This window comes from uncultured Xylophilus sp. (assembly GCA_913776965.1).
Taxonomy (GTDB): domain Bacteria; phylum Pseudomonadota; class Gammaproteobacteria; order Burkholderiales; family Burkholderiaceae_C; genus Xylophilus.
Genome location: CAJYQL010000063.1, coordinates 56133 through 113054, shown reverse-complemented (window position 1 = coordinate 113054; position 56922 = coordinate 56133). Strand labels below are relative to the sequence as shown.

51 protein-coding genes and 1 pseudogene (2 of these 52 running past the window's edge) are annotated in these 56922 nt (G+C 69.3%); 29 read left to right on the top strand and 23 right to left on the bottom strand.

Annotation, left to right across the window (positions count from 1 at the left end):
* Positions 1-479, bottom strand: partial view of an MltA domain-containing protein gene (locus QZ500_RS09625; RefSeq protein ID WP_295854339.1) — the start only. 742 nt of this gene lie to the left of the window's left edge; only the first 479 of its 1221 coding nucleotides appear in the window; its start codon is at positions 477-479; the stop codon falls past the left edge of the window.
* Between QZ500_RS09625 and QZ500_RS09620 the strand changes: the two genes are divergently transcribed.
* Together QZ500_RS09620 and QZ500_RS09615 are read left to right on the top strand one after the other, a co-directional pair.
* Entirely contained in the window at positions 412-654 is a 243-nt protein-coding gene (locus QZ500_RS09620) for a hypothetical protein (RefSeq protein ID WP_295854342.1), read from the top strand. The genes QZ500_RS09625 and QZ500_RS09620 overlap by 68 nt on opposite strands.
* 130 nt (positions 655-784) lie before the next feature.
* A complete protein-coding gene (locus QZ500_RS09615; protein ID WP_295854325.1) occupies positions 785-1435 on the top strand; it encodes an OmpA family protein in 651 nt (216 codons plus the stop codon).
* 103 nt (positions 1436-1538) lie between these two features.
* Here QZ500_RS09615 and QZ500_RS09610 read toward each other — a convergent pair whose 3' ends face one another.
* Positions 1539-2432: an alpha/beta fold hydrolase gene (locus QZ500_RS09610; protein ID WP_295854323.1), complete on the bottom strand. Its 894-nt coding sequence runs from the start codon at positions 2430-2432 to the stop codon at positions 1539-1541.
* A gap of 83 nt (positions 2433-2515) precedes the next feature.
* Here QZ500_RS09610 and QZ500_RS09605 point away from each other — a divergent pair, with 83 nt between their 5' ends.
* From QZ500_RS09605 to QZ500_RS09595, 3 genes are all read left to right on the top strand, one after another.
* Positions 2516-3151, top strand: a complete 636-nt coding sequence (locus QZ500_RS09605) for a LysE family transporter (RefSeq protein WP_295854320.1) — start codon at positions 2516-2518, stop codon at positions 3149-3151.
* 15 nt (positions 3152-3166) lie between these two features.
* Positions 3167-4414 (top strand): nucleoside recognition domain-containing protein, encoded by a 1248-nt coding sequence (locus tag QZ500_RS09600; RefSeq protein WP_295854318.1) that lies wholly within the window; start codon positions 3167-3169, stop codon positions 4412-4414.
* A gap of 150 nt (positions 4415-4564) precedes the next feature.
* The gene (locus tag QZ500_RS09595) at positions 4565-5020 is read left to right on the top strand and encodes a PA2169 family four-helix-bundle protein (RefSeq protein ID WP_295854315.1); all 456 of its coding nucleotides are present in this window, start codon (positions 4565-4567) and stop codon (positions 5018-5020) included.
* A gap of 22 nt (positions 5021-5042) precedes the next feature.
* Here QZ500_RS09595 and QZ500_RS09590 read toward each other — a convergent pair whose 3' ends face one another.
* Positions 5043-5723, bottom strand: coding sequence for a hypothetical protein (locus QZ500_RS09590; protein ID WP_295854312.1), 681 nt, complete (start codon positions 5721-5723; stop codon positions 5043-5045).
* A gap of 80 nt (positions 5724-5803) precedes the next feature.
* The gene (alr, locus tag QZ500_RS09585; RefSeq protein WP_295854309.1) at positions 5804-6904 is read right to left on the bottom strand and encodes an alanine racemase; all 1101 of its coding nucleotides are present in this window, start codon (positions 6902-6904) and stop codon (positions 5804-5806) included.
* 195 nt (positions 6905-7099) lie between these two features.
* Here alr and lplT point away from each other — a divergent pair, with 195 nt between their 5' ends.
* The 3 genes from lplT (at position 7100) to QZ500_RS09570 (ending at position 9883) form a co-directional block, all read left to right on the top strand.
* Positions 7100-8404: a lysophospholipid transporter LplT gene (gene lplT / locus QZ500_RS09580; protein ID WP_295854305.1), complete on the top strand. Its 1305-nt coding sequence runs from the start codon at positions 7100-7102 to the stop codon at positions 8402-8404.
* A 73-nt stretch (positions 8405-8477) separates the two neighbouring features.
* Positions 8478-9356, top strand: a complete 879-nt coding sequence (locus tag QZ500_RS09575; RefSeq protein WP_295854303.1) for a DMT family transporter — start codon at positions 8478-8480, stop codon at positions 9354-9356.
* A gap of 35 nt (positions 9357-9391) precedes the next feature.
* A complete protein-coding gene (locus tag QZ500_RS09570; RefSeq protein ID WP_295854300.1) occupies positions 9392-9883 on the top strand; it encodes a glutathione peroxidase in 492 nt (163 codons plus the stop codon).
* Positions 9884-9917: 34 nt separating this feature from the next.
* Here QZ500_RS09570 and QZ500_RS09565 read toward each other — a convergent pair whose 3' ends face one another.
* From QZ500_RS09565 to QZ500_RS09525, 9 genes are all read right to left on the bottom strand, one after another.
* Positions 9918-10334: a carboxypeptidase-like regulatory domain-containing protein gene (locus tag QZ500_RS09565; protein WP_295854297.1), complete on the bottom strand. Its 417-nt coding sequence runs from the start codon at positions 10332-10334 to the stop codon at positions 9918-9920.
* Positions 10335-10467: 133 nt separating this feature from the next.
* A complete protein-coding gene (locus QZ500_RS09560; protein ID WP_295854294.1) occupies positions 10468-11382 on the bottom strand; it encodes a ProQ/FINO family protein in 915 nt (304 codons plus the stop codon).
* Between the two features lie 82 nt (positions 11383-11464).
* Complete coding sequence (gene glcF / locus QZ500_RS09555) at positions 11465-12706, bottom strand: glycolate oxidase subunit GlcF (RefSeq protein WP_295854292.1); 1242 nt, start codon at positions 12704-12706, stop codon at positions 11465-11467.
* Between the two features lie 81 nt (positions 12707-12787).
* The gene (locus QZ500_RS09550; RefSeq protein WP_295854288.1) at positions 12788-13582 is read right to left on the bottom strand and encodes a YoaK family protein; all 795 of its coding nucleotides are present in this window, start codon (positions 13580-13582) and stop codon (positions 12788-12790) included.
* A gap of 36 nt (positions 13583-13618) precedes the next feature.
* Positions 13619-14776, bottom strand: coding sequence for a glycolate oxidase subunit GlcE (glcE, locus tag QZ500_RS09545; RefSeq protein WP_295854285.1), 1158 nt, complete (start codon positions 14774-14776; stop codon positions 13619-13621).
* Between the two features lie 97 nt (positions 14777-14873).
* Positions 14874-15884 carry an SMP-30/gluconolactonase/LRE family protein gene (locus QZ500_RS09540; RefSeq protein ID WP_295854282.1) on the bottom strand — a complete coding sequence of 337 codons (1011 nt, stop codon included), beginning with the start codon at positions 15882-15884 and terminating at the stop codon, positions 14874-14876.
* Between the two features lie 223 nt (positions 15885-16107).
* Positions 16108-17682, bottom strand: a complete 1575-nt coding sequence (gene amt / locus QZ500_RS09535) for an ammonium transporter (protein ID WP_295854280.1) — start codon at positions 17680-17682, stop codon at positions 16108-16110.
* A 28-nt stretch (positions 17683-17710) separates the two neighbouring features.
* On the bottom strand, positions 17711-18049 hold the full coding sequence (gene glnK / locus QZ500_RS09530; protein ID WP_295854277.1) for a P-II family nitrogen regulator: 339 nt from the start codon (positions 18047-18049) through the stop codon (positions 17711-17713).
* A 26-nt stretch (positions 18050-18075) separates the two neighbouring features.
* Positions 18076-18828: a TorF family putative porin gene (locus QZ500_RS09525; protein ID WP_295854274.1), complete on the bottom strand. Its 753-nt coding sequence runs from the start codon at positions 18826-18828 to the stop codon at positions 18076-18078.
* 296 nt (positions 18829-19124) lie between these two features.
* On the opposite strand from QZ500_RS09525, the gene QZ500_RS09520 reads away from it, so the two are divergent.
* The gene (locus QZ500_RS09520; RefSeq protein WP_295854271.1) at positions 19125-20663 is read left to right on the top strand and encodes a YifB family Mg chelatase-like AAA ATPase; all 1539 of its coding nucleotides are present in this window, start codon (positions 19125-19127) and stop codon (positions 20661-20663) included.
* A gap of 16 nt (positions 20664-20679) precedes the next feature.
* On the opposite strand, the gene QZ500_RS09515 is transcribed toward QZ500_RS09520, so the two are convergent.
* Positions 20680-23226, bottom strand: coding sequence for a YbcC family protein (locus QZ500_RS09515; protein ID WP_295854268.1), 2547 nt, complete (start codon positions 23224-23226; stop codon positions 20680-20682).
* Positions 23226-24776, bottom strand: coding sequence for an NADH-quinone oxidoreductase subunit L (locus tag QZ500_RS09510; protein ID WP_295854265.1), 1551 nt, complete (start codon positions 24774-24776; stop codon positions 23226-23228). The genes QZ500_RS09515 and QZ500_RS09510 overlap by 1 nt, the downstream gene beginning before the upstream one ends.
* A 97-nt stretch (positions 24777-24873) precedes the next feature.
* Here QZ500_RS09510 and QZ500_RS09505 point away from each other — a divergent pair, with 97 nt between their 5' ends.
* The 8 genes from QZ500_RS09505 to QZ500_RS09470 all read left to right on the top strand — a co-directional run bounded on the left by QZ500_RS09505 (position 24874) and on the right by QZ500_RS09470 (position 32631).
* Complete coding sequence (locus tag QZ500_RS09505) at positions 24874-25785, top strand: LysR substrate-binding domain-containing protein (RefSeq protein ID WP_295854263.1); 912 nt, start codon at positions 24874-24876, stop codon at positions 25783-25785.
* Positions 25786-26053: 268 nt separating this feature from the next.
* A complete protein-coding gene (gene kdpF / locus QZ500_RS09500; protein ID WP_295854260.1) occupies positions 26054-26152 on the top strand; it encodes a K(+)-transporting ATPase subunit F in 99 nt (32 codons plus the stop codon).
* Entirely contained in the window at positions 26153-27952 is a 1800-nt protein-coding gene (gene kdpA, locus QZ500_RS09495) for a potassium-transporting ATPase subunit KdpA (protein WP_295854257.1), read from the top strand.
* A gap of 16 nt (positions 27953-27968) precedes the next feature.
* Positions 27969-30104 carry a potassium-transporting ATPase subunit KdpB gene (kdpB, locus tag QZ500_RS09490; protein WP_295854253.1) on the top strand — a complete coding sequence of 712 codons (2136 nt, stop codon included), beginning with the start codon at positions 27969-27971 and terminating at the stop codon, positions 30102-30104.
* Positions 30105-30115: 11 nt separating this feature from the next.
* Positions 30116-30688, top strand: coding sequence for a potassium-transporting ATPase subunit KdpC (kdpC, locus tag QZ500_RS09485; protein WP_295854250.1), 573 nt, complete (start codon positions 30116-30118; stop codon positions 30686-30688).
* 2 nt (positions 30689-30690) lie between these two features.
* Positions 30691-31008, top strand: coding sequence for a hypothetical protein (locus QZ500_RS09480; protein ID WP_295854247.1), 318 nt, complete (start codon positions 30691-30693; stop codon positions 31006-31008).
* Positions 31009-31033: 25 nt separating this feature from the next.
* Entirely contained in the window at positions 31034-31732 is a 699-nt protein-coding gene (locus tag QZ500_RS09475) for a response regulator (RefSeq protein ID WP_295854246.1), read from the top strand.
* Between the two features lie 92 nt (positions 31733-31824).
* Entirely contained in the window at positions 31825-32631 is an 807-nt protein-coding gene (locus tag QZ500_RS09470) for a TorF family putative porin (protein ID WP_295854243.1), read from the top strand.
* A 23-nt stretch (positions 32632-32654) separates the two neighbouring features.
* On the opposite strand, the gene QZ500_RS09465 is transcribed toward QZ500_RS09470, so the two are convergent.
* The gene (locus QZ500_RS09465; protein WP_295854240.1) at positions 32655-35375 is read right to left on the bottom strand and encodes a DUF4118 domain-containing protein; all 2721 of its coding nucleotides are present in this window, start codon (positions 35373-35375) and stop codon (positions 32655-32657) included.
* Positions 35376-35580: 205 nt separating this feature from the next.
* On the bottom strand, positions 35581-36621 hold the full coding sequence (locus tag QZ500_RS09460; protein ID WP_295854238.1) for a transporter: 1041 nt from the start codon (positions 36619-36621) through the stop codon (positions 35581-35583).
* Between the two features lie 189 nt (positions 36622-36810).
* Here QZ500_RS09460 and QZ500_RS09455 point away from each other — a divergent pair, with 189 nt between their 5' ends.
* From QZ500_RS09455 to QZ500_RS19560, 10 genes and pseudogenes are all read left to right on the top strand, one after another.
* On the top strand, positions 36811-37821 hold the full coding sequence (locus QZ500_RS09455) for a tripartite tricarboxylate transporter substrate binding protein (RefSeq protein WP_295854233.1): 1011 nt from the start codon (positions 36811-36813) through the stop codon (positions 37819-37821).
* A 164-nt stretch (positions 37822-37985) separates the two neighbouring features.
* Positions 37986-38906: a polyphosphate kinase 2 gene (ppk2, locus tag QZ500_RS09450; protein ID WP_295854230.1), complete on the top strand. Its 921-nt coding sequence runs from the start codon at positions 37986-37988 to the stop codon at positions 38904-38906.
* A gap of 139 nt (positions 38907-39045) precedes the next feature.
* A complete protein-coding gene (locus QZ500_RS09445; RefSeq protein ID WP_295854227.1) occupies positions 39046-39399 on the top strand; it encodes a DUF2946 family protein in 354 nt (117 codons plus the stop codon).
* A gap of 201 nt (positions 39400-39600) precedes the next feature.
* Positions 39601-40239: an SCO family protein gene (locus tag QZ500_RS09440; RefSeq protein ID WP_295854224.1), complete on the top strand. Its 639-nt coding sequence runs from the start codon at positions 39601-39603 to the stop codon at positions 40237-40239.
* A 25-nt stretch (positions 40240-40264) separates the two neighbouring features.
* Positions 40265-40741, top strand: coding sequence for a copper chaperone PCu(A)C (locus tag QZ500_RS09435; protein ID WP_295854221.1), 477 nt, complete (start codon positions 40265-40267; stop codon positions 40739-40741).
* Positions 40742-40789: 48 nt separating this feature from the next.
* Positions 40790-42847, top strand: a complete 2058-nt coding sequence (locus QZ500_RS09430) for a TonB-dependent receptor (RefSeq protein WP_295854336.1) — start codon at positions 40790-40792, stop codon at positions 42845-42847.
* An 87-nt stretch (positions 42848-42934) separates the two neighbouring features.
* Entirely contained in the window at positions 42935-45055 is a 2121-nt protein-coding gene (locus QZ500_RS09425) for a TonB-dependent siderophore receptor (RefSeq protein WP_295854217.1), read from the top strand.
* 4 nt (positions 45056-45059) lie between these two features.
* Positions 45060-47273, top strand: a complete 2214-nt coding sequence (locus QZ500_RS09420; protein WP_295854215.1) for a TonB-dependent receptor — start codon at positions 45060-45062, stop codon at positions 47271-47273.
* Positions 47274-47314: 41 nt separating this feature from the next.
* Positions 47315-47938 (top strand): annotated as a pseudogene (locus QZ500_RS09415) (PepSY domain-containing protein); the annotation flags it as partial.
* Between the two features lie 116 nt (positions 47939-48054).
* Entirely contained in the window at positions 48055-48402 is a 348-nt protein-coding gene (locus QZ500_RS19560; protein WP_366762900.1) for a PepSY-associated TM helix domain-containing protein, read from the top strand.
* A gap of 145 nt (positions 48403-48547) precedes the next feature.
* Here QZ500_RS19560 and QZ500_RS09410 read toward each other — a convergent pair whose 3' ends face one another.
* The 4 genes from QZ500_RS09410 to QZ500_RS09395 all read right to left on the bottom strand — a co-directional run bounded on the left by QZ500_RS09410 (position 48548) and on the right by QZ500_RS09395 (position 53361).
* Entirely contained in the window at positions 48548-49306 is a 759-nt protein-coding gene (locus tag QZ500_RS09410; RefSeq protein ID WP_295854210.1) for an ABC transporter ATP-binding protein, read from the bottom strand.
* Positions 49303-50085, bottom strand: a complete 783-nt coding sequence (locus tag QZ500_RS09405; RefSeq protein ID WP_295854208.1) for an ABC transporter ATP-binding protein — start codon at positions 50083-50085, stop codon at positions 49303-49305. The genes QZ500_RS09410 and QZ500_RS09405 overlap by 4 nt, the downstream gene beginning before the upstream one ends.
* Positions 50082-52070 carry an ABC transporter permease gene (locus tag QZ500_RS09400; RefSeq protein WP_295854206.1) on the bottom strand — a complete coding sequence of 663 codons (1989 nt, stop codon included), beginning with the start codon at positions 52068-52070 and terminating at the stop codon, positions 50082-50084. Before QZ500_RS09400 ends, QZ500_RS09405 begins: the two co-directional genes overlap by 4 nt.
* A gap of 85 nt (positions 52071-52155) precedes the next feature.
* Positions 52156-53361: an ABC transporter substrate-binding protein gene (locus QZ500_RS09395; RefSeq protein ID WP_295854204.1), complete on the bottom strand. Its 1206-nt coding sequence runs from the start codon at positions 53359-53361 to the stop codon at positions 52156-52158.
* Between the two features lie 245 nt (positions 53362-53606).
* Here QZ500_RS09395 and QZ500_RS09390 point away from each other — a divergent pair, with 245 nt between their 5' ends.
* On the top strand, positions 53607-54380 hold the full coding sequence (locus QZ500_RS09390) for a ferredoxin--NADP reductase (protein WP_295854201.1): 774 nt from the start codon (positions 53607-53609) through the stop codon (positions 54378-54380).
* 194 nt (positions 54381-54574) lie between these two features.
* On the opposite strand, the gene QZ500_RS09385 is transcribed toward QZ500_RS09390, so the two are convergent.
* Complete coding sequence (locus QZ500_RS09385; RefSeq protein ID WP_295854198.1) at positions 54575-55531, bottom strand: YihY/virulence factor BrkB family protein; 957 nt, start codon at positions 55529-55531, stop codon at positions 54575-54577.
* A gap of 140 nt (positions 55532-55671) precedes the next feature.
* Here QZ500_RS09385 and QZ500_RS09380 point away from each other — a divergent pair, with 140 nt between their 5' ends.
* Entirely contained in the window at positions 55672-56649 is a 978-nt protein-coding gene (locus QZ500_RS09380) for a tripartite tricarboxylate transporter substrate binding protein BugE (protein WP_295854195.1), read from the top strand.
* A 61-nt stretch (positions 56650-56710) separates the two neighbouring features.
* Here the strand turns inward: QZ500_RS09380 and QZ500_RS09375 are convergent, their stop codons facing one another.
* Positions 56711-56922, bottom strand: partial view of a glycine zipper 2TM domain-containing protein gene (locus QZ500_RS09375; protein WP_295854193.1) — the end only. The gene runs 667 nt beyond the window's last position; the window shows 212 of its 879 coding nt (coding positions 668-879); its start codon lies beyond the right edge, outside the window; the stop codon is at positions 56711-56713.

Sequence of the window (56922 nt, the reverse complement as noted above, 5' to 3'; positions counted from 1 at the left end):
AGGCCGTCGGGGTTGCCGTCGGCGGCCTCGATGCGGTAGGGCTGCAGCCGCTGCGTCATCCAGGCCCGCTGCTCATCGGCGCCGGCGATCGACAGCCGCCGCACCTCGGCGCAGAGCGACGCGAAGGCCGGGCCCGGCCGCTCGCAGCTCTTGATCCAGGCGTTCCAGGCCTCGAACAGGTTGTCGTTGGCGAAGCCCGGCAGCTCGTTCCAGCCGACCGGTACCCAGCGGCTCTTGCCCTGGCCCGGCGTGGGGATCGCCGCAGCCGGCGCGGGGGCCGGCGTCGGAGCGGTGGCGGCCGGCGGCGCCGTCGGTGCGGCCTGCGGCGGCAGGGCCGGCGGCGCCCCGGTGCAGGCCGCGAGCATTCCTACAATGCAGGCCGTCGCCACCACCTGCAGGAGTCGTTGTGTCATGGTCCTGATTCTGCTCGAAGCCTTGCTGGCGCTGGTGGTGCTGGTGGGGATCGTCTGGTGGACGATGTTCTCCGGCCGGCGCCGCGGCGAACTGCTCACGCCGCCACCCTCGCCGCCCGCCCCTGCACCGTCGCCTGCACCGTCTGACGCGGCACCACCGCCCGCACCGCCGGCCCCGATCGTGCCGCCGGCGCCGATCTCCGACCCTCGCGCGGGCGAACCGCCGCTGCCCCCGCACTGAAGGGCCGGCACAGGGCGGTTTACATGGAGAAACCGTTTCGGCAGTGCGGCTTCGAATAATGGATTTGCAACAACGGCGGCCCTCTCAGGGCCGCTTTTCTTCCACATCCAGCGACAAGGAAACCCACTCCATGAAGAAGCTCATCCTCGCCGGCAGCGCCGCTGCCGTCCTGCTCGTCACCGGCTGCGCCGACATGAACATGTCCGACACCCAGCGCCGTACCGCCATCGGCGCCGGCGCCGGTGCGCTCGGCGGTGCCGCCATCGGTGCGGCCACCGGCAACAATGCCGGCGCCGGTGCGGTGATCGGGGCCGGCGTGGGCGCCCTGGGCACCTACATCTGGTCGCAGCGCATGGAGCGCCAGAAGCAGGAAATGGAAGCCGCCACCCGCGGCACCGGCATCGGCGTGTCGCAGACCTCGGACAACCAGCTGAAGCTCGACATCCCGAGCGACATCTCGTTCGACACCGGCCGCGCCAACGTGAAGTCCAACTTCGCGCCGATCCTGGACCGCTTCGCCGCCGGACTGCAGAACAACCCCGGCGCGACAGTGCGCATCGTCGGCCACACCGACAGCACCGGCTCCGACGCGATCAACGACCCGCTGTCGATGGACCGCGCCGCCGCCACCCGCGACTACCTGGCGATGCGCGGCGTGGACAGCCGCCGCATCGCGATCGAAGGCCGCGGTTCGCGCCAGCCGATCGCCAGCAACGACACCGCCGACGGCCGCGCACGCAACCGTCGCGTCGAGATCTTCGTGGGCGAACAGGGCCGCTGATTGCTCCTGAATCGATAGCATTATGCGCAGGCACCACCTGCGCATAAGCACGATTTTCTTCTCAAATTACTCCCCAACCGACGGCCTGAGCGGCGCTGCGCCCTCAGGCCGTCGGTGCGTCCAGCCACGGCAGCAGCAGGGCGTGCAGCGGCTCGGGATTCTCGTACTGCACCCAGTGGCCGGCATCGGGCAGCACGGCCCAGCGGCGATGCGTGCCGGCCGGCGCGAGCAGCGGCCCGACGACCTCCGGATCGCCGGTGACGTCGTGTGCGCCCCAGGCCAGCAGCACCGGCACGCCGCGGGCCGACAGCCGGTCGAGTGCCGGCTGCAGCAGCGGCCGGCGGGCGAACCCGGCGCTGCGGAAGCGGGTGCGCTCGCAGGCGCTGCGGTGGATCGCCAAGGCCAGCGCGTCGATGCGGGCCGGATCGTGCAGCATCAGCGCGCCCAGGTTGTGGCGCAGCCGGGCGTCGCGCTCGGCCGGGTCGTCGATCGCCTTCCAGTCCTGCATCGTCGGCATTTCGCGGCGCGGCTGGCCGTGGCTGGCCACGCCGATGCAGGCGAGGCTGCGCACCGCCGGCCGCAGCGCCGCGGCATGCGTCGCCACCAGCCCGCCGAAGGAGAAGCCGGCGATGTCCAACGGCACGCCGCGCAGGCCCGGCAGGCCGTCGATCGCGGTGGCGACGGCCGCTGCCAGCCGGTCGAGCGTGGGCGGGTCGGCGAGCGTGGCGGAGTCGCCGTACGACGGCATGTCGGCCAGCCACAGCGTGCGGGTGCGGGCCAGCGCATCGAGGCTGCGGACCCAGTGCAGCCAGCACCCGTGGCCGCCGTGCAGCAGCACCAGCGGCGGGCCTTCGCCCACACAGCGGAACACGACGCGCGCGCCGTCGACCATCACGCCGTGATGCGCGGTGCGGGCGTCGACCGCGGCGATCCACGCGCGGGCCTCGGCGTCGGTGGCGGGAAGCTGGGGCGGAACGATCGGGTGCGGCGCAGTCATCGGCGGTGGAGGTGGGGGATGCGGAACAGGCAGGACGGGCAAAACGGGCAGGAGCCGGCAGGCGCTGGACGACAATGCCGGCCATGGATTTTCATGTCTGGCTCACCTTCTTCGCTGCCGCCTGGGCGATCAGCCTGTCACCGGGCGCGGCGGCCGTCGCCGCGATGAGCGCCGCCCTGCAGCATGGCGGCGCACGCGGCGCCGTGCCGCTGACGGCCGGCCTGGTGGCGGGCCTGTGGACGCAGGTGGCGATCGTCGGGGCCGGGCTCGGCGCGCTGATCGCGGCCTCGGCCGTCGCGTTTCAGACGGTGCAGTGGGCGGGCGTGGCCTACCTGCTGTGGCTCGGCGTGCAGCAGTGGCGTGCCCCGGCGGCATCGCTGATGCCGGCCGCCGACTCCGCGTCCACCGCGTCCGGCATGGGCCGGCGGCTGTTCGGCCGCGGCTTCGCGGTCAATGCGCTCAACCCCAAGGGCACGGTGTTCCTGCTCGCGGTGGTGCCGCAGTTCCTGGATGCCGGTGCGCCACTGGCCGCCCAGTACCTGGCCATCGGCGCGACCCTCGGCATCACCGAGGCGGCGATCATGACCGGTTATGCCGGCCTGGCCGCACGGCTGTTGCGCCGGCTGCGCAGCCCGCGCCAGGTCCGGGCGGTGCAGCGCACTTTCGGCACGCTGTTCGTCGCGGCGGCCGCGCTGCTGGCGGGTGTCCGCCGCGGCTGAGCCGCCCGCTGCGCGATGGTGCTGAACCTCGTCTGGCTCGGCTTCTTCGTCGCCGCCTTCGCGACCGCCTGCGTGCGCCTCGCGCAGGGCGACCTCGACGTCTTCGGCCGGCTGCTGGCCGCACTGTTCGAGGCGGCGAAGACCGGGTTCGACATCTCCCTCGGGCTCGCCGGCGTGATGGCGCTGTGGCTCGGCATCCTGAAGGTCGGCGAGCGTGCCGGCATGGTGGACGCGCTGGCCCGCACAGCCGCGCCGCTGCTGCGGCGGCTTTTCCCCGGTGTGCCCGCCGGCCATCCGGCCCAGGGCGCGATGACGATGAACTTCTCGGCCAACCTGCTCGGCCTGGACAACGCGGCCACGCCGCTCGGCCTGCAGGCGATGCGCGCGCTGGAGACGCTGAACCCGCGCCCCGGCACCGCGACCGATGCGCAGATCCTGTTCATGGTGCTCAACACTGCCGGCGTGACGCTGATCCCGACCTCGGTGATCGCGATCCGGCAGAGCATCGCCCTGCGCCAAGGCGTGCAGAACTTCAATGCCGCCGACATCTTCCTGCCGACGCTGCTGGCGACGCTCGCCTCCTGCCTCGCGGGCCTGCTGGCGGTGGCGGTCTGGCAGCGGCTGCCGCTGTGGAAGCCGCGCCTGCTGCTGCCGCTCGCAGCGGTGGTGGCGGCAGTGCTGGCGACGATGGCGGGCCTCGCGCGCCTGCCGCCCGAGACGGCCGCGCGGGTCGCGGGCCTGGCAGGTGCCGGCTGCATCTTCACGCTGGTGGTCGCCTTCCTGGCGGCCGGCGCCTGGCGCCGCGTGCCGGTCTACGAAGCCTTCGTCGACGGTGCGAAGGAAGGCTTCGGCGTGGCGGTGCAGATCGTGCCGTACCTGGTCGGCATGCTGGCCGCGATCGCGGTGTTCCGCGCGGCCGGCTGCATGGATGCGGTGATGGCGGCACTGGCCGCGGCGGTGCGGGGCCTGGGCCTCGACACCGCCTTCCTGCCCGCGCTGCCGGTCGGGCTGATGAAGATCCTGTCGGGCGCCGGCGCGCGTGGGCTGATGGTGGACGTGCTGCAGACGCACGGCGTGGCGTCGTTCGCCGGCCGGCTCGCCGCGATCATCCAGGGCTCGACCGAGACCACCTTCTACGTGCTGGCGGTCTACTGCGGCAGCGTCGGCCTGAAGCACACCCGCCATGCGCTGGCATGCGCACTGATCGCCGACGGCGCCGGCATCGTCGCGGCCATCGCGATCGCCTACGCGTTCTTCCGCTGAACCTGCAGCCGGCGGACGGTGCCGGATGCGCGCATCGGCTGTCCTACACCTGTTCGGTCGCACTGCCGACAGGATGCCGATGCCGTCGCACCAAGATGAGAACCCAGCGGCCCCGATGCCGTATCCATCCAATCTTCAAGGAGTTCTCTCATGGCAGATCGCGACGACACCATCGACACCCTCAACGACCTGATCGAAACCTCGCTGGACGGCGCCTATGGTTTCCGTTCGCTGGCTGAGGAGGCCAAGTCGCCGGCGCTGAAGCAGACCTTCAGCCGCCGCGCCGACGAGATCCAGGGCGCCGTGTCCGAACTGCAGCGCGAAGTCGCCGCCCACGGCGGCAAGCCGGAAGACAGCGGCTCGGTCGCCGGTGCCCTGCACCGCGGCTGGGTCTCGGTGCGCAGCGTGCTGAGCACCTCCACCGACCAGGCCCTGCTCGACGAAGCCGAGCGTGGCGAGGACAGCGCCCTGGCCGCCTACCGCAAGGCCGCCAAGCAGGACCTGCCGGCACCGGTGCGTGCACTGGTCGAGCGCCAGCTGCAGGGCGTGCAGAAGAACCACGACCAGATCAAGGCCCTGCGCGACCAGCACAAGGCACTGGCCTGATCGACGGGTGCTGCGCAGCGGCCTAGCGGCCAGCGCGCAGCACCTGCCCGAGCGTCCGGGCATCGGGCGCGAAGCCCTGCACCACGTGCCCTGCGGCACCGGCTAGCACGATGACCAACAGGCCGACGAGCCCAGTCCGACGCAGCATGAAGCCCCAGTACGCGTCCAGCGGCCGGGGCTTCGCCACATGGCGATAGAACGCCGCGCCGATCACGAACTCCAGCACGATCTCCGCCAGATAGCCCGCCACAGCGTCGGCTGCGAGCAGCGGCAGCCAGCTCGCCACCAAGAACAGGCCGATGGCCGCCAGGGCCAGGCCGATCAGGCCCAGCACGATCGATACTGGATCGTCCATCGCGCCCAGGTCGGGCAGACCGTCGAGCCATTCGCCGTACTCGGATTTCTTTTGCCGCTCGGCTTCATAGTCGGCGCGTTCGGCTGGAGTGGCGTGCTGCAGGAAGGTATCGATCCGGCGGTCGCGCCGCGCGCACCACAGGGCGTACCACCAGCCGCCGAGCAGGAACCCGAAGAAGTACATCGCGCCGGCACCCGCCGCATAGCGCAGGGCCATCGTGTGGACGTGCAGCCCATGCAGGAGCAGCAGATCCACCAGCAGACCGACCATCAGCGCCCAGGCCGCGAGCGCCGCCCCGTGCCAGCGCAAGGTGCGGCGGCCCGCGGGGCGGATACGGTCGATGGCCATGGAAGACGCTCCGGTGAAAGTGCGAAAGGTCAAGAAGGGCGATAGACGGAATGCAGGCTCGCCGGATCGCCGGCTGGTGATTAGCCCGTCGGCTCGGCCCGCGGTACCCGCGGCGCCACGCCGCACATCAGCTCGTAGCCGACGGTGCCGGCAGCCGCGGCCACGTCGTCGATCGGCAGCACCGTGCCGCCGGCCGACCGGCCCCACAGAACCACCTCGCTGCCGACGGCCGCCTGCGGCACGTCCGAGAGGTCGATCGCCACCATGTCCATGCTCACCCGGCCCACCAGCCGGGTGCGTACTCCGTCGACCAGTACCGGCGTGCCGGTATCGCAGTGGCGCGGATAGCCGTCGGCATAACCGCAGGCGGCGATGCCGATGCGCATCGGCTGCGGCGCCGTGAAGCGCGAGCCGTAGCCGACCGTCTCGCCCGCCGCGAGCGACTGCAGGCCGATCAGGCGGGTCGCGAGCGTCATCGTGGGCTGCAGCTGCCAGCGCGCCGCATCGTGCAGCGGCGCGTCCGGTGCGCTGCCGTAGAGGGCGATGCCGGGCCGCACCCAGTCGCCCTGCACCGCGGCGTCGTGGCCATGGCGCAGCAGCGCCGCGCTGTTGGCGACGCTGCGTTCGCCCGGCAGGTCTTCGGTCACCCGCTGGAACACCGCCATCTGCGCGTCGATGCCCTTCGGGCCGTCGGCATCGGAGAAATGCGTCATCAGCGAAATCTCGTCGACCTGCGGGAGCGCATCGAGCCGCGTCCAGGCCGCACGGAAACGCTCGGCCGGAAAGCCGAGCCGGTTCATGCCGCTGTTCATCTTCAGGAAGACGCGGTGCGGCACCTGGGTCTTGTGGGCCGCGAGCATGTCGATCTGCGCGTCGCCGTGCACCACGTGCCAGAGGTCGAGACGCGAGCACAACTCCAGGTCGCGCGGATCGAACACGCCTTCGAGCAGCAGGATCGGCCCGCGCCAGCCCAGTGCGCGCACCCGTGCGGCTTCGTCCAGATCGAGCAGCGCGAAGCCGTCGGCCGCGCGCAGCGCATCGAACACCCGCGCGATGCCGTGGCCGTACGCATCGGCCTTCACCACCGCCCAGACCCGCGCATCGCCGGCTGCGCGGCGCAGCCGGTCGAGGTTGTGGCGCAGGGCTTCGGGATGGACGGTGGCGAGGATCGGACGGGGCATGCAGGGCCTGCGGATACACGGAGAATGGACCGGCCATTCTGGCAGTGTCGGGGTCGCCTGACGGGCCCTCGCGCCGCAGTCGGACATGCCGCGGCGCAGCAAAAACCCCCATGCTATAAACCGACCTCTTCTCCAGCGTCGAAGCAACCCCCTCCTCTTCTTTGCCGGCATCCACGGCCGGCCAGACAGTTATCGATGAAGCGCGGTTTCTTTACGATCATGTCGGCGCAGTTCTTCTCGTCGCTGGCCGACAACGCGCTTTTCGTGGCTGCCGTCGAACTCCTGCGCACCGGGGGCGCACCCGAATGGCAGCGCGCCGCGCTGGTGCCGATGTTCGCGCTCTTCTACGTGGTGCTCGCGCCCTTCGTCGGCGCCTTCGCCGATGCGCTGCCCAAGGGCAAGGTCATGTTCGTCAGCAATGCCATCAAGGTGGTGGGCTGCCTGATGATGCTGTTCGGCACCCATCCGCTGATGGCCTATGCGATCGTGGGCCTGGGCGCCGCGGCCTATTCGCCCGCCAAATACGGCATCCTCACCGAACTGCTGCCCGCATCCCAACTGGTCAAGGCCAACGGCTGGATCGAGGGGCTGACCATCGGCTCCATCATCCTCGGCGTGCTGCTCGGCGGCCAGCTGGTGGGTTACCACGCGTCGCGGCTACTGCTCGGCTTCGACCTGCCGTTCATCGACACCGGCATCGATTCGCCGCCGGAGGCCGCGATCCTGGTGCTGATCGTGGTCTATGCGATCGCGGCCTGGTTCAACACCCGCATCCCGCACACCGGCGTCGAGATGCGGCCGATGCGCAAGGACCCGAACCGCAGCGTGCTGCGCAACGCGCTCGAACTGCTGCCGGACTTCTGGAGCTGCAATTCCCGGCTGTGGCGCGACAAGCTGGGCCAGATCTCGCTGTCCACCACCACGCTGTTCTGGGGCGTCTCGGGCAACCTGCGCTACATCGTGCTGGCCTGGAGCGCGGCGGCGCTGGGCTACAGCACCACGCAGGCCTCCTCGCTGGTCGGCGTGGTGGCGATCGGCACTGCCGTGGGCGCAGTGGTGGCGTCGATGCGGATGCGGCTCGACATGGCGACCCGGGTGATCCCGCTCGGCATCGCGATGGGCCTGCTGGTGATCCTGATGAACGTCATCACCAACGTCTGGGTGGCCGCGCCCTTCCTGATCCTGCTCGGCGGCATCGGCGGATTCCTGGTGGTGCCGATGAACGCGCTGCTGCAGCACCGTGGCCATAACCTGATGGGAGCCGGCCGCTCGATCGCGGTGCAGAACTTCAACGAACAGGCCTGCATCCTGGGCCTGGGCGCGTTCTACAGCATCTCCACCAAGTTCGGCCTGTCGGCGTTCGGCGCGATCACCGCCTTCGGCGTGGTGGTGGCCGGCATGATGTGGCTGATCCAGCGCTGGCACCAGAGCAACCTGCGCAACCATCCGGAAGAAGTCGAGCACCTGCTGCAGATCGCGCGGCACGACGACCACCACTGAGCGCCCGGGCGCCGGCGCATGCCGCGGCGCCGCGCCGTCGGCAGTGCTGCATCCTCTATCCGCGAACCTGCCCGTGCCCGATCTCGCGCTCGTCTTCAACGCCTTCGTCTGGGGCGTGTCGTGGTGGCCGTTCCGCCTGCTCGAGGCGCAGGGCCTGCATCCGCTCTGGGCCACGGCCGTGGTCTACCTGCCGGCGCTCGCGGCGGTCTTGGTGTGGCGGCCCGGTGCGCTCGGCCCGTTCCTGCGGCGGCCCGGCCTGTGGCTGCTGGCGCTCACGGCGGGCCTGACCAACGCCTGCTTCAACTGGGGCGTGACCCAGGGCGACGTGGTGCGGGTGGTGCTGCTCTTCTATCTCATGCCGATGTGGATGGTGCTGCTGGCGTGGCCGCTGCTCGGGGAACGCCCGGATGCCGCGGCGCTCGGCCGGATGGTGCTCGGCCTCGCAGGCGTGGCGGTGGTGCTGCATGCGCCCGGCACCGGCTGGCCGTTGCCCCGTTCGCTGCCCGACCTGCTCGGCCTGGCCGGCGGACTGTGCTTCGCCCTGAACAACGTGCTGCTGCGCCGGCTGCGCGACACGCCGGACGCCGCCCGCACGCTCGCCATGTTCGCCGGCGGGCTCGCCACCGCGGCCACTATCGCCGCCGTCGCGACGGCCGCCGGCACGGTCGCGGCACCGCCCGCCTGGTCGCCGGGCTGGGTGCTTCCGGCCCTGGCGCTCGCGGCCGGATTCCTGGCCGGCAACGTGGCGCTGCAGTACGGCGCCGCCCGTCTGCCGGCGCACCGGACCGCGCTGGTGATGCTGTCGGAGGTGGTGTTCGCCGCGGCGTCGGCGGTGGCGCTCGGTGCGGCGGCGATGACGCCGCACGTCGCCGTCGGCGGGGCGATGGTGGTGCTCGCGGCCGCCTGGGGCGCCGTCGCGTCCCGGCGTGCCGCAGCGGGCCCGACCGGCTAGGATGGCCGGCTCCTGCTGCTCACCTGTCCGTCCCGATGACCACTCTCGCCGATTTCGAAGCCCGTGCCATCGACGGCACACCCGTGCCGCTCGGCCGCTATGCCGGCGACGTGCTGCTGGTCGTCAATACCGCCAGTGCCTGCGGGTTCACGCCGCAGCTCGCCGGACTGCAGGCCCTGCACCAGCGCTACCGCGGCCAGGGCCTGACGGTGCTCGGCTTCCCCTGCAACCAGTTCGGCGGCCAGGACCCGGGCACCGATGCCGAGATCGGCGCCTTCTGCAGCCGCGAATACGGCGTCGACTTCCCGGTGATGGCCAAGGTCGAGGTCAACGGCGACGGTGCGCATCCGCTGTTCGTCTGGCTCAAGGCGGCGGCGCCCGGCGTGCTGGGCACCCAGGCGATCAAGTGGAATTTCACCAAGTTCCTGGTGGGGCGTGACGGCCGGGTGATCCGCCGCTATGCGCCAGCGGCCAAGCCCGAGCATCTGACGACCGACATCGAGGCGGCGCTGCAGGCGCACGCCTGACGCACTGCCCGCATACGCACGGGCGCAGGGCCGGTCAGAAACGGAAGTCGGCCGTCGCCGGCGTGCCGCCGACGGTGACGGTGTGGCGCTGCGTCTTGCCCTCGACCGTCGCCTCGACGGTATAGCGGCCGGCGGGCAGGTCGATCAGGCAGACCGGGCCGCGGGCGGTGCCCGACAGTGCGTCGGCACCCTGGGCGTTCTTCACCGTGACCTGCACGTCGGCCAAGTAGTCGCCAGAAGCCCGGGCGAACAGCAGCGACAGCGGATGCTGCTTCATTGCCGCCCGGAAGGCGGTGGACTCGTCGGAACCGATGCCGCCGCAGACCCAGCGGCCGGCACCCTGCGGCTGCAGGGCCGGCACGGCGCCCGCCGGCTGGGCCGACACGCTGCCGGCGAGGCAGGCGAAGGCGAGGACACACAGGGACGGCGCGAGACGGAAGGACGAAGGCATGGCGGCTCCTGACAGGCGAGGATGGAACGGGCCGCCATTCTCGGCAGAGCGCCCTTCCGCCGCGCAAGCCGCTGTAACCGCGCCCTGCGGACCTTCCGGACGGTGCCACGCCCGGCAGGCCCGCCGGGCCCTGTCAGGCCGGGTCGGCGTCGGAGACAGGCGCGTCTGCCGGCGGTGCGTCCTGCCTGGCAGCGGCCGCAGCGCGGGCGGCGATGTCGCGCCGGCGGCGGGCCCGCTCGACCAGCTGCGCGGCCTGCCGCGGATCGAGCCCGTACATCTCGGCGAAGGCTTCGACGGTGGTGTGGCCCGCCTCGAAGGCCCGCAGCAGCGCCTCGTCCTTGGCCGCGCGCTCGCCCGCTTCGGCCAGCGCCTCGTCGAGGAGCGCGCCGGCGGCGGCATCGCGGGTGCGGACACGCTCGGCATAGGTGTCGCGGTCGAGGCCGGAGGCCTCGTAGGCCCGCACCACGCGGGCACGCCACTGGCTGCGCAGGGCGTCCTGCTCGGCCGCGGGCGTGCGCTGCAGGCGCCGGCGCCAGAGCTCGACGATCGCCTGGTGCACATGCTCCGGCGCCAGGTCTTCCACCGGCTGCGCCTGCAGGTCGTGGCGCGGCCGGGCGTTGGCGACGGACTGCAGGTAGCGGGTGGACCGGGTGTGCTGGCCGAGGGCTTCCTTCAGCGCGTCGCGGGCGAAGGCATCGGGATGCGCGGCCAGGATGTCCTGGAAGATGCCGCGCTTGAGCGGCAGGAAATCTGCGCCGAACAGCGCCGGATACAGCGCGGCGAGCTGTTCCAGCGCCGGCGGCACCGGGCGTCCGGCACGCGGGCCGGCAGCAGGTGCGGCCGCCGGGGCACCACCTGCGCGGGGCTTGCCGCCGCGGCCGCCCCGACCGCCGGACCGGCGAGGCCGTGCGTCTTGGCCCGGGCCTTCGGCTGCGGGCGCGGCGTCGGATACGGCCGCGGGCGCCGTGTCCGGTGCAGCGGACGCGAGCGGTTGCGCGCCGGAGGCGTCGGGGGCGAGGGCGGCGGCGTCGGATACGGAATCGGTCATGGCACGGAAGAGGCGGCGAACAGTCGAACCCGCGATCATGCCAGCCGCGGCGGCCGGCCCGGCGCACACGGCTCTTCCGGCCTCAGGCGAGTGCGGCGTCGAGCACCTCGATCCAGTGCTTCACCGGCGTGTCGGTGCCGCTCTGCAGATGGGTGATGCAGCCGATGTTGGCCGACAGGATCGCCGCCGGCTGCAACTGGCCCAGGTGCTGCAGCTTGCGGTCGCGTAGCGGATAGGCGATGTCGGGCTGCAGCACCGAGTAGGTGCCGGCCGAGCCGCAGCACAGGTGCGCCTCGTTTTGCGCCAGCTGCACGTCGAAGCCGAGCGCGCGCAGATGCGTCTCGATGCCGCCGCGCAGCTTCTGGCCGTGCTGCAGCGTGCAGGGCGGATGGAAAGCAAGCACGTCGCGGGCGCGCGGTGCCTTCAGCCGGGGCCGCAGCGCCTCGACCATGCCGGGCAGCAGTTCGCCCAGGTCGCGGGTGCGGGCCGACACGCGCGCCGCCTTGGCGGCGTAGGCCGGATCGTCGCGCAGCAGGTGGCCGTACTCCTTCACCGTGACGCCGCAGCCCGAGGCGTTCATGACGATCGCCTCGACCCCGCCCGCCTCGGGGCCGTGCTCCACGTAGGGCCACCAAGCGTCGATGTTGGCGCGCATCTGCGCGCGGCCGCCGTCCTGGTCGTTCAGGTGGAACTTCACCGCGCCGCAGCAGCCGGCCTGCGGCGCGACCACCGTCTCGATGCCGGCGGCGTCCAGCACGCGGGCGGTCGCATGGTCGATGTTGGGCATCATCGACGGCTGCACGCAGCCTTCGAGCATCAGCACCTTACGGGCATGGCCGGTGGTCGGCCAGGCGCCCGGGTCGCGGCGCGGGGGCACCTTGGCCTGCAGCTTTTCCGGCAGAAGTCCGCGCACCGCCTGGCCGACGCGCATCGCCGGGCCGAACAGCGGCGAGGTCAGGCCTTCTTTCAGGGTCCAGCGCAGCGCGCGTTCACCGGCCGGGCGCGGCACCTTGGCATCGACGATCGCGCGGCCGATGTCGACCAGGTGGCCGTACTGCACGCCGCTCGGGCAGGTGCTCTCGCAGTTGCGGCAGGTCAGGCAGCGGTCGAGGTGGGTCTGGGTCTTCTCGGTCGGCGTCTCGCCTTCGAGCACCTGCTTGATCAGGTAGATGCGGCCGCGCGGGCCGTCGAGTTCGTCGCCGAGCAGCTGGTAGGTCGGGCAGGTGGCGGTGCAGAAGCCGCAGTGCACGCACTTGCGCAGGATGGCTTCGGCTTCGCGGCCTTCGGCGGTGCCGGCGAATTCGGGGGCGAGGTGGGTTTGCATCGGGGCGTCGTCTCGTCGGGGCGTTGTGCGTCGGGCGGTATGCGTCGGGAAAGGGGCTATCGGCGGCAGGCGGGTGGCCAATCAGGGGCGCTGGGCGCGCAGGCGCTCCCACGGCCGGCGCAGCAGTGCCTGCAGGTGGTGCGAGCGCCGCACGTCGCGCAGCAGCGGCGGCAGCGCCAGCGTCAGCAGCAGGGCCGCCATCGGCACCACCCAGAGGAAGCCGACATGCTTGAAGCCGGCGGCGCCGAACAGCCCGCCCGCGACGAACATGCCGAGCAGCCCGGCGTAGAGCCGCATGCGCGACCGGTTGGCCTGTACCCGCTCGTCGGACGGCAGGCCGCTGCGGTTGCGGTACAGCAGCCGGCCGAGCTCGATGCCGAGATCGGTCACGTTGCCGGTCATGTGGGTGGTGCGGATGCGGCCGCCCGAGGCCTGGCTGCCGACCGCGTTCTGCAGGCCCATGATGAAGGACAGGAGCAGCACGGTGAGCGGCACCGCGAACGGCGTGCTCCAGGTCAGGGTGATCGCGCCCATCAGGCCGAACGGCAGCAGCAGCCCGGCTTCGAGGATCAGCGGCAGCGCATAGGCGCTGCGCAGCCGGTGCTGCCGGCCCCAGTGCACGATCACCGCGGTGCTCGCCGCACCCGCCAGGAACGACAGGATCGCGCCGAGCGCGCCGAGCAGCAGCGTGCCGCGGCCGAGCACCAGGCTGTCGGCGACCTGCGAGGCGAAGCCGGTCATGTGGGAGGTGTACATGTGCACCACCAGAACGCCGCCCGCATTGATCGCGCCGGCATGAAACGCCAGCAGGTAGCCCATCAGCCGCGTGGTCGACGGCGTGCGGTGGCGGTCGGCGATGTGCAGCAGGCGGCGCATGGCGGACGGCGCAGGCAGGAAACGGGCCGCCGCCGGTCAGAGGCCGGGGACCAGCCGTCCGGGGTTGAAGATGCCGGCCGGATCGAACGCGGTCTTGAGCCGGCGGTGGATCGCCTCCAGCGGCGCAGAAAGTGCATCGAATCGGGCTTCTGCGCCCGTCCCGCCTGCGCCAGCAGCTATGAAAAGCGTAGCATGGCCGCCGACCTCGCGGGCGACCTGGCGCAGCGCCTGCGCGGCCGCGGCGTCGCCGGCCGGCGCCTGCACCCAGCGCTGGCCGCCGTGCCACTCGACCAGCGGCGCCCCGAACCGGTCGGCCGGCAGCGGCAGCACCGGCGCGGTCTGCGGCACCGAGAGGCGCCACAGGTCGCGGCCGGCGGGACGGTCGGCGAACCAGGGCAGGCGCTGGTCGCGGCAGGCCGTCCAGTCGGCAGCGACCCGCGCGCGGTCCTCGGGTGCGGCATCGACCCGGGTACCGCCCAGGCGGGCACAGGCTGCCTCGACCGCGGCCACCGCGCCGCGCAGCCGCAGGTAGAGCGTGCCGCTGGCGGCGTCGGCCGGGTCTTCCTGCACCCAGCAACTCGCGTCCAGCGGCAGCGGCTGGCCGCCCCAGCCGTGCAGCAGCGCCAGCGCGTCGGCCTGGCTGCAGGTGAAACGCAGGGTCGCTTCCGCCGGCGCGACCGGCAGCACCTTGAGGCTCACCTGCGTGATCACGCCCAGGGTTCCGAGCGAGCCGGCCAGCAGCCGCGACACGTCGTAGCCCGCCACGTTCTTCATCACCGTACCGCCGAACTGCAGCAGCTCGGCCCGGCCGTTGAGCAGGTGGGCGCCGAGCACGTAGTCGCGCACCGCCCCGCTGCGCGCCCGCGACGGCCCCGACAGCCCGGCCGCGACCATGCCGCCCACGGTGGCGCGCGCGCCGCCGGTGCCGAAATGCGGCGGCTCGAAGGGCAGGCACTGGCCGCGCTCGGCGAGCACCGCCTCCAGTTCGTCCAGCGGGGTGCCGGCCTGCACCGTGACGACCAGCTCGCTCGGCTCGTAATCGACGATGCCGGCCAGCGGCCGCAGGTCGAGCGGCGCGCCGCGGGCGGGCTCGCCGTAGAAGTCCTTGGTGCCGCCGCCGCGCAAGGCGAGCGGCGTGCCGTCGGCGGCGGCCGCGCGCACGCGGTCGGTGATCTGTCGCAGGGCCTCGGTCATCGGACGATGGTAGGCCCGGCGCGCCGTTCGGCGAAGGCCCCGCGGGCTGAATTTTTCGGCGGCGCGACCCGCGGATTTTTCCGCCCGGGCCGCGCGCCTACCCGATCCTGAAGAAATTGACCGGCAGACCGGGCACCTCCACCCGCCGCGCCAAAGTGCAACCGGCCAGCGGCGTGCGGGTCAGTTCCTCGGCGGGCCGCTTCTCCCGGCTGGTGGTGACGAACAGCGTGCGCAGGTCCTCGCCGCCGAAGCAGGGCATGGTCGGGCAGGCGACCGGCAGCGCGATCTCCCCGGCCGGGGTGCCGTCGGCGGCGAAGCGCTGCAGCCGGCCGCCCTCGAACATCGCGCAGTGGTAGATGCCGGCGCTGTCGACCGAGGCGCCGTCGGGCCGGCCGCGGTAGCCGCCGTTGTCCGGCAGGCCGGGGGTCCAGCCCGCGGGTTTGGGATCGAACCGGTGGAACACCCGGTGGCGGCGCAGCACCGCGGGGCCGGCTTCGTAGTCCCAGGCGTGGATGACGTGGGCGGGCGTGTCCGACCACCAGGCGGTGCGGTCGTCGGCGCTCCAGGCGACGCCGTTGGCCGTGGTCGCGTTCTGCGCCTTCAGCGTCACCTCGGGTTTGCCGCTGCGCATGTCGATGCACCATAGCACGGCACGGCGCTGGTCGCGCGGTTCGTACACGGTGCCGGCCCAGAAGCGGCCGGCGGTGTCGCACTTGCCGTCGTTGAAGCGGATGGTGCTGCCGTGCTGCGGAAAACGCACCAGCGGCTCCAACGCGCCGCCCCAGGTGCGGGCACGATACAGCCCGTCGCGCAGCGCGATGGCCAGACCGCCACATTCCACCGGTGCGATGCAGCCGGGCTCGCTCGGCACATTCCAGGTTTCGCGCTGGTGCGTGGAGGGGTCGGCGCGCACCAGCTGGCGGCGGGCGATGTCCACCCAGTAGAGCAGCCGCTCGTGCGGATGCCAGAACGGCGACTCGCCGAGCAGGCTGGGCTCCGGCGTGACGGTCTGCCACCCGGCGTCGGCCGGGTCGGCGGCAGGTGCAGCCCGGTCGGAATCAGCGGGCACCTCAGGGGGGGTGGAGGAGTGCGGATCGGAAACGGCCATGGCGCATTGTGGCGGCGCATGCACCAAAAAAAGGGCCCGCCTGACAGCGGGCCCAACATCCAAAGGAGACTCACGCCACAAACGGGTTGCAGCGCTGCACTTCTCGCAAGGCGCGTGCCAGTCAGCAACCCTGCGCCGACGCGCACGAAAAAGGGCCTGCGACAGCAGGCCCTTGTGCAGCGGGGTCCCGGCACCGGCGGCAGCCGGGCCGGCCCTCCGGGGATCAGCGGTTGTACGCGGTCTCGCCGTGCGAGGTGATGTCCAAGCCTTCGCGCTCGGCTTCTTCCGACACCCGCAGGCCGATCGTCATGTCGACGATCTTGTAGGCGATGAAGGACACGACGCCCGACCACACCACGGTCAGCAGCACGCCCTTCAACTGGGTCCAGACCTGGGCGGCGATCGAGTACTCGGCGCCGGTGATCACGGTGACCGTGACCCAGTTCGCGACATAGCCGGGGCCGCCGAGCGACGGCGAGTTAAACACGCCGGTCAGGATCGCACCCAGGATGCCGCAGACACCGTGCACGCCGAACACGTCGAGCGAGTCGTCGGCGCCCAGCATCTTCTTCAGGCCGGTCACGCCCCAGAGGCCGGCGAAACCTGCGATCAGGCCGATCACCAGACCACCGCCGATGCCGACGTTGCCAGCAGCCGGGGTGATGGCCACCAGGCCGGCGACGGCACCGGAGGCGGCGCCCAGCATCGAGGCCTTGCCGCGCAGCATCGCTTCGCCGAGGCACCAGGTCAGTACGGCGGCCGAGGTGGCGAGCATGGTGTTGACGAAGGCCAGGGCGGCGGTGCCGTTGGCTTCCAGCGCGGAGCCGGCGTTGAAGCCGAACCAGCCCACCCACAGCAGCGAGGCGCCGACCATCGTGAGCGTCAGGCTGTGCGGCGTCAGGGCTTCCTTGCCGTAGCCGACGCGCTTGCCGACCACGAAGGCACCCACCAGGCCGGCGATCGCGGCATTGATGTGCACCACGGTGCCGCCGGCGAAGTCCAGCGCGCCCCACTGCCAGATCAAGCCGGCGGTGGCGTTCAGCGCATCGACCTGGTCGGCCGCCGTGTAGGCATCCGGGCCGGCCCAGAACCACACCATGTGGGCGAGCGGCAGGTAGCTGAAGGTGAACCACAGCACCATGAAGGCGAGCACGGCCGAGAACTTGATGCGCTCGGCGAAGGAGCCGACGATCAGCGCGCAGGTGATGCCGGCGAAGGTCGCCTGGAACGCCGCGAAGACGATCTCGGGGATGACCACGCCCTTGCTGAAGGTCGCGCCGTTGGCGAAGGTGCCGGCCGCGTTGTCCCAGATGCCGCTCATGAAGAAGCGGTCGAAACCGCCGATGAAGGCGTTGCCCGCGGTGAACGCGAGGCTGTAGCCGTAGATGAACCACAGCACGACGATCAGCGAGAACGTGACCATCACCTGCATCAGCACCGACAGCATGTTCTTGCTGCGGACCAGACCGCCGTAGAACAGCGCCAGGCCCGGCACGACCATCATCAGCACCAGCAGCGTGGCGACCATCATCCAGCCGGTATCGCCCTTGTTGGGCACGACCGGTGCGGCGGCGGGCGCTTCGGCCGGTGCGGCTGCCGCGGCGCTGGCGGCCGTGGCGTTGGCCAGCGATGCGTCGGGCGCGGCCGGGGTCACCACGACCACGGCGGCGGGTGCGGCAGGTGCCGCGGCCGGCTGTGCGGCTTCCGCGGCGGGGGCCGCGGGTGTCTGTGCGACGGCGAAGGTCGCACCGGCGACCAGGCTTGCGCCGAGCACGAGGGAGGCAAGCAGTTTTTTCATGGGAATGCTTCTTTCGTCCGGGTCGGGATCAGAGGGCCTCGCGGCCGGTCTCGCCGGTGCGGATGCGCACGACCTGCTCGAGGTCGTAGACGAAGATCTTGCCGTCGCCGATCTTGCCGGTGCGGGCGGCGCCCTCGACGGCTTCGATCACGCGCTCGACCAGGTCGTCGGAGATGGCGGCCTCGATCTTCACCTTCGGCAGGAAGTCGACCACGTATTCCGCGCCGCGGTACAGCTCGGTGTGGCCCTTCTGGCGGCCGAAGCCCTTGACCTCGGTGACGGTGATGCCCTGCACGCCGATCGCGGAGAGCGCCTCGCGCACCTCGTCGAGCTTGAAGGGTTTGATGATGGCGGTGACGATTTTCATGACGTGTGTCCTGTGCGGCCCCCGGCTCAGAAGGTGTACTTGACGCCGGCGACCAGGCCGTTCCGGCCGCTGAACTTGTTGTTCGGCGTGCGGTAGAGCGACTTCTCGGCATCGGTGCCGACGGCGGTCAGGGTGGCCGACAGACCGTTGCCGAAGTCCTTGCCGAGCGTCAGCGAGTAGTCGGTGTACGAGAAGGCGCTGTTGTTGTTGACGCGCTGGTGGCCGATGTGCGGCACCAGCGAGAAACCGTTGCCGATGTCGAAGGTGGCCGACAGGTCGAGGTAGCCGGAGTTCTTGCTGTCGGCGAAGCCGAACAGGTTGGTGGTGCTGTGCGAGTACTTCAGCGTGGCGACGCTGTAGGTCAGGGCACCGTAGACCTCGGTGGTGTTCGGGCTGACCGGCAGGCGGGAACCCGGGTACTGGTAGCGCAGCACGCCGACGTCGTAGCCGAAGCCTTCGGCGAAGGTGTTCTTGTAGCCGCCGTACACGTCGACTTCGACGTCGGCGCCGCCGCCTGCGTCCTTGATCCACTTGATCGACGAAGCCCAAGTGCCGATGTAGAGGCCGCTCTTGTGGGTGAAGTCGATGCCGCCCTGCACTGCCGGCTTGAAGCGGGTCTGCGTGATGCCGCGGTAGCGGTACTCGCTGATCAGGCCGGCGTTGAAGGCGAGCGTGTAGTCGGGCTCGGCGGCCGGCGCGGTCGCTGCGGGTGCAGCCGTCTGGGCCAGCGTGGCGGCCGAAGCGGTGACGGTGGCCAGGGCCAGCAGGATCTTCTTCATGACTTCTCTTCTCCGAGGGTGGTGGATGACGGTACGTGACAAACTGGTACACGTTTCGCACGATCCATGCCAGCCGGGACCTACATGGCGCGGTATGCGTCCGGCACCAAAGACGATTCCGGCACGCACCCGGATGGCTCCTGCAGCCTGCTAAAGGTTTGACCAGCGCCACAACAGGCACCAGTCGCGTGCATCGCCTCGCAAAACGCATCGCCCTGGTGCATGTTGCGTCCGCACCGCATCGCGTTGGCCGACGGCTCGGCACAATCACCCTGTTTTTTCGTACAGGAGCACGCATGTCCCTCGCCACCGTCCAGAGCCGTGCATTGCAAGGCCTCGAAGCCGCTGCCGTCACGGTCGAGGTGCATCTGGCCAACGGCCTGCCGAGCTGCACCCTGGTCGGGCTGGCCGACGTGGAGGTGAAGGAGGCGCGCGAGCGGGTACGTTCGGCGCTGCAGAACGCGGGACTCGAGTTCCCGCACAACAAGCGCATCACCGTGAATCTGGCCCCGGCCGATCTGCCGAAGGACTCGGGCCGGTTCGACCTGCCGATCGCGCTGGGCATCCTGGCGGCCAGCGGGCAGGTCGATGCGGCGCGGCTGGCCGGCTGGGAGTTCGCGGGCGAGCTGTCGCTGTCGGGCGAGCTGCGGCCGGTGCGCGGGGCGCTCGCCACCGCGCTGGCGCTGCGCCGGGCGCGGCCCGGCAGCCGGCTGGTGCTGCCGATGGAAAGTGCCGGCGAGGCGGCACTGGTGCCGGGCAGCGAGGTCTACGGCGCCCGCCACCTGCTCGACGTGGTCCAGCAGTTCCTGCCGTCGCAGTCCGCCGACGCCGCCGGTCCGCCCGGCGACGGCTGGACACGCCTGGCAGCGGCCGACGCGCAGACCACGCCGCACTATGCCGATATGGCCGACGTGAAGGGCCAGGCCGCGGCCCGCCGCGCGCTGGAGATCGCGGCGGCCGGCGGCCATTCGCTGCTGATGGTCGGCCCGCCCGGGGCCGGCAAGTCGATGCTGGCCCAGCGGTTCGCCGGCCTGCTGCCGCCGATGCCGCTCGACGACGCGCTGGAAAGCGCGGCCATCGCCAGCCTGGCCGGCCGCTTCGCCCGCGACCAGTGGGGCCAGCGGCCGACCCGCAGCCCGCATCACACCTGCAGCGCGGTGGCGCTGGTCGGCGGCGGCAACCCGCCGCGGCCGGGCGAGGTCTCGCTGGCCCACCACGGCGTGCTGTTCCTCGACGAACTGCCGGAATTCCCGCGCGCTGCGCTCGAAGCCCTGCGCGAGCCGCTGGAGACCGGCCGGGTGCACATCGTGCGGGCCGCGCGTCAGGCCGAATTCCCGGCGCGCTTCCAGCTGCTCGGCGCGATGAACCCCTGCCCCTGCGGTTTCCGCGGCGCGCGCCAGCCGGCCTGCCGCTGCACGCCCGAGCAGGTGTCGCGCTACCAAGGCAAGCTGAGCGGGCCGCTGCTTGACCGGATCGACCTGCACGTCGAGGTGCCGGCCCTGCCGCCGGACGAGCTGCTGCGCAGCGCCCCGGGCGAGCCGACCGCGGCGGTGCGCGCCCGGGTGGCCGCGGCCCATGCCCGGGCGCTGGATCGCCAGGCCGCGCCCAACGCTGCGCTGCAGGGCGGCGCCCTCGACGCCCATGTCCGTGCCGACGATGCCGCCCTCGCCTTCCTGCAGAAGGCCGCGGCCCGGCTCGGCTGGTCGGCCCGCGGCACCCACCGGGCGCTCAAGGTCGCCCGCACCATCGCCGATCTGGCCGGCAGCGACACCACCCAGACGGCGCACGTGGCCGAGGCCCTGCAGTACCGGCGGGCGCTGCAGGCGGCGGGATGACCGCTGTCGAACCGGATCAGCCCGGCACCGGCAGCCAGCCCCCCTCCGCATAGCGCACCAGGCCGCCGTCTTCCGCGAAGCGCCACAGGTGCAGCCAGCCGTTCTCCACCAGCTGGCGCACGGCGTCATGGCGCTCGAGCACAGCGGCGATCGCGGTCGCCGGCGCGTCGATCACCACGGTCAGCCGCAGCGGCTCATGGCGCCAGCGGTCGCCGTCGTGCAGGGACTGGCGCGCCAGCCCGATGCGCAGATCGCCGCCGTTGCCTTCGAACACGCCGATGCGGCCGCCCACCACGTTGTGCAGCAGCTTGTTGCCGCTGCCGTAGCGGACCGGGTCGCAGGTGGAGGCGTGGTACTGCCAGTTGATCCAGTGCGTGACCAGCATCGGCGCGGTCATCAGCGCCTCGAGCAGCCGGCCGTCGGCGTCGGTCGCGGCGTCGTAGTCGTGCAGGAACACGCGGCCGTCGAGCATCGCGGCCCGGCTGCGTTCGCGCGGCGCGATGAGGAAGGCCGCGTTGTTCGCCAAGCCCCATTCGGGCCGGGTCTGCGCACCGTCGGCAGCGCGGCGCCGCAGGCGGTCGTGCAGCGCCGCGGGCGGTGCGGCGGCATCCAGCCCGAGCGACGGCGCGCGTTCGCGGCGGACCCGGTCACCGGCATCGGCGAACGTCGGCTGCAGGCGTTCCCAGCACGCACGGGCCGCGGGCGCCAGCAGGTCGAGGTCGAAGCCCTCGATCTCGTCGGTGGTGGTGTTGTGCAGTGCCGCGACGCAGGCCCAGCCGTCGGGCAGCGCGATGCCGCGCGCGCGCAGGCCGGCCTGCACCTCGGGATCGTTGAACAGCCAAGCCAGCGCGCGGGTGTTGACCTCGCCGGTCTGCCCGCAGCAGGCGCCGCAGTCGAGCGCGGAGGCCTGGGCGTTGTTGGCGCTCTGGCTGCCGTGGCCGACGAGCAGCAGCAGCGGTGCCATGTCGCGCGCCAGGCCCATCGACCGCAGCACCTGCTCCGCCAGGTCCACGCGGGCGGCCGGGACCAGCCCGGCGATGACCGGCCGGGTGACGGCGCGGTAGCGCGGCGCCAGGCCGGCGCCGTCGGTCGTGTGGCGCGCCGCGGGCGCGGGCCGCAGCCACTGCATCAGCCGGCCCAGGTAGCCGGCGCCGATGGCCTCGACCGACGAAAAGGCCGCGTTCGGCCAGCGGGTGGCGGAGTTCCAGCGCTCGGTCTGCGCGAAGCGCTGCAGCCGGTCGGCGCGTGCGGCGGACTGCAGCACGTCGCCCGGCGGGCCGGCGTCGGCGGCGGTGGGCGCCACCCGGTCGATCACCTCCAGCGCCGGCGCGAGCAGCCCGGGCAGCTGCGGCCGGCGCGCCGGTGTGGCGAGCGGGGTATAGGCCGCCGGCAGGCCGAAGAAACCGGCGCAGCCGATCGTCCGGACCGCAGGCGATGCCGCTTCCAGCGCACGGCGGACCCGCTCGCTGCGCACGTCGATGCAGAAGGCGGCCTGCGCCTCCAGCGCCGGCGCGCCAGCCGCGGCGGCCGTTGCCGGCACCGGCCGGGCCGCGAGCTGCCGCGCCAGCGTGCGCTGGTAGCCCACCTCCAGCGCCGCCTGCCAGAGCTCGTCGACGCGCAGCACGTCCTCGGCGTGCCGCAGCAGGGCCGGGGCGCGGTCCCATTCGACCTTCAGTTCCGCGAAGGCGCGGGCGGCCGACATGCCGCCGCGGCCGTCCAGCAGGATCGCGCCCCAGGCCAGCCGGATCGCCAGCAGGTCGCGCAGGTGCGGGTCCTGGGCGCCCTGCAGCCGCGCGGTCCAGCCGCGCCAGGCGCACCAGGAGGCCCAGCCGTTGACGGTCAGCAGCACCGCTTCCAGGTAGTCGGCCCAGGCGGTGGCCGGCAGGCCCAGGCGCCGCATCACCCAGCGTTCGGCATCCGCCCGGGTGGCCGGCAGGGCCGCGATGCTGCGGTCGATGTCCGGCAGGCCCATCAGCACGCCGATGCCGTGGTCGTGCGTCAGGGTGTCGCGCCAGAAGGCATAGAGGCCGCTGCCCCGGTCGGGCTGCCAGTCGGCCTGGTGAACATCGAAATACGCGGCGCACACCTGGCTCACCTGGTGGGTGACGGCCTGGCGCCACGACAGCCGGCCGCCGTCCTGCGACGGCTCGTCCAGCACGTCGATCAAGAGGGGCAGCCGGTGCAGCGCCAGCGGCTGCGCCAGGGCGGCGACGGCACTGTCAGCATCCAGCCCGGCCGCCCGTGCGGCGGGGCACTGCGCCAGCGCGGTCTCCAGGTCGGCGGGCGTGATCCGGCCCGAAGCCCAGTGCTGGCGGATCAGCGCGCGCGGCGGAAACACCGCGATGGCGCCGAGCACCGCCATGCGCGCCGCCACCTGCCGCACGCCGAGGCCGATGCGCTGCCAGTGCGGGTTGACGGCGATCGCCTGGTCCAGCGGCCAGGCCGGCGCGATGGCGCGGCAGGCCTCGGCGCAGGCGGCATCGACGCGGCGGTCGAACGCGGCGTCCGGGGCTGCGGCCTGCGGAGCGGCCAGGTCGGCGGAAACGGTGGTCGGGCTGGACATCAGGTGTTCCCCGGTTCGTGGGAGTTGGCCGGGGCCGCGGCGGCCCAGCGCGTCGGCCACAGGCGCAGCGCCGCCCGGGTGACGAATTCGTCGACATAGAAGCCGGCATAGCTGCGGCGGCGCCAGGCCGCCAGCGCGGCCGGGCGCGTCCGCATCAGCGCCAGGCCCGCGTAGAGCGCGGCCAGCGCGGCCAGCGCCGTCACGCCCGCAGGGGTGTAGGGCACGTCGTGCACGCCGAAGGGCATGCCGTGGCCGACCAGCGCGGCCAGCACCAGCACCGCCACGGTAGCCACGCCGCCGAGCAGCAGGCGCCCGGCGCCCGGCGCTTCGGGCCAACGCTCGGCCGGCCACCAGAGCAGCGGCGCCCAGGCGAGCCCGAGCACGCCGCTCCACCACAGGGGCCAAGCGGCCCACGGCCACAGCGCCGCCAGCGCGGCCGTCACGGCCACCGCCAGCACCGGCGCAATGAGCACGCTCGCCACCGCCGGGGCGGCCACGCTGCGCATCGCCCGCAGCCGCGTTTCTTCCACGATGCCGGAGGCGGCGAGGAAGGTGTGGGCCTTGTAGACCGAATGGCCGATCAGGTGCAGCAGCGCGAGGCCATACAGCCCCAGGCCGCACTCCATCACCATGAAGCCCATCTGCGCCACGGTGGACCACGCCAGCCGCACCTTGATGCTGATGCGGGTGAGCATCACCAGGCCGGCCAGACAGGCGGTGACGACGCCCGCGACCACCAGCAGCCAGCGTGCGGCCGGCACCGCTTCCAGCAGCGGCGCGAAGCGGATCAGCACGAAGCCGCCGAGGTTGACCACGCCCGCGTGCAGCAGCGCCGACACCGGCGTCGGCGCCTCCATCACCTGGATCAGCCAGCCGTGCACCGGCAGCAGCGCGGTGCGCAGCACCACCGCCAGCGCCAGACAGACGGCGCTCGCCTGCAGCGCGAACGACGGCGCGCCGGCTTCCAGGTGGCGCCACAGCGCCGGCCATGCGCCGGACCCGACCGCATTCCAGGCGAGCGCCGCGGCGGCGATCAGCAGCAGGTCCGCGCCCCGGTCCGCCACCCGCTTCTTGTGCGCCGCCAGCAGCGCGAACGGCCGGTCGCGGTAGAAGCACAGCAGCCGCCGCAGCACCAGGCCGATGGCGGCCCAGGCGGCGATCAGCACCAGCCAGTGGTCGGCCAGCAGCAGCACCTGCACGGCGGCCAGCACGCCCGCCAGCGCGCCGACATAGCGCGGCTGCCCCGGCTCGCCCTGCAGGTAACGCGACGAGAACACGCCGATCGTCATGCCCAGCAACTGCACCAGCACCGCCACCCACTGCCCGTTCAGCGTGAAACCCAGCCCCGGCACCGTCGCCTCGGGCACCCGCACCCCGGCGAGCTGCAGCACGAGGCCGAGCGCGGTGCAGGCCAGCGCGGCCGACGCCAGCACGCGGAACCGCCCCCACGCCGCTGTGGGCGTCACCGCCGACCGGCGCGGCAGGGCGGCGAGCATCAGGAGCGGCGGCAACAGGCCGCAGGCCGCAAGCAGCAGGGACATCGGGGGCATGGACGGAACACCGGAACGAGCGAAGCCTGCATGGTGCGGGCAGAACTTCGTTCTGTAAAATTCATTGATCAGAACCGTACGTTCTTTTTGCAAGAACATGCAGCTCGACCAGCTCAACTTCCACCATTTCTTCTATTTCTGGCACGTCGCCCGCGCCGGGCATCTGACGCAGGCCGCGCGCGACCTGCATGTGTCGCAGTCGGCGCTGTCGAGCCAGATCCGGCAGCTGGAAGACCGGCTCGGCGAGCCGCTGTTCGAGCGCAGCGGCCGGCGCTTGGTGCTGACCGAGACCGGCCAGCTCGCGCTGTCGTACGCCGACCGGATCTTCGGCCTGAGCCGCGAGATGCTCGGCCGGATGGAGGTGCGCGGCGACAGCCTGGTACGCCTGCGGGTCGGCAGCGTGGCGACGCTGTCGCGCAACTACCAGGAGAACTGGATCCGCCCGCTGCTGGCCGAGCCGACCGTCGTGCTGTCGCTCGAATCGGGCCCGCTCGACACCCTGCTACAGCGGCTACTGGAGCACCAGCTCGACGTGGTGCTGGCCAACGAGGCGGTCGCCGCCGGCCCCGACCGGCCGCTGCACTGCCGCTTCCTCGGCAGCCAGGCGATGGCGCTGGTCGGCCCGGCGGCCGCTTGGCGCGGCCGCACGCTGCGCCTGCCCGAGGACCTGGACGGGCGCGAGCTCGCCCTGCCCGGCCCGCGCCATGCGCTGCGCGGTGCCTTCGACGCGATGTGCGTGGCCGCCGGCGTGACGCCCCGGCTGCGCGCCGAGGTGGACGACATGGCGATGCTGCGGCTGGTGGCCCGCGACAGCGGCTGGCTGACGGTGCTGCCCGAAGTAGTGGTGCAGGACGAACTGCGCACCGGCGTGCTGGTGACCGTCGCCCGCACGACGCGGCTGCAGGAGCACTTCTACGCGATCACGCCGCTGCACCGCCACCGACTGGAGCGGCTGGAGCAGCTGCTGGCGCAGGCGCCTGCGCGGCCGGACGACGCACCGGCGGCGTGACGGCACACAGCCGTGGCCGTAGCCGGCTTGGCGACGCGGTGCAGACCACCGCTATCCCCTCGGTTTTTATGGAGTCTTTACAGCGGCAGCCCCATTCTTGACGGCACTTTTATGCCGACAAACCTAAGCTGAGGCGATCTTCCGTAGGAGTCGTCATGGACCTGGTTTTTATCGGCGGTATCGCCGTTCTGTGGGCCGCAGTGGCAGGCCTGGTTATGGGGCTGGATCGCCTGAGCCCCCGCACTGCGCCGAAGCAAGGAGAGCGTTCGTGATTGCCAACGAAGTTCTCTATGGCGCATCGGCCCTGCTGGTCGGGCTGCTGTTCGTGTACCTGGTCTATGCGCTCCTGCGCGCCGAGGAGTTCTGAATGGACACCTCCGCCTGGACGCTCCTGATTTTTTTCCTGTTGATTTTGCTGCTGCTGGCGTGGCCCCTGGCCCGCTGGATCGCCGCGCTGTGCAACGGAACCCACCCCGCCTGGATGCGCGCCGTTGAAACACCGCTCCTGCGCCTTGCGGGCGTGGCGCCGGATGCCGATGGCGGCTGGAAGCCGTACGCCCTGGCCGTGATGGCGTTCAGCGCGGTGGGAACGCTGTTCGTCTACGGCCTGCAGCGTGTCCAGGCGCATCTGCCGTGGAACCCCGACCGCATGGCCGCGGTATCGCCGGACTCGGCGTTCAACACGGCCGTCAGCTTCGTCACCAACACGAACTGGCAGGGTTACAGCGGCGAAGCCACGATGGCGCATCTCACGCAGATGGTCGCTTTGGCCGGTCAGAATTTCTTCTCGGCCGCTACCGGCATTGCCGTGGTGTTCGCCCTGTTCCGGGGGTTCGCGGCGCGCGCGTCCGGCAAGGTCGGCAACTTCTGGGTCGATCTGACGCGGATCACCGTCTGGCTGCTGCTGCCGTTGTCGTTCGTGCTCGCCATCGCACTGGTCGGTCAGGGGGTGATCCAGAACTTCAGTGCGTCGGTCGAGGCCACGACGCTCGAAACCCAGCAGTACCCGGCGCCGAAGCTCGATGCCGCGGGCCAGCCGCTCAAGGCGGCGGATGGCACCGTCGTCACCGAACCGGCGCAGACGAAGACGCAAACGATCGCGATGGGTCCGGTCGCCTCGCAGGAAGCGATCAAGATGCTGGGCACCAATGGCGGTGGATTCTTCAACGCCAACTCTGCCCATCCGTTCGAGAATCCGACGGCCTTCAGCAACCTGCTGGAGATGGTGGCGATCTTCCTCATCCCGGCCGCGTTGTGCTTCGCCTTCGGGCGTGTCATCGGCGATCCGCGCCAAGGCTGGGCCGTTCTGGCGGCCATGACGATCCTGTTCGTGGCGGCGGTGATCGCGATCATTCCGGCCGAACACGCCGGCAACCCCTTGCTGACGGGGCTGGGCGTCGACCAGATGGCCAGCGCGACGCAGGCGGGCGGCAACATGGAGAGCAAGGAGGTGCGCTTCGGCATCGATGCGTCCGCGCTGTTCGCCGCCGTCACCACTGCGGCCTCCTGCGGTGCGGTGAACGCCATGCACGACTCCCTCACGCCGCTGGGCGGCATGGTCCCGCTGGTCCTGATGCAGCTGGGCGAGGTCGTGTTCGGCGGCGTGGGAACCGGTCTGTACGGCATGCTGGTCTTCGCCATCCTGGCGGTCTTCATCGCCGGTTTGATGATCGGCCGCACGCCCGAGTACCTGGGCAAGAAGATCGAAGCACACGAGATGAAGCTGGCGTCGATCGCGATCCTGGTCACGCCGCTGCTGGTGCTGGTCGGCACGGCCGTGGCGGTCATGTCCGAAGCGGGGCGTGCCGGCGTTGCGAATCCCGGGGCCCACGGTTTCTCGGAAATCCTCTACGCGCTGACGTCCGCCGCGAACAACAACGGCAGCGCCTTCGCCGGCCTGTCGGCCAACACGCCCTTCTACAACACTCTGCTGGCCCTCGCGATGTGGTTCGGCCGCTTCGGCGTGATCGTGCCCGTCCTGGCCATCGCCGGTGCCCTGGCCCGCAAGCATCGCCTCCCGGCGAACGCCGGGACGATGCCGACCCACGGCCCGCTGTTCGTCGTGCTGCTGATCGGCACCGTGCTGCTGGTGGGCCTGCTGAACTACGTTCCCGCGCTGGCCCTCGGCCCGGTCGTCGAGCACCTGATGCTCTGGACCGGCCGTTGATATTCCGGAGAAGAACATGAATACATCCTCCAAGACGACGGGCCCCGAAGATAAGACGAGCCCCGTATCCGCCGGCCGGAAGCTGTCGCTGCTGAATCCGGCGCTAGCCGTGCCCGCCCTGCGCGACGCCTTCCTGAAGCTGGACCCGCGCGTGCAGTGGCGCAATCCCGTGATGTTTGTCGTGTACGTCGGCAGCATCCTGACCACCTTCCTGTGGATCCACGCCCTGCGGTCGCCGGGCGATACCGCCTCCCCGCCGTGGTTCGTGCTGACGGTCGCAGTCTGGCTCTGGTTCACCGTCCTGTTCGCCAACTTCGCCGAAGCCCTTGCGGAAGGCCGCAGCAAGGCCCAGGCGGCATCGCTCAAGGGGCTCAAGAAGAGCACCTGGGCGAAGAAGCTGAAGCAGCCGGTCCATGGGTCGGAATGGACGTCCGAGCAGGCCGAGAACCTGCGCAAGGGCGATGTGGTGCTGGTGGATGCGAACGACACGATCCCGCTCGACGGCGAGGTCGTCGAGGGTGTCGCATCGGTGGACGAAAGTGCGATCACCGGCGAATCCGCACCGGTGGTGCGGGAGTCCGGCGGCGACTTCTCGTCCGTCACCGGCGGCACCCGCGTGCTGTCGGACTGGCTGGTGGTGCGGATCACCGTCAATCCGGGCGAATCGTTTCTCGACCGCATGATCGGCATGGTCGAGGGCGCGAAGCGTCAGAAGACGCCCAACGAGATCGCGCTGACCATCCTGCTGGTCGCGCTGACGATCGTGTTCCTGGTGGTGACGGCGACGCTGCTGCCGTATTCGATCTTCAGCGTGCAGGCCGCAGGCACCGGCACCGTAGTGAGCCTGACCGCGCTGGTCGCGCTGCTGGTCTGCCTGATCCCGACCACCATCGGTGGCCTGCTGTCGGCCGTGGGCGTGGCCGGCATGAGCCGGATGATGCAGGCCAACGTCATCGCCACCTCGGGACGCGCGGTGGAAGCCGCGGGCGACGTGGACGTGCTGCTGCTGGACAAGACGGGCACCATCACCCACGGCAACCGGCAGGCGGCCGCCTTCATCGCGGCGCCCGGCCTGACCGAGCACGCCGTCGGCACCACGGCCAGCCTGGCCTCGGCTGCCGACGAAACCCCCGAAGGCCGCAGCATCGTCGCGCTGGCATCCCGCATGGGATTCAAGGTGCCGGCCGCGCCTGCGGGTTCGGAAGCGGTGCCCTTCACCGCCCAGACACGGATGAGCGGCATGGATGTCCCCGCGTCCGACGGCCGCCCACATCGCGCGCTGCGCAAGGGCGCGGTCGAGGCCGTCCGGCGGTACGTGGAGTCTCTCGGCGGCAGCATGCCGCCGGAACTGAGCCGCGCCGCGGACGACGTGTCGCGCCGGGGCGGCACGCCGCTCGCAGTCGCGGACGGCAAGACGGTGGTCGGCATCGTCGAGCTGAAGGACATCGTCAAGACCGGGATCAAGGAGCGCTTCAGCGAACTGCGCCGGATGGGCATCAAGACCGTGATGATCACCGGCGACAACAAGCTCACCGCCGCCGCGATCGCGGCCGAGGCGGGCGTCGACGACTTCCTGGCCGAAGCCACGCCCGAAGACAAGCTGGCGCTGATCCGCCAGTACCAGTCCGAAGGCCGGCTGGTCGCGATGACCGGCGACGGCACCAACGACGCCCCGGCGCTCGCCCAGGCCGACGTCGCCGTCGCCATGAATTCCGGCACGCAGGCGGCGAAGGAAGCCGGCAACATGGTCGACCTGGACTCGAACCCGACCAAGCTGCTGGAGGTGGTGGAGACGGGCAAGGCGCTGCTGATGACGCGCGGCTCGCTGACCACCTTCTCCATCGCCAACGACGTCGCCAAGTACTTCGCGATCATCCCGGCGATCTTCGTGTCGACCTACCCCCAGCTGTCCGCGCTCAATGTGATGCAGCTGGGCAGCCCGTCGTCGGCCATCCTGTCGGCGGTCGTCTTCAACGCGCTCATCATCGTGGTGCTGATCCCGCTGGCGTTGAAGGGCGTGGCCTACCGTGCGATCGGCGCTGCTGCGCTGCTGCGCCGGAACCTGCTCATCTACGGACTGGGCGGTCTCGTCGTTCCCTTCGTCGGCATCAAGATCATCGACCTGATCCTGGTGGCGCTCGGCCTGGCTTGAGGAGCTTCATCGTGGCATCCATCCTTCGTCCTGCCCTCGTTTCCTTCGCCGTGCTCACGGCGCTGACGGGCATCGTCTACCCCCTCGCGGTCACCGGTGTCGCCCAGGTCGCGTTTCCCGAGAAGGCTGCCGGCAGCCTGATCGTGCGCGACGGCACCACCGTCGGCTCGGCACTGATCGGCCAGACCTTCACCGATCCCGGGCACTTCTGGGGCCGCCCGTCGGCCACCGCGCCGATGGCGACCAACGCGCAGGCCTCCAGCGGCTCCAACCAGGGGCCGCTGAATCCTGCGCTCACCGAGGCCGTGAAAGGGCGGGTCGACGCGCTCAGGGCCGCCGATCCGGGCAACACGGCCGCCGTGCCGGTGGATCTCGTCACCGCATCGGCGAGCGGACTCGACCCGGACATCAGCGTGGCCGCGGCGCTGTACCAGGTACCGCGTGTCGCGGCCGCGCGCAAGCTGCCGGCCGACGCGGTCCGCACGCTGGTCGATGCTGCGACCCAGCACCCGATCATGGGCTGGCTCGGCGAGCCCCGCGTCAATGTGCTCCGACTCAACATGGCCCTCGACAAGGTGAAATGACCATGGCCTACGCTGCCTATCGCTATGCATCGGCTCCCGTCGGCATGACCGCCGTCTCGTTCGTCGTGGTCGACGTCGTCGCCGCAGTCGCCGAAGCGGCGCACGTCCGGCATGCGGCGAGCGCATGCGACGGCGCAGGCGTGGTCCGCTGCATTCCCCTGCAGCACGACGGCCGGGTGCGTCTGCAGATCCGCTGTCCCGCCTGCGAGGTAGGACATCTCATGCAGGAAGTGATGCACCATGCGACGGAAGCCGAATTCGGCCGCATGACGCCATGGGCCGACCACCTGGCGACGTACCGGCAGTGCAGACACGACTGAGCTGCGCGATCTTCACCGCTCCGATATGCCGGTTGCGCTCGTCATAGAGGACGAAACCCACATCCGGGGATTCGTGCGGACCGCGCTCGAATCGGAAGGATGGACGGTCCACGAAGCGGAGGGGGTCCAGCGTGGAACCGTAGAGGCCGCCACCCGCCAACCCGACCTGATCATGCTGGACCTCGGCTTGCCCGACGGCGACGGGAGCGCGGTGATTCTCAGTGTCCGCACCTGGTCAGCCGTGCCGATCATCGTCCTGTCGGCGCGGTCGGACGAGGCCGAGAAAATCAAGGTGCTCGATGCCGGGGCCAACGACTACCTGACGAAGCCCTTCGGGGTCGGCGAGCTGATGGCCCGGGTCAGGGCCAGCCAGCGGTTCGGCCGTCGCGTGACGGCAGCCGCAGCAGCGGAGGCCGATGCGGTCGTCAACATCGCCGATGTCGAAATCGACAGAGCGGCGCGCTTGGTGCGCAAAGCGGGACGGGGAGTCCACCTGACGCCCCGGGAGTGGGGTCTGCTGTCGGTCCTGCTGGCCAACCCGGGCAGGGTTTTGACCCATCGGGAACTGCTTTTGTCGGTGTGGGGGCCTGGCGCTGTGGGGCAGAGCCATTACACGCGGATCTATATGGGCAATCTCCGCAAAAAGCTGGAGAGCAATCCCGCCACACCGGTTTTCCTGCTGACCGAAAATGCCGTCGGCTACCGGCTTGCGTGGCACCGTTGAGCTTTATGAAAAGCTTATGCAGAGATACTAAAGATTTGCATTAATTTTATGGCGGCTTGAATAAGCTGAGAGGCTCACTTCTGCCTCATCCCATGAAATCTGCAATACCCCATCTCTTCAAATCCGCTGCCGTAATGATCGCGGCGACGGTCCCGGCCCTCGCATCCGCCCAGCTGACGGCCAATGTTGCGCTGACAAGCAACTATAAATTTCGCGGACAAGACCAGGATCTGCTCGGACAATCCGGTCTGGCAAAAGACGGTACGTTCAAGCCCGCGATCCAGGGCGGTTTCGATTTCGCTTTCGGCGAATCAGGGTTTTATGTCGGCAACTGGAACTCCAGCGTCCGCTGGTTGCCAGGCAACAGCATCGAGATGGACTTTTACGGCGGGTACAAGTTTTCCACGCAATCGCTGGCGTGGGATATCGGGGGGCTGACCTACCAGTATCCAGGCAATACCCGGGGTAATACCACCGAGCTGTACGGATCGGTTTCGCACGGCAACGACACATTCGGCAGCCTGACGTTCAAATACTCCCATACGGTGTCGCAGGATTACTTCAACTTCGCAGGCACCAAGGCCGGCTCCGGACGCGACGGCCGTAATACCGCATACTTCAATCTGGCGTACAGCCGGCAGGTTTTGCCGCAAGTCACGGCCAAGGCAGCGCTGGGATACACGCGTATGAGCGGGGATATTCGGTCGCTGGGCTACCCGAGTTTCGCGGACTACCACGTCGGTGCCGCCTACGACTTCGGCAGCGGCCTGAGCCTGGCCGGCGCGGTCCAGGGCGCCAACCGCAGCAGTGCCTACGCTACGCCGAGCGAAGCCGGGGGCGGACAGACCTTCTCGCCCAACAAGGCCCGCTTCATCCTCACGCTCACGAAGTCGATGTGATGTGCTCGCACGACGAAGAGGCTTCACGCGTCGGCGTCGTGCACCGCCGGTGCCGGACGGCGCGGCAGGCTGATCGTGAATTCTGCGCCACCGCCTGCCGCGTTGGCTGCCGAGATGCGTCCGCCGTGGGCCGCGACCACCTCGCGGCATATCGCCAGGCCCAGGCCGACCCCTGGGGTGCTGGATTCGACGGCGCCGCGGGTGAACATGCCGAAGAGGGTTTCGACGCCGGCGGGCGGTAGGCCCGGCCCGTGATCCCGGACGCCGATCTCCAGGGTGTCCGGCAGTGCACGGGCCCGCACCTCGATCGGCTCGGCTCCGTACTTGGTGGCGTTCTCGAGCAGGTTCACCAGGACGCGCTGCATCAGGGTCGCATCGAACTCGACGAGCGGCAGATCGGGCGGCACATCGGTCACCACATGCATGTCGCCCAATGCGGCTCCGGCGGCCACGATGGCGCCGCCGACGAGTTCCTCCACCGACTGCCAGTCCGACCGGAGCTGCACTTCGCCGCTCTGCAGCCGCGCCATGTCCAGCAGATTGATGACGAGGCCCTGCATCTGGCGTGCCGTCGTGACCAGGCCGGCCAGCAGCTGTTCGCGGCTTTCCGCGGGCATCGTCGCATAGCCGGACTGGAGGGTTTCGGCCTGGCCCACCATCGCGGTGAGCGGCGTGCGGATGTCGTGCGACATGGTGGCGAGCAGGGTGTTGCGCAGCCGCTCCGACTCCATCTGCACGATCGCCTGGCGGGCGACATCCACATAGTGCACCCGCTCGAGCGCGATGGCGATCTGACGGGTGAGCGTTTCCAGCAGCTGCTGCTGTCCGGGAATCAGCAGCCAGCGGGCATGTTCCGGTTTGCAGGCCAGCACGCCCCGAATACGCATCGGGGCGGTCAGCGGAAGGTAGTGCCAGTCGCTCGCCGACAGCGTCGCGGTCGCGAGTCCGGCCGGCTGGCCGTTGCGGTAGACCCAGTCCGCGACACTGGCATCGACGCCGGCGGGCAGGGCGGAGGTCGCGGGCAGCATGTCTGCGTCGTCGGCCAGCAGGACGTGGGCGCTGCCGCCGAAGTTGCGCCGGACCGCTTCCTCCCCCAACGCGACGATCTGCTCCCGGAGCAGGGCCGCGGAGAGCTCGCGGGACAGCTCGAACAGGCTCTGCGACCGGGATTCGCGGTCGCTCGCGATCCGCGCCTGGAACTTCAGCCCGGCGGTGAGCTGGCCGATGATCAGCCCCACGCTCAGCATCACCACGAAGGTGACGAGGTACTGGGCGTCCGTCACGCTGAAGGACAACCGCGGAGGCACGAAGAAGAAGTCGAAGGCGAGTACGTTGAGCACCGCGGCCACCGCCGCCGGCCCGCGACCGAAACGCATGGCGACCAGCACCACCGCCACCTGGTACAGCATGACGATGTTGGCCAGCTCGAACGCGCTGCTGAACTGCTGCAGCAGCAGCGTCAGGCCCACGCTGCCGGCCGCAGCACTGGCATAGCCCGCCCAGGGGACGGATCGTTCCTCGGGCACATCGGCCGTCGGCAGCACCTGCGCGATACGCCGCGTGCTGGCCGCATCCCCGATCTCCAGGAATTCCAGCCCGCTGACCAGGCGCGCCACGCGGTCGCGCACGCTGTGGCCGAACAGGCGCGACCACAGGCCCCGCCATCCGGCCGGCGCCGGTTCGTAGCCGAACACCAGCGTGCCGAATCCGTGCTGCACCGCGTGCTGGGCCAGCGACTGCGCCACATCGGCACCGGTGAGCACCCGCGTGCTGGCACCGAGGTCCGAGGCGAGCTTCAGCACGGCAAGGGTCCGGTCCCGGTCCTTGTTGGGCAAACGTTGCAAGGCCGGCGTCTCGACATACACCGCCGACCAGTGCTGGTCGCGCAGACCCGCCAGCCGTGCGGCCGCGCGCACCGCGTGTTCCGCGCCCGGCTGCGGCCCCACGCAGCACAGCACCGCATCGGACGCGGTCGATGTGCGGGCGTCGGACTGCGGTGTTTCGACGCGCCAGTCTTCGCGGTCGTCCCCGACGCGTTCGGCCGTCCGGCGCAAGGCCATTTCGCGCAGGGCGATCAGGTTGCCTTTCCGGAAGAAGTTCTGCGCAGCACGTTCCGCTTGCTGGGGCCGGTACACCTTGCCCGCCTTCAGGCGCTTGACCATCTCGTCCGGCGGCACGTCGATCAGGATGAGTTCGTCCGCGTCGTCGAACACGGTGTCGGGCACCGTTTCGTGCACCCGGACGCCGGCAATGGCGCCGACCGTCCCGTTCAGACTTTCCAGGTGCTGGACGTTCAGCGCCGTCCAGACGTCGATGCCCGCATCCCGCAGTTCCTGCACGTCCTGCCAGCGTTTGTCGTGTCGTGAGCCGGGGGCGTTGGTGTGCGCCAGTTCGTCGACGATGACGACGGACGGATGGCGCATCAGCGCCGCGTCCAGATCGAACTCGGACAGCGTCTTGTCGCGATAACTGATCTGCCGCAGCGGCAGGTATTCGAACCCCTGGTTGAGGGCGACCGTGTCCGCACGGCCATGCGTTTCCACGACACCGATCACCACATCGCGGCCGGACTCGCTCTCCCGGCGCGCGGCCTGCAGCATGGCGTAGGTCTTGCCCACACCCGCGTTCGCGCCGAAATAGATGCGCAACTTGCCGCGCCTTCCCCGCGCGTCGTCCCTTCGCAGCTGCTGTACGAGGGCGTCCGGATCAGGACGGGTAGGGCTCGAGGGCGGATTCTTTTGCATGGCACGCTGGCGTTTCGCGGATGGCGTTCGTGGCGATTGTCCCGCCGACGGCGTATGTCCGATGCGGCACGGCGTGGCGGCGGCCGTTCCGATGCAGCCCTGGACGCCCATCCGCGTCAGGTTTTCTTCCGGGCGCCCGATGCATGCGCACCAACCCTTGCACGCACCCCGGCATCGCGGCTTTCGACGGGCCGAGCGCCGTCCGCTAGCCCTTCTTCTTGCGGAACGCCGCCCACGCCGCCACCGCGGTGAAGCTCGCGACGATTCCCACCACGATCCAGAAACCGTGCGGATGCTCGGCCAGCGGAATGCCGCCGACGTTCATGCCGAACAGGCCCGCCAGGATGTTGATCGGCAGCGCCAGCACGGTGACGATGGTCAGCACGAACAGGCTGCGGGCGTTGTCCTCGTTCACATTGGCGGCGATCTCCTCCTGCAGCAGCTTGATCCGCTCCTGCAGCGAGGACATGTCCTGCAGCACCACCGAGAACTCCTCGCTCGATGCGCGCAGCGCCTGCACGCCGTCCTCGTCCATCCAGTCCGGCGGATGCTGCAGCAGCCGGAACAGCGCCGCCGGCTCCGGTGCCAGCAGCCGCTGCAGCCGCACCAGCACCCGGCGCAGCACGCCCAGCCGGGCGCGCTGGTGCACCGGCCGGCCGGCGAGCAGCTCGTCCTCGACCGCGTCGATGCGCCGCGTCACGCCGCGCACGATCTCCACCAGCACATCGGCCTGCGCGCGCAGCAGCCGCTCCAGCAGCGCGATGCTCGACTCCAGCACCTCGCCGCGCCGGCAGGCGATGCGCAGCTGGTCGACCGCCCGCAGCGGCCGGTGCCGCGCGGTCACGACCAGGTGCCGGTCGATGCTCGCCCACAGCGTGGAGATGTCCGACGGCTCGAAGGCGAAGTCGAAATGCGCGTCGTTGACCACCGCCACCAGCGATTGGTCGGCCCGCTCGATGCGGGTCGAATGCAGGCCGTCGCGCAGCGTCTCGTAGAAGGCGTCGGGCAGGCCGGCGTGGCGCTGCAGCCAGCGTTCGGCCGCAGCGTGGGCCAGGTTGACGTGCAGCCAGACGAAGGCGCGGTCGTGGGTGCCTGCGTGCGCCCGGTGCGCGAGCCAGGCGGCCGCCGCGGCCGAGTCGATCTCCTGCACCGGTGCGCCGGGCGTGAACAGGAAACCGCAGATCAGCCCGGCGCTGTCGGCGCCGTAGACCGGGGAGTCGGCAGGAAGCGGGGTGGCGGCAGGCACGGTGACGGGGGCGGCGCGGTCCGGCATCGTGCGACACGCGGATGACGGATGCGTGACAGCCGTGTGGCGAAGCGCGCGGCCCGTCCACCGCGCGGCCGCCCCGCCGCTGTAGCCGATGCGACACCCGCCGGCCCGCGGATTTCCAAGAATGGGCCGGCATCCCCCACAACGATTTCCGGAGACACCGCCATGACACCGACATCCGCCCGCCCCGGCCGCACCCGCCGCCGCCTGCTCGCCGCCCTGCCCGCGTTGTGCGCCGCGCCCTGGGTCGCCGCCCAGCCGGCGGCCGCGGCCTTTCCTGCGCGGCCGCTGCGCATCGTCGTGCCCTACCCGGCCGGTGGCGCCACCGACATCCTGGCACGGGTGCTGGCCGAGAAGCTCGCGGTGCGCTTCGGCCAGCCGGTGCTGGTCGAGAACAGGCCGGGCGCCTCGGCGATCCTCGGCACCGACACCGTCGCCAAGGCCGCGCCCGACGGCCACACCGTGGTGCTGACGCTCAGCCAGTCGCTGCTGACCAACATTTACCTCTACGACAAGCTGCCCTACGACCCGCGCCGCGACCTGACGATGGTGACGCAGGTGGCGATGGGCCCTGTCGTGCTGGTGGTGCATCCCAGCGTGCCCGCCGCCACCGGCCCGGAGCTGCTGGCTTACGTGAAGGCGAACAAAGGCAAGCTGAGCTACGGTTCCTGGGGCGTCGGCGCCTATCCGCACCTGGCCGGCGCCCACATGAGCGCCACCCAGCAGGCCGACATGACCCACATCGCCTACAAGGGCGAGGCGCCGATGATGCAGGACCTGGTGGCCGGCCAGATCCCGATGGCCTACGCCAGCGTGCTGCAGGCCAAGCCGTACCTCGACAGCGGCCGCATCAAGGCGATCGGCGCGACCGGCGAGCGCCGCCTGTCGGTGCTGCCGCAGCTGCCCACGCTCGCCGAGCAGGGCCTGACCGACCCGGCCTACCGCCTCACTGGCTGGCTGGCGGTCGCCGCGCCGGCCGGCACGCCCGCCCCGGTGGTGCAGCGCTGGGCTGATGAGATCCGCACCGCGAGCGAACTGCCCGACGTGTCCGCCCGCATCGCCGCGATGGGCTTCGAGCGCCGGGCCAACACGCCGCAGCAGTTCGCCGCGGCCTACCAGGCCGAGCTGCCGGTGTGGGAGCAGCTGGTGCGGCAGTCCGGCGCCAAGCTGGAATGAGGGCCGGGCGTGACGTGCAGACGCCCATTGCTATGATTTCGATAGCTGCTCGCGCAGATCCCATCTGCGCCAGGTGCCTTTTTTGACCGCAAGATGACGGACCGTCACACGCGTGCCACACGGCGGCGCCAGCATCGCCCCCATTTGCGCCCGCGGTGACCCCGATGAATTTCACTCCCGACACTGATCTGCATGCCGACGCCCTGCGCCGTTTCGAAGCCGACCTGGTGGACGGCTTCGACGAAGAGCTGGAGCAGGAGATCGACGACCGCGCCTTCGACGGCGCCGCCCCGCCCCGCTCGGACGAGGCACAGGCCTTCCGCCGCACCTACTTCCGCGAGCTGTTCCGGCTGCAGGGCGAACTGGCCAAGCTGCAGGACTGGGTACAGGCCACCGGCCAGAAGGTGGTGGTGCTGTTCGAGGGCCGCGACGCCGCCGGCAAGGGCGGCGCGATCAAGCGCATCACCCAGCGGCTGAACCCCCGCATCTGCCGCGTCGCCGCCCTGCCCGCGCCGAACGACCGCGAGCGCACCCAGTGGTACTTCCAGCGCTACGTGGCGCACTTGCCGGCCGCCGGCGAGATCGTGCTGTTCGACCGCAGCTGGTACAACCGCGCCGGCGTCGAGCGGGTGATGGGCTTCTGCACCGACGACGAGGTGGAGGAATTCTTCCGCACCGTGCCCGACTTCGAGCGCATGCTGATGCGCTCTGGCATCGTGCTGGTGAAGTACTGGTTCAGCATCACCGACGAGGAACAGCACCTGCGCTTCCTCGGCCGCATCCACGACCCGCTCAAGCAGTGGAAGCTGAGCCCGATGGACCTGGAATCGCGCCGGCTGTGGGAGGAATACACCCGCGCCAAGGAAGCGATGCTGGAACGCACTCACACCCCCGATTCGCCGTGGTGGGTGGTGCAGGCGGTGGACAAGAAGAAGGCCCGGCTGAACTGCATCGCGCACCTGCTGGCGCAGCTGCCGTACCAGGAAGTGCCGCATCCGCCGGTGGAACTGCCGGCGCGGGTGCGGCATGCGGACTACATCCGGCGGCCGGTGCCGGCGGAGATGTATGTGCCGGAGGTGTATTGAGAGGGTGTAGACGAAATCAACGTAATGCTGGTCCGTGCATCGCAGACGAGCCAGCCAGAACGCAGTCGAGCCCATGCGGACAATTTGTCCACGCCCCGGCTCCGCACAAGGGCGCAGGGACCGCCCATAATGCGCTCCCATGCACGTCCTGCGTACCTGTTCACTGATCGCCCGCTTGGTGCTGGTGTGGTACGCCTTGACCTTGGGTGCCGCAATCGCGTCACCCATCATCGCTCCGCAGGCGATGGAGATGGTCTGCTCCTCTGCGGGCGGCATGAAGATGGTAGTGAACGGGGACGCGACGGATACTGACAAGAGCTACAAGCTCGATTGCCCGCTGTGCGCAGGCACGGCGGTCATTCCTGCGTTTGTGCAGGCTCCGGTCGTATCGCCGCAACCGCTGGCGCATGCCATGCGACCTCTCGCGCGAGCCCATATCGCGGGAATGGTGGGGGCACCGTTGCCGCCGCGTGGGCCTCCATCACGCGGCTAAGGCCAACCGGCGACGTCGGTCAGACGAAGCCTTTCACGGGAAGTTTTAAGTTCGCACGGCTCTGCAGGTCTTGCAGCGCTAGTCGTTTTGCATCGACTGCGGTCTGAAGGCATCCGACGCGCCGTCTCGAACCAAAGCCCCCTCCTTAGTCAGCTTCTGCAGAGTCGCGTGATCACCGTCGCGTGGACTTGAGGATTAGCCATGCGTGACTCATCTTCGATGGCCAGATTGCGTCTGGCCGGCATTCGTACGTCTCGCCGTACCTTCGGCGCCGCAGTAGCCGCCGGTTTCATGAGCGGTCTGTCTGGGTGCGATCGATTCTCCGGTCGCACCTATCACGGCATCCGTATCGACGATGTGAGATACGCATCGAACTTCCGACTCCCGGATTCGACGGGCCGGATACGTCAGTTGTCGGACTTTCGAGGCCGCGCTGTATTGATGTTCTTCGGTTTCACCCAGTGTCCCGACGTGTGTCCGACCGCACTCGCCCGGGCTGCTGAAGTCCGCCGGTTGCTCGGCCAGCAAGCGGACGAACTGCAAGTGATCTTCGTCACGCTCGATCCGGAGCGAGATACGCCGGACGTGCTGAAAGCCTATACCGCAGGCTTCGACCCGACCTTTCTCGGCCTGCATGGCGACCTCGTCCAGACGGCCGCCACGGCGCGTGAGTTCCGGGTGTTCTACAAGAAAGTGCCGACCGCCTCTTCCTACACCCTGGATCACTCGACCTTCAGTTATCTCTATGACACAGAGGGCAGGTTGCGGCTGTTGATGCGCCACGACATGACCGCAGCCCAGTACGCGCAGGACGTCCTGCAGCTGCTGCGTTCCACCTGACAAATTTCATCCAAGGACCTTTGCCATGTCTACTTTTCTTCACCGTTCATCCGCCTTTGCCGCCATCGCGTTCGCCTGCTGTGCCGCACAGGCTCAGGTCGCTGTGGAGGACGCCTGGGTCCGTGCCACCGTTCCCCAGCAGCAGGCCACCGGCGCATTCATGCGGCTGACTGCCCCGAAGGACACCCGTCTGGTGGGAGCAAGTTCACCACTCACGCCGACAGTCGAGGTGCACGAAATGGCCATGCAGAGCGACGTCATGAAGATGCGCCAGGTGTCCTCCATCTCCCTGGTGGCCGGCCAGCCGCTCGACCTCAAGCCAGGTGGATTTCACGTGATGTTGATGGGGTTGAAGCAGCAGGTGAAGGCTGGAGACATTGTGCCGCTCACGCTCGTATTCGAAGACAAGAACGGCAAACGGGAGACGCTGCAGGTCGCCGCCCCGGTCAGGCCGCTCAACAGCACTGGAGCGGCTGCCGCTTCCGGCAGCCACAAACACTGATCCGGAGCTATGTCCCTCGAAGCACCCGCTTTTCTGCCGTTGATCACTATGCCGCGCCCGTCACCCCTTCCACTCTTTAAACAAGCAATAGCCGTAGCGGTGACGTTCGCCTTGACCCATCCCGCAGTCGCGCAGAGTCCGCCTGCTGTTGGCACAGGTGAATCGACCCTCACGTTGGGCACCGTCGACATCAGGGCCACCGCCACCGGGCCTCTGTCTGCGCGCAGCATCTTCAGCTCCGTCGATGTCCTGGGCGCCAGCGTTTTCCAGGACCAGCACGTCGACTACAGCTGGGAACTGTTTACCCGCGCACCGGGTGTCCAGGTCACACAGTTCAAGCAGGGCACGGATGCCGGTCGCTTCTCGTTCCGGGGCTTCAACGGCGAAGGACGGATCAACGCGGTCAAGCTGCTGATCGACGGCATCCCGAGCAATGACAACGCAGGGGGCATGCCGTTCCTCGACGCCGTGTTTCCTTTAGATATCGCTGCGGTCGAAGTCGTCCGTGGCACTAATGACCCCCGTTACGGTCTGAACAACATCGCCGGCAATGCCAACGTCCTGACGCGCAGCGGCGGCAACGAAGGCCTGGCCAGCATCACTGCGGGCAGCTTCGGCACACGCGAGGTGCAGGTGGTCAAAGGCATCGAGAGCGGTAACTGGAGCCAGAACTACGCCATCTCCTGGCGCGACTCCGACGGCTATCGCGACCATGCCGATGCCCGGAAGCTTTCGCTGTCGGGCAAGTGGTTCTACACCAGCGACGACGGTCGCTGGCGCACCGGCATCGGCGCGCGCTACTTCCGCAATCGTGCTCTCGAATCCGGCTACCTGACCCTGGAACAGGCGCTCCGCGCGCCTCGCAGTTCGCCTGCCTATGCCGCGGCGGACCGGGGCGAGCGCGAGACAGCACAGATCAGCGCACATCTCGACGGCGAACTCCGCGACGATCTGTCGTGGTCGTCGAAGGTGTACGTCAATCAGTATGAAAACCAGCGGTGGGTGCGCTTTTCTGCGGCAGGCACCCAGCAAGAGCGCTACAACGACGAAACTCAGAAGGGTGCCATCACCTCGCTGACCTGGCGCCCGAAGGTTGGTTGGGCGCACGAGTTTACGCTCGAAGGGGGGCTCGATGCGCAATGGCAGGACAACCTCAACCAGCGGTACCGGACCACGGAACGTGTGCGGACCTCGCAGTTCCGCGATTGGGATTTCGACCTCGACACCCGTGGTGCCTACATCCAGGCCGTGATCCGTCCCGTAGCACCGCTCAAGATCATTCCTGCTATGCGGGTCGATCACGTAGGAGGGCGGTTCACCGACAGGCAGACTGGAAATACGTCGCCAGTCCATGACTACGGCCTCATCAAGCAACCGAAGATCAGTTTGGCCTACACCTTCGGCCCACAGATCGGCACTTATGCCAACTGGGGCCGAACCTTCCAGATCGGGTCGGGCATCGATGCCTACCGCACTCAGGCCCGCAACCTCGCACCATCGATCAACGACGGCTGGGAAGCAGGCGTCAAGTTCACGCCGCTGGCCTGGCTGGACGGTCGGTTGGCCTATTGGGAACAGCGTGCTTCGGGCGAAGTCGCTCGTGTATTGGGCGTCGATGGCCTCCCCGATCCGGGCGGTCTGGGTAACGTAGGCAAGACCCTTCGCAAGGGCTACGACGTGCAGCTCAATATGCGGCCCAACACGCGTACTACCGGCTGGTTCGCATACTCGCACCAGCTCGCGCGTATCACGGAGCCGGATCCCGGCGCGCCCGCCACCCGCGGTCGCGAGATCGAGAACGTGCCGCACTACCTGGTGTCGCTGGGTGCAGACCATCAGGTCGCAGACACACTGAAGCTTTCTGCCTGGGCCAACGCCCAAGGCGACTACTACGTCGACCGGACCAACACACAGGGCCGATTTGGCCGCTATGCGCAGCTAAACCTCGGCGCGACCTACCGCGTCGCGCCAGCTACCGACGTCAGCCTGCAATTAAAGAACGCGACCGACCGCAAGTACGTCTACGCCTGGTACGACAGCGGCTCATCAGGCTATTCCCCGGGCGACGGGCGTGCTCTGTACGTCAGTCTTCTGCAGCGGTTCTGACACTAGGCCAAGCCCCAAATCTTGCGAGGGCGGCCCAGCTGCCCTGCAAAAGCAATCACGCGACCTCCCCACCATTCCCCAATAGATATGAGACAAGAACAAACTGCCGTTTCGCACAGCCATACCGCCATTGCTGCCGCGGTCTTCATCGCGCTTTTGCCGGCGGCTCACGCCCAGCAGCGCGGCACGCTCGACGAAATACGTGTTTCGGCGCCGGCACCCCAACCGGAGCAGCGCACCGGCACACTCGCCACGGGGCTGCCTGGGTCTGTATTGGAAACGCCGTTTGCAGTGACAACCGTGCCTGCGGAGCGAATCCGGGAGCAGGCCGGCACTACGCTGCAGGACGCATTGCGCAACGTGCCGGGCGCCCAGGCCGATAGTGGCTTCAATGGATCGCACACCCAGTTTTTCAGCTTGCGCGGCGCGGTGGTGGACAACGGCACCGGCTCCAACCGTGTGCTGAGGGACGGCGTGCGCCTCTCGAACTATCCCTATGTTCCTGCGTTCCTCGAAAGCGTGGAAGTGCTGCGGGGCCCTGGCGCCGCGGTCGGCGTGCGCAGCGAACCGGGCGGCACCGTGAACCTCGTCACCCGGCAGCCGCGCATGGCGAACTTCGGCAGTGTGCTGTTCGGTCGCGGCGAGCACGGCGCGATGGAGGTGTCTGCGGACCTGAACCGCGTCATCTCGCAGGACAACGAGATCGCCGCACGCATCACTGCCACGCGCTCGGACGCCAGCGAATGGCGACACGTCGCCGATCGGCTCGACGGCGTGAAGCTGGGTCTTGCCAAGAACGACGGCGACCGCATGCATTTGCGCATGGGAGTGGAGGCGACGAACCAAACGTACCAGGCCGACTACGGTCTACCGGCCGCGAACGGCCGTCCCGTCGCGGTACCGCTCGACCGGCAACTTGGCGAGCCATTCGCCAATTCCACCACCAACAACCGGATTGTGGATCTTCACGGCGATCTGGCGCTGACGGCAGATACGCGAGTCGCTCTCGACTACACGCATCTGGAAGGACGGTCGACGGCGGTGCGCGATGTTCTGAGCGGCTCACCGCTCGCCAACCAGCCTGCCGGCACCTACGCACGGGCGACAGCCTGGGAGCCCGGGACCGATCGCCGCATCGATTCGCTCGTGGGTTCCGTGACATCTCGCCAGCGGTGGGGTGGCCTTGCGCATGGTCTCTATGCGGACATCAGCTACTACCGCGAAGACCTGGACCAGCCCTCGCTGATCGTGCCTGCTTCGAGCAGTGCACCGATCAATGTCTATTCGCCGGTCTACGGACGCCAGCCGGCACCTGCGCCCGGTGCGCCCACGCAAGGTGCGACCACGCGTCAGAAGCTGCATTCGACGGCCGTGTCGCTGCAGGACCAGATCGACCTCGGCGCCTGGTCATTGGTCGGCGGGGTGCGCTACACCCAATACTCTTTCTACTACGGCACGGCCGGCGTTCTGCCTGTGGACGAAACGCGCTGGTCGCCCAAGGTTGCACTGCTCCGACGTCTGTCCGACAACGACACGGTGTACGCGAACATCGCCACCGGCATCGCGCCGAACCAGGTGGCGTCCTCCACCAACCGGTCGCTGCCATCGCGCCGCTCGGCGCAGGCCGAGATCGGCTGGAAATCGCTCTGGAACGGCGGCCAAGTGTCGACCGACGTGGCGGTGTACCAGCTGGAGCAGACGGGCATGATTTCGTCGGACCTGAGCACCGTGAATCCGTTCGACTTCACGACGGTGGGCTCCGCACGGTCGCGGGGCGTCGAGGCGTCGGCATCGGGCCAGATCACGGAGCGAATCCGCATGTCGGCCGCATACGCCTACACCGATGCGCGCTATCTGCAGAACGCGGTCTACGGCGGACAGGTGGTGCCCAACGTTGCACGGCACACGCTCAATCTGTGGGGACAGTACGCCTGGAACGAGGAGTGGAGGACAGGCGCAGGGCTCTATGTGCAGAGCCGGCGGTTCGCGGACGAGGCGAACACCACCGTGTTGCCCGGCTACGCAAGGGTCGACCTGACACAGACATGGCGCAAGCCATTGGCAGGTGGCCAAAACGTGGAGCTGCAGCTGGCGGTGCGCAATCTTCTCGACAAGCCCTACTACGTGTCCAGTCACCTACACGTGAGTCGGTGGATCACTCCCGCTCAAGGGCGAAACATCTACGTGACCGGCACCTACCGTTTTTGACACCATGACGACACCCACCCCTTCTCTGATCGCCGCTTCGGTTCTGCTCATGGCGACCACCCCCCAAGTGTCGGCCCAGGATGTCCCGGCCGCCGGAGGCTCGCTCGCCCCTGTGACGGTCGCCGGCAGTCGCGATCAGTTGCAATTAGGCGAGTCCAACGACGCGGGCAGCCGACTCGGCCTGAGCGCCTGGGAGACGCCAGCCACGGTGCAGTCGATCTCGCAGGCCGACATGCAGGAGCGCGGACTGCGCACGGCGCGCGAAGCGTTTGCCGACATCTCTGGCGTGATCTCGGGCAACGTCCCAGGCAATCCTGCCGCGGTCATGATGCGCGGCTTTTCTGGCAACGCCGTGTCGATACTGCAGGACGGCGTAAGGGTCTCGACATCGACAGTGGTGCAGCGCGACACCAATACTTGGCATTTCGACAGGATCGAGGTAATCAAGGGGCCCGCGTCGGTCCTGCATGGCGAAGGTGCGCTGGGCGGCGTGATCAACAAGGTCACGCGCAAACCCACGTTCGACGGCAACTACGTCGATGCGCTGCTGTCGGCGGGCAGTTTCGGCACATCTACTGCGGCTGCGGGTATCAACCTGCAGTTGTCGGACACGGCGGCCCTGCGTATGGACGCCAGCAGCATGCAGTCGGACAGTCTCTACGACGTGGCCAACAACAAGACCCGTTCGCGCGGGCTGACCAGTAGCCTGCTGTTCAAACCGTCAGGCGATCTGTCGGTTCTGATCGGACTGGACCACTACACCGACCGGTACGACGGCACCTATCAGGGCATTGCGCTGGTTCCGCGCACGGTGGCGCGAGATCCCAGCAGCATCGTGAGCGCCCCTAACGGACTGGTGGTGGACCGCGCGCTGCGCCGGGTGAACTACAACCCGGACGGTGCCTATTCGGATGCGGACGAGACGACGCTGCGGTCCCGCATCGACTGGAAGGTGGGCAACGGCTGGTCGGTCGCGACGGACCTTACCGCCTACACCGCCAAACGTGCGTTTGTGCTGAGCGATACCCAGACTTTCGTCGCGCCTACCGCCGTGCTGCCGAACGGCGGGTTCTCCCGCACGCTGCAACGCTTCTACCATGACCATCAGTTCTGGAACGCGAGGACGGCCGTGGCCAACGAAGGAACCCTGTTCGGATGGAAGAACCGCTTTACTGCGGGCGCCGAATACAACCGTACCGATCTGGCGAGCCTGCGCCAGTCCGCTCCCAGTTCTGTCGTTGGCGTGGTCGATCTCTTCAACCCGGCCATCGGAACCTTTCCTACCGCCAACGGTGCGTATAGCGTTTCCAACGTGAACTTCGATTCCAGGCTAAAGATAGCGTCGACGTTCGTCGAGGATGCGCTCAACATCGGCCCGCGTTGGCTAGTGGTAGGTGGATTGCGCTACGACCACATCGACCTGGAGCGCGGAGTGACCAACCTGGGTGTCACCCCCAACACAGTGCAGTCGACGCATCCTCGCTACCACCCGCTCTCCTGGCGCCTGGGCACAACCTATGAACTGAATGCCGACACAACGCTGTACGCCCAGTACACGACGGCGGCGGTTCCGGTATCGACGATCCTGCTGCAATCCATCGCCAACACCTCCTTCCGACTCACCAAGGGCCGGTCCGTGGAAGCCGGCTTCAAGGCCAATGCCTTCGACAAGCGGGTGACCGTCACTGGCGCGGCGTACTACATACAGCAGGACAACATCCTGACCCGCGATCCGCGCAACCCTTCCGTGGCGGTCCAGGGAGGTAGCCAGTCATCACGCGGGATCGAACTCAACCTCGGCGCAGCGGTGAACCGGGCACTGCTGCTCAACGCGTACTTGGGCGTGGTCGAGGCGAAATACGATGAACTGGTCGAGGCGGGCGGCGCGGTACGCACCGGCAACCGTCCGATCAACACACCGCGCACCACCGCAGGTGTGCACGGGACCTACCGGATACCGGACACGGCGCTTTCGCTGCAGGCGTCGGTACGCCATGTCTCCGGTTTCTACACGGACACCGCCAACACCATCGCCGTCAAAGGCCGCAGCACCTTGGACGCGGCCGTGTCGTGGCAAGCGGCGAAGAACACGACGCTGACGCTGCGCGGCCGCAATCTCACCAATGCCTTCTACGGCGAGTATTCGGGCTACCCGACAACGAACGTCTACCTAGGCGCTCCGCGCAGCTTCGAGATCGCACTGCTGGGACGGTTCTGACGCATGGCCCCTGTCCGGAACGCGGTTCGGCGCTTCCACCTATGGCTGGGTGTCACAGTGGGCGGCCTGTTGACATTGCTGGGGCTCACCGGTTCGGCTCTGTGTTTTACCAAGAGATCGACACCGTCCTGCATCCGGAGATCCAAATCGTTGCTTCGGGCCCTGCAGCCGGATGGTCCTCGACCGTTTGGGACGATGCCCTGGCAACGCTGCGCACGCAGTGGCCAGAGCGCAATGGGGCCTGGCGTTTCGAAGTCACGGGGGTCAGCGGTGTGTTGCCGGTCCGCTACCTTCCTACAGGCGCAGGCCACCATGCATTCCGCGGCATGGCCTGGTTGTCGTCCGATGGTCGGCAGGTACTTCGCTCCGACGAATGGGGTCATTACCTCATGACCTGGATCTACGACCTGCACATGGAGTTGACGCTGGAAGCGTTCGGCCGTTCCTTCGTCGGCTGGGGCGGGCTGGCCTCGCTGCTGCTCCTCCTTACGGGCCTGTGGGCATGGTGGCCCAAAGGCAAGTGGGCGAACGCGCTGCGGATCAAAACGGACGCGTCCCCGATCCGCACGTTGCGCGATATGCACAAGCTTGCGGGCTTGGCCGGCTTCGGCTTCCTGGCCATGCTGGCGCTCACCGGCGCCATGCTGGCGCTTCCCAAGGAAAGCAATTCGGTTCTGGAACTCACGTTCGGGAAGGTCCACCGGACGGCAGTTCCTTGTCGACCGTCTCCGATGGCTTGCCCATCACGGTGGCGCAGGCACTGGCTTCGGCCCGAGCCGTCATGCCTCAAGGACGGCTGGCCTGGGTCGAAGCGCCGGGACATCCGCGCGGCGCGTTCATGGTCCGTGTGCAGCAGCCCGGCGATCCGAGCTTCCGGTTTCCGCACAGCTATGTCTACATAGACCGATACAGCGGGAAAGTGTTGGCCGTACAGGACCGCCAAAAGTTCGGCGCTTCGAACGCCATCAACAATTGGCTGCACCCGCTACACGACGGATCGGCAGGCGGACTACTTCTTCGAGTTCTGCTGTGCATCGCCGGATTCTTGCCGGCTGCGCTTTGGATCACAGGACTTTGGCGATGGAGATTGCGGACTGCCGTTGCAGCCCAGCAAAATGCAGCGGCCTGACTTCGAGCCGAACGGTTTCGCACGCGAAAATATCGATTCGGCAAGCAGGTGAGCACAGCGATGTATTTGGCTGAGGCTGCCCGCAACGACTGGTCGAGAGACAAGGCTGCGTCGCTACGAAAAAACAGCAAAGTTTGTATCAAACCTACACCCCCAACCAAGCCCGCCGCGCCACCTCATCCCCCGTCAACGCCCGCATCCCCCCCTCGTACCGGATCTGCCCCTTCTCCAGCACATACGCGCGGTCGGACACCCGTTCGGCGAACCGCAGGTTCTGCTCCGACAGCAGGATGCCGACGCCCTGCTGCTTCAGCGCCAGGATCGTGCGGGCCATCTGTTCGACGACCAGCGGCGCCACGCCTTCGGACGGTTCGTCAAGCAGCACCAAATAGGGGTTGCCCATCAGCGTGCGCGCGACGGTGAGCATCTGCTGCTCGCCGCCGCTCATGCGGCCGCCGGGGCGCTCGGGCATCTCGCCCAGGTTGGGGAACAGCGCGAACAGCGCCTCGGGCGTCCACGACGGTGCCGTGCTGCCGTCGGGCCAGCGGCGCGGCGGCTGGCGGCCGACCGACAGGTTCTCCATCACGGTCAAATCGGTGAACACGCGGCGGTCTTCCGGCACGTAGCCCAGGCCGCGGCGCGCCGCGTCGTGCGGGTCGGCATGCGACAGGTCGTGGCCCATGAAGCGGATGCGGCCGCTGCGCCGGGGCACCAGGCCCATCAGCGCCTTCAGCGTGGTGGACTTGCCGGCGCCGTTGCGGCCCATCAGCGCGACCACCTCGCCGCGGCCGACGGCGATGTCCACGCCGTGCAGGATCTGCGCGGCGCCGTACCAAGCCTGCAGGCCGGTGGCTTCCAGCAGGGACTGCGATGTGTCTGCGGGCGTTGCGGGCATCGTCGTCATGCGCCGGCCTCCGGGGCGGGTTCGTCGAGCGGCGCACCGGTGCCGAGGTACACCGCCTGCACCTGCGGATCGTCGCGGATCTGCTGCGGCGGGCCGTCGGCAATCAGCCGGCCGCGGGCCAGCACCAGGATGCGGTCGGCGAAGGCGAACACCACGTCCATGCTGTGCTCGGTGAACAGTACGCCCATGCCCCGCGCCTGCACCAGCTGCCGCACCAGCGCCATCAGCGCGTGGCGCTCGCCGGGCGCCATGCCGGCGGTGGGCTCGTCCATCAGCAGCAGCGCAGGGTCGTGCGCCAGCGCGATCGCCAGCTCGACGCGCTTCACGTCGCCGTAGGCCAGTTCGCTGCAGGGCCGGTCGGCCTGCGGCCGCATGCCGACCTGCTCCAGCAGCGCCAGCGCGTCGCCGCGCCGGTGGTCGGCGGCGCGGCGCCACCACGACCACAGCCGGCGGTCGTTCGAGAGCAGCGCCATCTGCACGTTTTCCGCCACGGTGAAGGATGCGAAGGTCTCGGCGATCTGGAAGGTGCGGCCCACGCCGCGGCGCCAGATCGCGCGCGGCGGCAGGCCGTCGAGCGGCCGGCCGTCGAGCCGGACCGATCCGCGGTCGGCCGCGAGCTGGCCGCCGACCATGTTGAAGGTGGTGGACTTGCCGGCGCCGTTGGGCCCGATCAGCGCCAGCAGCTCGCCGCGGTGCAGCGAGAAATCGACGCCGTCGACCGCCCGCACGCCGCCGAAGGACTTGCCCAGGCCGGTCACCTGCAGCAGCGGGGCATTCATAGCCCAGTCCTCCCCAGGCCGTCCACTCCCTCTACCCCTGGGAGAGGGCCGGGGTGAGGGCGCGCCCCGCCGGCGGCCACCGCGTGCCTGCCGCCCCGCCCTGCGAACCACCGTCCCAGCTGCTGCGCCGCACCGGCGATGCCCTGCGGGAACAACAGCACCAGCAGCAGGATGATCCCGCCCAGCAGCGCGCGCCAGTAGTCGGTGCTGCGGGCCACGGTGTCGTGCAGCCAGGTGAAGGTGACGGCGCCGACCACCGGGCCGGCGAGCGTCTGCACGCCGCCGAGCAGCACCATCACCAGCCCGTCGACCGACCGGCCGACCGAGAGCGTCTCCGGCGAAATACTGCCTTTGGAGAACGCATACAGCCCGCCGGCCAGCCCCGCCGCGGCGCCGGCGACGACGAAGGCCGCCCACTGCAGCTGCCGCACGTCGATGCCGATCGCGTCGGCCCGCACAGGCGCGTCGCGGCCGGCGCGCAGCGCATAACCGAAGGGCGAGAACAGCACCCGCCGCAGCAGCAGGATGCCCGCGCCCGCCAGCACGAGGGTGAGGCCGTAGTAGGCGCGGCGGTCGGCCAGCCAGTCCGCCGGCCAGACGCCGGTCAGGCCATTGCTGCCGCCGGTGAGACTGTCCCATTGGTAGGTGACGGCCCAGGCGATCTGCGCGAAGGCGAGGGTCAGCATCGCCAGGTACACGCCCGACAGCCGCACCGCGAACCAGCCGAAGACCAGCGCGCCGGCCGCGGCCGCCAGCGGTGCGGCCAGCAGCGCGGCCTCCATCGGCAGGCCGGCGGCGCGCACCGCCAGCGCCGCGCCGTAGGCCCCCAGGCCGAAATACGCCGCATGGCCGAAAGAATGCATGCCGCCCGGGCCCATGATGAAGTGCAGGCTGACGGCGAAGAGGGCGGCGATTAGCAGGTCGATCGCCAGCACCAGCGCATAGGGCGCGCCGGCCGCGAGCCAGGGCAGCGCGGCCAACGCCGCCGCGATCAGCGCCACCGCCAGGCCGCCGCCGCGCCCGGCGCGCCGCAGCGGCGCCTCGGCCCCGCCCAGGTAGCGCGCCGGCGCCTGCGGGCGGCCCAGCAGGCCCCAGGGCCGCACCACCAGCACCACCGCCATCACCAGGAACTCGACCACCAGGGTGAGCTTGGAGGACGACACCGCCACGCCGCCGATCTCGACCACGCCGAGCCAGATGCAGACCGCCTTGATCTCGGCGATCAGCAGCGCCGCCACGTAGGCGCCGGGAATCGAGCCCATGCCGCCGACCACCACCACCACGAAGGCCGCGCCAATCGTCGCCAGGTCCATCTCCAGGTTCGCCGGCTCCCGCGGCAGTTGCAGCGCGCCGCCCAGACCCGCCAGCAGCGCGCCGAGCGCGAACACCGCGGTGAACAGCCACGCCTGGTTCACGCCGAGCGCGCTCACCATCTCGCGGTCCTGGGTGGCAGCGCGCACCAGCGTGCCCCAGCGGGTGCGGGTCAGCAGCAGCCAGAGCAGGCCCAGCACCACCGGGCCGACGACGATCAGGAACAGGTCGTAGGCCGGGAACTGCCGGCCCAGGATCTCGACCGAGCCCTTCAAGCCCGGTGCCCGCGGCCCGAGCAGTTCCTCCGGCCCCCAGAGCCAAAGCACACCGTCCTTGATCACCAGCACCAGCGCGAAGGTCGCGAGCAGCTGGAACAGCTCCGGCGCCCGGTAGATGCGGCGCAGCAGCGTCGCCTCCACCAGCGCGCCCAGCACGCCGACCGCCACCGCCGCCAGCACCAGCGCGCCCCAGAAGCCGACGGGGCCGCCCGCGCCGCCGAGCCGGTCCACCAGGGTGTAGGCCACATAGATGCCCACCATGTAGAACGAGCCGTGCGCGAAGTTGACGATCCGGGTCACGCCGAAGATCAGCGACAGCCCCGCCGCCACCAGGAACAACGACGACGCGCCGGCCAGCCCGTTGAGCAGCTGCACGACGAAGCCTGACACACCCATGCGAACCCCCGGCGCCGCGACGCTATGAAATCGAGAGCACCCCGCGCAGGCGGAACCTGCGCAAAGTGCCGTTTTCGGCCTGCAATCAGTCGGCCGGGCGCAGTTTCTTCACCTCGTCGTCCGACGGCTGGAATTTCGCGCCGTCGAGGTACGTGAAGTCCACCATCACACCCTTGCCGCCGTCGTTCCGCGTCTTGCCGACGAAGGCGCCCATGGTGGACTGGTGGTCCTGCGCGCGGTAGAGGATGCGGCCGAAGGGCGTCTCCACCGGCAGGTTGCGGAAGGCCGCGACCAGCTTCTCGGTGTCGGTGCCGCCGGCCTTCTGCACGCCCGCGGCGATCGACTTGATCGCGCTGTAGCCGACCACCGAGCCGAGACGCGGATAGTCCTTGTACTTCGCCTGGTAGGCCGCGAGAAAGGCCTTGTGCTCGGGCGTCTGGATGCCGCTCCACGGATAGCCGGTGACGATCCAGCCGGTGGGCGCCTCGTCCTTCAGGGGGTCGAGGTATTCCGGCTCGCCGGTCAGCACGCTGACCACCGCACGGTCCTTGAACAGGCCGCGGGTGTTGCCCTCGCGCACGAACTTCGACAGGTCGGCGGCGAACAGCACGTTGAAGATCGCATCGGGCTTCGCGTCGGCGAGCGCCTGCACCACGCTGCCGGCATCCACCTTGCCGAGCGGCGGCGCCTGCTCGGCGACGAATTCCACGTCCGGCTGGGCTTCCTTCAGCAGCTTCTTGAAGGTCGCGACCGAGGACTGGCCGTATTCGTAGTTGGGGTAGACGATCGCCCAGCGCTTCTTCTTCAGCTTCGCCGCCTCGGGCACCAGCATCGCGACCTGCATGTAGGTCGAGGGGCGCAGGCGGAAGGTGTAGCGGTTGCCGTTCTGCCAGACGATCTTGTCGGTCAGCGGCTCGGCGGCCAGGTAGAAGAATTTCTTCTGCCGGGCGAAGTCGGTCAGCGCCAGCCCGGTGTGCGAGAGGAAGGAGCCGGCCAGCACGTCGACCTTCTCGCGCGCGATCAGTTCTTCGGCGATGCGCACCGCGTCGCCGGGGTTGGCGTTGTCGTCGCGGGTGACGAGTTCGAGCTTGCGGCCGCCGACACCGCCGGCGGCGTTGACCTCGTCCACCGCCAGCTCCATGCCCTTCTTGTAGGGCTCCAGGAAGGCGGGCTGCGCCTTGTAGCTGTTGATCTCGCCGATCTTGATCGTGCCCTGGGCCTGGGCGGCGGCCGACAGGGCCAGCCCGGCGGCGGCGACGAGCGCGGTGCCGAAATGCAGTCGTAGCGTCATGGAGACTCCGGAAAAAGGGAAGGAAACCAGTAGAAAACGAGGCTAGTAGGCGGAAAACGGATCAGCGCGGATTGTGGGCGCAGACCGCCCCGGCCGTCCCGGGTTTTCCCGCATGCCGCTACCATAGCGGGCCGCCGCCGCGCCGAAGACGCGGTCGCCACGATGGAGCGGAGCACCACACACCTCCCGCCGGCCGGCACCGTACCGGCTTTCCCATCCCCGCCATCCTGCCGACGTCCCAGACCATGAGTGCATTCAACGAAGAACGCGTTTTGTCCGTCCACCACTGGACCGACCGCCTGTTCACCTTCACCACCACCCGCGATCCGTCGCTGCGTTTTTCCAACGGCCACTTCACCATGATCGGCCTGAAGGTGAACGACAAGCCGCTGCTGCGCGCCTACAGCATCGCCAGCGCCAACTACGAGGAGCACCTCGAGTTCCTGAGCATCAAGGTGGACAACGGCCCGCTGACCTCGCGGCTGCAGCACATCCAGCCGGGCGACACGATCATCGTCGGCAAGAAGCCCACCGGCACGCTGCTGACCGACTACACCCTGCCCGGCAAGCGGCTGTACCTGCTGGGCACCGGCACCGGCCTGGCGCCCTTCCTGTCGATCATCCGCGACCCGGAAACGTACGAGAAGTTCGAGAAGGTGATCCTGGTCCACGGCGTGCGGCAGATCGACGAGCTGGCGTACCACGACATGGTCACCGAGCATCTGCCCAATCACGAATTCTTGGGCGACGCGATCCGCGCGCAGCTGCTGTACTACCCGACGGTGACCCGGGAGAGCTACCGCAACATGGGCCGCATCACCGAGCTGCTGGAGACCGGCAAGCTGGAAGACGACCTGGGCCTGCCGCGCCTGAACCCGGCCGAAGACCGGGTGATGCTGTGCGGCAGCCCGGCGATGCTGAACGACCTGAAGCACATGTTGGAGTCGCGCGGCTTCAAGGAAGGCAACACCACCACGCCGGGCGACTTCGTAGTCGAGCGGGCTTTCGCTGAAAAGTGACGCTCCCCCCGGCTTTTCACGCCGCTGCCGCGGCGTGTAACGCCACCCCCTGAGGGGGAGGCCCCGCACTCGCCCAGGGGGACCCTGGTCTGGCGGGGATGTTGAAACACCGTCGGATGGCGGGCCGGCTGGGTCGGTCTCCCCGATAGCGATAGCCGGTCTCCTATCTGCGTCGCATCCACCTTGCAAGCCGCCTACTCGGGCGGCTTTTCGCTTTCGGGATCGACCGGTTGCAGGGTCTGGTCGGCCAGCGCTCGGGCGCTGCCGGCGGAGAACAGCAGGATCGCCGACGAAAAGTAGATCCACATCAGCAGCACCACCAGTGAGCCGGCCGCACCGTAGGCCGAGACGACGGCCGCGGTGGAGAGGTAGTACGCGAGCACGTGCTTGCCGAGGGTGAACAGCGTGGCGCCGATGGCCGCGCCGACGATCAGGAAGCGCAGCCGCGGCTTCGGCCCGCCCGACAGGCGCATCAGGCCGGTGAAGAGCGCGGTGCAGAGCGCGAAGGACACGACCTCGTTGACCAGCCGCAGGACGGGTGCGAGCAGCCGCCAGTCGCTTGCCCAGCCGGCCACCATGTTGAGCATCGTGGTGACGACCAGCGACACCAGCAGCAGGAAGCCGAAGGCCAGGATGTAGGCCATGCCCCGCAGCCGCAGCGATGCGGTGTGCCACCACTTGGTCGGTGCCGACGGCGTGCGGCCGTAGAGCCAGAGCCGCTCGAAGGCCGACTGCAGTTCCGCGAACACGCCGGTCGCGCCGAAGAGCAGCAGCCCGAAGGCGATCAGCGAGGCCACCATGCCGTCGGACGGCTGCTGCGCGCTGGTGAGCGCCTGCCGCACCAGCTCGGCCCCACGTTCGCCGACCACGTCCTGCATCTGCGCGATCAGGTTGGTTTCCAGATAGGAGCGGTCCACCCACCAGCCGAGCAGCGCGACCATCAGCACCAGCAGCGGCGCGAAGCTCAGTACCCCGTAGAACGACATCGCTGCGCTCATGCGCAGGCCGTCGGCCTCGTTCCAGAGGAGTGCGGCGCGCAGGATCGGCTGGAACGGCCGCAGCAACAGCCCGCCGGCGATGCGCAGGCGGCCCTGAAAACGCGCGGCATCGCCCGCGGGCGCAGCGGTCGGGGTCGGCACGTCGGAAGGCATGGATCTAGAGGATGGCGCATCGGCGCCACGGCCCCGGTAGGCGCATGCCGACGATTTCCGTAACTCCGCGTATTCCCCTAGAAAATTTCCTGACGCCAAACTTACTATCCGCGCTGTCCAACTTACAGGAGTCTTACGCAATGCTGACCTGCACCTTCACCCGTCGCGCCACCGTGGTCGCCCTGCTGGGCCTCGCCGCGGGCGCGGCCGGCGCACAGGACTATCCGACCCGCCCGATCAAGCTGGTCGTTCCGTTCGCGCCCGGCGGCACCACCGACATCGTCGCCCGGGTGATCGCCGACCCGCTCGGCAAGGTGCTGGGCCAGCCGGTGATCGTGGAGAACAAGGCCGGCGGCGGCGGCGTGGTCGGTGCCAGCGACACGGCGCGTGCGGCACCGGACGGCTATTCGCTCGGCCTGGCGACGGTTTCCAGCACCGCGTCGGCCCCGGCGATCAACCCCAAGGTGCCCTACAACCCGATCACCGACTTCACCCCGATCATCAACATCGCCGCCACGCCCAACGTGATCGCGGTGAACCCGTCGTTCCCGGCCAAGGACTACAAGTCCTTCGCGGCCGAGCTGAAGAAGTCGGCGGGCAAGTATTCGTATTCGACCTCGGGCACCGGCGGCATCGGCCACATGCTGATGGAGTTGTACAAGAGCCTGACCGGCACCTTCGTCACCCACATCCCGTACCGCGGTGCGGGCCCGGCGCTCAACGACACCGTCGCCGGCCAGGTGCCGATGATCTTTGACAACCTGCCCTCGGCTCTGCCCTTCATCAAGGACAACCGCCTGGTGCCGATCGTGGTCGCCGCGCCGCAGCGGCTCGCCGCGCTGCCCAACGTGCCGACCTTCAAGGAAGTGGGCCTGGAGCCGGTCAACCGCCTCGCGTACTACGGCATCCTGGGTCCGAAGAACATGCCGAAGGAACTGGTCGACAAGATCAACGCGGGCGTGAAGAAGGTGCTGGAAGACCCAGCGGTGCGCAAGCGGATCGAGGACACCGGCTCGATCGTGGTCGGCAACACGCCCCAGCAGTTCGCGGCCGAGATCAAGGCGGAATACGAGACCTACAAGAAGGTCGTGCAGCAGCAGAAGCTGACGCTGGAATGACCGACGCGGCCGTTGCGGCGGCAGCGCCTGCTGCCGCAACGGTGCATGCCCGCGCCGCCGGTCAGTAGCCGCCGGTCGCGTAGGTGCCGGACTGCGACACCTGACGGTAGCCCGGGTCGCTCGGGTAGGTCGAGTAGGTGGCGCCGCGGCCCAGGCGGAAGCTGTTGCCCTCGACCGTCACGCGCTCGCCCACCGGCACCGGCTGGCTGCGTTCGAAGGTGCGGCGCGAGCCGTCGTCCATGCGCACCTGCACTACATAAGAGGTGGTCGAGC

Bases quoted from the DNA above. Each gene is read 5' to 3' on its own strand.
- QZ500_RS09465 (WP_295854240.1), bottom strand. From the start codon at position 35,375: ATGCAAAAGAATCCGCCCTCGAGCCCTACCCGTCCTGATCCGGACGCC.
- glnK (WP_295854277.1), bottom strand. From the start codon at position 18,049: ATGAAAATCGTCACCGCCATCATCAAACCCTTCAAGCTCGACGAGGTG.
- QZ500_RS09525 (WP_295854274.1), bottom strand. From the start codon at position 18,828: ATGAAGAAGATCCTGCTGGCCCTGGCCACCGTCACCGCTTCGGCCGCC.
- QZ500_RS09470 (WP_295854243.1), top strand. From the start codon at position 31,825: ATGAAATCTGCAATACCCCATCTCTTCAAATCCGCTGCCGTAATGATC.
- glcF (WP_295854292.1), bottom strand. From the start codon at position 12,706: ATGCAAACCCACCTCGCCCCCGAATTCGCCGGCACCGCCGAAGGCCGC.
- QZ500_RS09445 (WP_295854227.1), top strand. From the start codon at position 39,046: ATGCACGTCCTGCGTACCTGTTCACTGATCGCCCGCTTGGTGCTGGTG.
- QZ500_RS09410 (WP_295854210.1), bottom strand. From the start codon at position 49,306: ATGACGACGATGCCCGCAACGCCCGCAGACACATCGCAGTCCCTGCTG.
- QZ500_RS09560 (WP_295854294.1), bottom strand. From the start codon at position 11,382: ATGACCGATTCCGTATCCGACGCCGCCGCCCTCGCCCCCGACGCCTCC.
- QZ500_RS09570 (WP_295854300.1), top strand. From the start codon at position 9,392: ATGACCACTCTCGCCGATTTCGAAGCCCGTGCCATCGACGGCACACCC.
- QZ500_RS09385 (WP_295854198.1), bottom strand. From the start codon at position 55,531: ATGCCTTCCGACGTGCCGACCCCGACCGCTGCGCCCGCGGGCGATGCC.
- QZ500_RS09520 (WP_295854271.1), top strand. From the start codon at position 19,125: ATGTCCCTCGCCACCGTCCAGAGCCGTGCATTGCAAGGCCTCGAAGCC.
- QZ500_RS09420 (WP_295854215.1), top strand. From the start codon at position 45,060: ATGACGACACCCACCCCTTCTCTGATCGCCGCTTCGGTTCTGCTCATG.
- QZ500_RS09590 (WP_295854312.1), bottom strand. From the start codon at position 5,723: ATGGCCATCGACCGTATCCGCCCCGCGGGCCGCCGCACCTTGCGCTGG.
- QZ500_RS09430 (WP_295854336.1), top strand. From the start codon at position 40,790: ATGCCGCGCCCGTCACCCCTTCCACTCTTTAAACAAGCAATAGCCGTA.
- QZ500_RS09510 (WP_295854265.1), bottom strand. From the start codon at position 24,776: ATGCCCCCGATGTCCCTGCTGCTTGCGGCCTGCGGCCTGTTGCCGCCG.
- QZ500_RS09600 (WP_295854318.1), top strand. From the start codon at position 3,167: ATGGTGCTGAACCTCGTCTGGCTCGGCTTCTTCGTCGCCGCCTTCGCG.
- ppk2 (WP_295854230.1), top strand. From the start codon at position 37,986: ATGAATTTCACTCCCGACACTGATCTGCATGCCGACGCCCTGCGCCGT.
- QZ500_RS09440 (WP_295854224.1), top strand. From the start codon at position 39,601: ATGCGTGACTCATCTTCGATGGCCAGATTGCGTCTGGCCGGCATTCGT.
- amt (WP_295854280.1), bottom strand. From the start codon at position 17,682: ATGAAAAAACTGCTTGCCTCCCTCGTGCTCGGCGCAAGCCTGGTCGCC.
- lplT (WP_295854305.1), top strand. From the start codon at position 7,100: ATGAAGCGCGGTTTCTTTACGATCATGTCGGCGCAGTTCTTCTCGTCG.
- QZ500_RS09505 (WP_295854263.1), top strand. From the start codon at position 24,874: ATGCAGCTCGACCAGCTCAACTTCCACCATTTCTTCTATTTCTGGCAC.
- QZ500_RS09565 (WP_295854297.1), bottom strand. From the start codon at position 10,334: ATGCCTTCGTCCTTCCGTCTCGCGCCGTCCCTGTGTGTCCTCGCCTTC.
- QZ500_RS09380 (WP_295854195.1), top strand. From the start codon at position 55,672: ATGCTGACCTGCACCTTCACCCGTCGCGCCACCGTGGTCGCCCTGCTG.
- QZ500_RS09615 (WP_295854325.1), top strand. From the start codon at position 785: ATGAAGAAGCTCATCCTCGCCGGCAGCGCCGCTGCCGTCCTGCTCGTC.
- QZ500_RS09550 (WP_295854288.1), bottom strand. From the start codon at position 13,582: ATGCGCCGCCTGCTGCACATCGCCGACCGCCACCGCACGCCGTCGACC.
- alr (WP_295854309.1), bottom strand. From the start codon at position 6,904: ATGCCCCGTCCGATCCTCGCCACCGTCCATCCCGAAGCCCTGCGCCAC.
- QZ500_RS09480 (WP_295854247.1), top strand. From the start codon at position 30,691: ATGGCCTACGCTGCCTATCGCTATGCATCGGCTCCCGTCGGCATGACC.
- QZ500_RS09475 (WP_295854246.1), top strand. From the start codon at position 31,034: ATGCCGGTTGCGCTCGTCATAGAGGACGAAACCCACATCCGGGGATTC.
- QZ500_RS09455 (WP_295854233.1), top strand. From the start codon at position 36,811: ATGACACCGACATCCGCCCGCCCCGGCCGCACCCGCCGCCGCCTGCTC.
- QZ500_RS09390 (WP_295854201.1), top strand. From the start codon at position 53,607: ATGAGTGCATTCAACGAAGAACGCGTTTTGTCCGTCCACCACTGGACC.
- QZ500_RS09595 (WP_295854315.1), top strand. From the start codon at position 4,565: ATGGCAGATCGCGACGACACCATCGACACCCTCAACGACCTGATCGAA.
- QZ500_RS09405 (WP_295854208.1), bottom strand. From the start codon at position 50,085: ATGAATGCCCCGCTGCTGCAGGTGACCGGCCTGGGCAAGTCCTTCGGC.
- QZ500_RS09605 (WP_295854320.1), top strand. From the start codon at position 2,516: ATGGATTTTCATGTCTGGCTCACCTTCTTCGCTGCCGCCTGGGCGATC.
- QZ500_RS09435 (WP_295854221.1), top strand. From the start codon at position 40,265: ATGTCTACTTTTCTTCACCGTTCATCCGCCTTTGCCGCCATCGCGTTC.
- QZ500_RS09425 (WP_295854217.1), top strand. From the start codon at position 42,935: ATGAGACAAGAACAAACTGCCGTTTCGCACAGCCATACCGCCATTGCT.
- QZ500_RS09620 (WP_295854342.1), top strand. From the start codon at position 412: ATGGTCCTGATTCTGCTCGAAGCCTTGCTGGCGCTGGTGGTGCTGGTG.
- glcE (WP_295854285.1), bottom strand. From the start codon at position 14,776: ATGACCGAGGCCCTGCGACAGATCACCGACCGCGTGCGCGCGGCCGCC.
- QZ500_RS19560 (WP_366762900.1), top strand. From the start codon at position 48,055: ATGCCTCAAGGACGGCTGGCCTGGGTCGAAGCGCCGGGACATCCGCGC.
- QZ500_RS09395 (WP_295854204.1), bottom strand. From the start codon at position 53,361: ATGACGCTACGACTGCATTTCGGCACCGCGCTCGTCGCCGCCGCCGGG.
- kdpB (WP_295854253.1), top strand. From the start codon at position 27,969: ATGAATACATCCTCCAAGACGACGGGCCCCGAAGATAAGACGAGCCCC.
- kdpA (WP_295854257.1), top strand. From the start codon at position 26,153: ATGGACACCTCCGCCTGGACGCTCCTGATTTTTTTCCTGTTGATTTTG.
- QZ500_RS09515 (WP_295854268.1), bottom strand. From the start codon at position 23,226: ATGTCCAGCCCGACCACCGTTTCCGCCGACCTGGCCGCTCCGCAGGCC.
- QZ500_RS09540 (WP_295854282.1), bottom strand. From the start codon at position 15,884: ATGGCCGTTTCCGATCCGCACTCCTCCACCCCCCCTGAGGTGCCCGCT.
- QZ500_RS09610 (WP_295854323.1), bottom strand. From the start codon at position 2,432: ATGACTGCGCCGCACCCGATCGTTCCGCCCCAGCTTCCCGCCACCGAC.
- QZ500_RS09400 (WP_295854206.1), bottom strand. From the start codon at position 52,070: ATGGGTGTGTCAGGCTTCGTCGTGCAGCTGCTCAACGGGCTGGCCGGC.